Source organism: Pseudophaeobacter leonis, from assembly GCF_002087335.1.
In the GTDB taxonomy this organism is placed as follows: Bacteria; Pseudomonadota; Alphaproteobacteria; order Rhodobacterales; family Rhodobacteraceae; genus Pseudophaeobacter; species Pseudophaeobacter leonis.
The window spans coordinates 1-57,671 of record NZ_MWVJ01000020.1 but is presented as its reverse complement, the minus strand read 5'-3'; the positions used below and the strand labels follow the sequence as shown (position 1 = coordinate 57,671).

41 protein-coding genes, 1 tRNA gene and 10 pseudogenes (1 of these 52 running past the window's edge) are annotated in these 57,671 nt (G+C 57.2%); 27 read left to right on the top strand and 25 right to left on the bottom strand.

The window, feature by feature from the left end; all coding sequences use genetic code 11:
- The 5 genes and pseudogenes from argC to B4968_RS06590 all read left to right on the top strand — a co-directional run.
- Window positions 1–688: the 3' portion of an N-acetyl-gamma-glutamyl-phosphate reductase gene (gene argC / locus B4968_RS06610; RefSeq protein WP_083097631.1), read on the top strand. 341 nt of this gene lie to the left of the window's left edge; only the last 688 of its 1,029 coding nucleotides appear in the window; its start codon lies off the left edge, out of view; the stop codon is at window positions 686–688.
- 22 nt (window positions 689–710) lie between these two features.
- Window positions 711–1,154 carry a cytochrome c maturation protein CcmE gene (gene ccmE, locus B4968_RS06605; protein WP_083097630.1) on the top strand — a complete coding sequence of 148 codons (444 nt, stop codon included), beginning with the start codon at window positions 711–713 and terminating at the stop codon, window positions 1,152–1,154.
- A gap of 244 nt (window positions 1,155–1,398) precedes the next feature.
- A pseudogene (locus B4968_RS06600) lies at window positions 1,399–3,358 on the top strand (heme lyase CcmF/NrfE family subunit).
- The gene (locus B4968_RS06595) at window positions 3,355–3,843 is read left to right on the top strand and encodes a cytochrome c-type biogenesis protein (protein ID WP_083097628.1); all 489 of its coding nucleotides are present in this window, start codon (window positions 3,355–3,357) and stop codon (window positions 3,841–3,843) included. Before B4968_RS06600 ends, B4968_RS06595 begins: the two are co-directional and overlap by 4 nt.
- Before the next feature lie 142 nt (window positions 3,844–3,985).
- On the top strand, window positions 3,986–4,762 hold the full coding sequence (locus B4968_RS06590) for an enoyl-CoA hydratase-related protein (protein WP_083097626.1): 777 nt from the start codon (window positions 3,986–3,988) through the stop codon (window positions 4,760–4,762).
- Between the two features lie 254 nt (window positions 4,763–5,016).
- On the opposite strand, the gene B4968_RS06585 is transcribed toward B4968_RS06590, so the two are convergent.
- The 3 genes and pseudogenes from B4968_RS06585 to gltX all read right to left on the bottom strand — a co-directional run bounded on the left by B4968_RS06585 (window position 5,017) and on the right by gltX (window position 9,116).
- Window positions 5,017–5,937, bottom strand: a complete 921-nt coding sequence (locus B4968_RS06585) for a calcium-binding protein (RefSeq protein ID WP_083097624.1) — start codon at window positions 5,935–5,937, stop codon at window positions 5,017–5,019.
- Window positions 5,938–6,288: 351 nt separating this feature from the next.
- Window positions 6,289–7,585, bottom strand: a pseudogene (gene gltA, locus B4968_RS06580) (citrate synthase).
- 130 nt (window positions 7,586–7,715) lie between these two features.
- Window positions 7,716–9,116, bottom strand: a complete 1,401-nt coding sequence (gltX, locus tag B4968_RS06575; RefSeq protein WP_083097622.1) for a glutamate--tRNA ligase — start codon at window positions 9,114–9,116, stop codon at window positions 7,716–7,718.
- Between the two features lie 204 nt (window positions 9,117–9,320).
- Between gltX and B4968_RS25640 the strand changes: the two genes are divergently transcribed.
- On the top strand, window positions 9,321–10,580 hold the full coding sequence (locus B4968_RS25640; protein ID WP_338153225.1) for a ComEC/Rec2 family competence protein: 1,260 nt from the start codon (window positions 9,321–9,323) through the stop codon (window positions 10,578–10,580).
- A gap of 684 nt (window positions 10,581–11,264) precedes the next feature.
- Here B4968_RS25640 and lexA read toward each other — a convergent pair.
- The 7 genes from lexA to B4968_RS06535 form a co-directional block, all read right to left on the bottom strand.
- On the bottom strand, window positions 11,265–12,008 hold the full coding sequence (gene lexA / locus B4968_RS06565) for a transcriptional repressor LexA (RefSeq protein WP_083097620.1): 744 nt from the start codon (window positions 12,006–12,008) through the stop codon (window positions 11,265–11,267).
- A gap of 234 nt (window positions 12,009–12,242) precedes the next feature.
- Entirely contained in the window at window positions 12,243–13,415 is a 1,173-nt protein-coding gene (locus B4968_RS06560) for a molybdopterin molybdotransferase MoeA (RefSeq protein ID WP_083097618.1), read from the bottom strand.
- A complete protein-coding gene (moaC, locus tag B4968_RS06555) occupies window positions 13,416–13,886 on the bottom strand; it encodes a cyclic pyranopterin monophosphate synthase MoaC (protein WP_083097616.1) in 471 nt (156 codons plus the stop codon).
- A gap of 1 nt (window position 13,887) precedes the next feature.
- Window positions 13,888–14,700 carry an indole-3-glycerol phosphate synthase TrpC gene (gene trpC, locus B4968_RS06550; protein ID WP_083097614.1) on the bottom strand — a complete coding sequence of 271 codons (813 nt, stop codon included), beginning with the start codon at window positions 14,698–14,700 and terminating at the stop codon, window positions 13,888–13,890.
- A 25-nt stretch (window positions 14,701–14,725) separates the two neighbouring features.
- The gene (locus tag B4968_RS06545) at window positions 14,726–15,430 is read right to left on the bottom strand and encodes a uracil-DNA glycosylase (protein ID WP_241525605.1); all 705 of its coding nucleotides are present in this window, start codon (window positions 15,428–15,430) and stop codon (window positions 14,726–14,728) included.
- The gene (gene trpD / locus B4968_RS06540; protein ID WP_083097610.1) at window positions 15,430–16,452 is read right to left on the bottom strand and encodes an anthranilate phosphoribosyltransferase; all 1,023 of its coding nucleotides are present in this window, start codon (window positions 16,450–16,452) and stop codon (window positions 15,430–15,432) included. The genes B4968_RS06545 and trpD overlap by 1 nt, the downstream gene beginning before the upstream one ends.
- A gap of 8 nt (window positions 16,453–16,460) precedes the next feature.
- Window positions 16,461–17,033 (bottom strand): anthranilate synthase component II, encoded by a 573-nt coding sequence (locus B4968_RS06535; RefSeq protein WP_083097650.1) that lies wholly within the window; start codon window positions 17,031–17,033, stop codon window positions 16,461–16,463.
- A gap of 235 nt (window positions 17,034–17,268) precedes the next feature.
- Here B4968_RS06535 and B4968_RS06530 point away from each other — a divergent pair, with 235 nt between their 5' ends.
- Window positions 17,269–19,017, top strand: coding sequence for a divergent polysaccharide deacetylase family protein (locus tag B4968_RS06530; protein WP_083097608.1), 1,749 nt, complete (start codon window positions 17,269–17,271; stop codon window positions 19,015–19,017).
- Between the two features lie 118 nt (window positions 19,018–19,135).
- Here B4968_RS06530 and trpE read toward each other — a convergent pair.
- From trpE to fabI, 5 genes and pseudogenes are all read right to left on the bottom strand, one after another.
- Window positions 19,136–20,646, bottom strand: a pseudogene (trpE, locus tag B4968_RS06525) (anthranilate synthase component I).
- 14 nt (window positions 20,647–20,660) lie between these two features.
- Window positions 20,661–22,501: pseudogene (locus B4968_RS06520) on the bottom strand (peptidylprolyl isomerase).
- Window positions 22,502–22,742: 241 nt separating this feature from the next.
- Window positions 22,743–23,919 (bottom strand): annotated as a pseudogene (locus B4968_RS06515) (aminotransferase).
- Between the two features lie 181 nt (window positions 23,920–24,100).
- A pseudogene (gene gpt / locus B4968_RS06510) lies at window positions 24,101–24,606 on the bottom strand (xanthine phosphoribosyltransferase).
- 151 nt (window positions 24,607–24,757) lie between these two features.
- A complete protein-coding gene (fabI, locus tag B4968_RS06505; RefSeq protein ID WP_083097606.1) occupies window positions 24,758–25,561 on the bottom strand; it encodes an enoyl-ACP reductase FabI in 804 nt (267 codons plus the stop codon).
- Between the two features lie 172 nt (window positions 25,562–25,733).
- On the opposite strand from fabI, the gene pdxH reads away from it, so the two are divergent.
- The 10 genes and pseudogenes from pdxH to B4968_RS06455 all read left to right on the top strand — a co-directional run bounded on the left by pdxH (window position 25,734) and on the right by B4968_RS06455 (window position 36,619).
- A complete protein-coding gene (gene pdxH / locus B4968_RS06500; RefSeq protein ID WP_083097648.1) occupies window positions 25,734–26,339 on the top strand; it encodes a pyridoxamine 5'-phosphate oxidase in 606 nt (201 codons plus the stop codon).
- A 120-nt stretch (window positions 26,340–26,459) separates the two neighbouring features.
- Window positions 26,460–27,002, top strand: a complete 543-nt coding sequence (locus B4968_RS06495) for a cold-shock protein (protein WP_083097604.1) — start codon at window positions 26,460–26,462, stop codon at window positions 27,000–27,002.
- A 5-nt stretch (window positions 27,003–27,007) separates the two neighbouring features.
- Window positions 27,008–27,520: a DUF192 domain-containing protein gene (locus B4968_RS06490; RefSeq protein ID WP_083097602.1), complete on the top strand. Its 513-nt coding sequence runs from the start codon at window positions 27,008–27,010 to the stop codon at window positions 27,518–27,520.
- A 44-nt stretch (window positions 27,521–27,564) separates the two neighbouring features.
- Window positions 27,565–27,641, top strand: a tRNA-Pro gene (locus B4968_RS06485).
- A gap of 1,081 nt (window positions 27,642–28,722) precedes the next feature.
- Window positions 28,723–32,358, top strand: a pseudogene (locus tag B4968_RS06480) (vitamin B12-dependent ribonucleotide reductase).
- 274 nt (window positions 32,359–32,632) lie between these two features.
- Window positions 32,633–33,418 (top strand): calcium-binding protein, encoded by a 786-nt coding sequence (locus tag B4968_RS23440; protein WP_161492549.1) that lies wholly within the window; start codon window positions 32,633–32,635, stop codon window positions 33,416–33,418.
- Window positions 33,310–34,059, top strand: coding sequence for a calcium-binding protein (locus tag B4968_RS06470; RefSeq protein ID WP_083097598.1), 750 nt, complete (start codon window positions 33,310–33,312; stop codon window positions 34,057–34,059). Before B4968_RS23440 ends, B4968_RS06470 begins: the two co-directional genes overlap by 109 nt.
- A 420-nt stretch (window positions 34,060–34,479) precedes the next feature.
- The gene (locus B4968_RS06465) at window positions 34,480–34,962 is read left to right on the top strand and encodes a MarR family winged helix-turn-helix transcriptional regulator (protein ID WP_083097596.1); all 483 of its coding nucleotides are present in this window, start codon (window positions 34,480–34,482) and stop codon (window positions 34,960–34,962) included.
- A 78-nt stretch (window positions 34,963–35,040) separates the two neighbouring features.
- Window positions 35,041–35,814, top strand: coding sequence for an alpha/beta hydrolase family protein (locus B4968_RS06460; RefSeq protein WP_241525604.1), 774 nt, complete (start codon window positions 35,041–35,043; stop codon window positions 35,812–35,814).
- Window positions 35,815–35,860: 46 nt separating this feature from the next.
- On the top strand, window positions 35,861–36,619 hold the full coding sequence (locus B4968_RS06455; RefSeq protein WP_083097594.1) for an enoyl-CoA hydratase-related protein: 759 nt from the start codon (window positions 35,861–35,863) through the stop codon (window positions 36,617–36,619).
- Window positions 36,620–36,714: 95 nt separating this feature from the next.
- On the opposite strand, the pseudogene B4968_RS06450 reads toward B4968_RS06455, so the two are convergent.
- A pseudogene (locus B4968_RS06450) lies at window positions 36,715–37,377 on the bottom strand (class II aldolase/adducin family protein).
- Window positions 37,378–37,382: 5 nt separating this feature from the next.
- Window positions 37,383–38,499 (bottom strand): annotated as a pseudogene (mtnA, locus tag B4968_RS06445) (S-methyl-5-thioribose-1-phosphate isomerase).
- Window positions 38,500–39,417: 918 nt separating this feature from the next.
- Between mtnA and B4968_RS06430 the strand changes: the two are divergent.
- The 3 genes from B4968_RS06430 (at window position 39,418) to B4968_RS06420 (ending at window position 44,138) form a co-directional block, all read left to right on the top strand.
- Entirely contained in the window at window positions 39,418–40,383 is a 966-nt protein-coding gene (locus B4968_RS06430) for a TAXI family TRAP transporter solute-binding subunit (RefSeq protein ID WP_083097590.1), read from the top strand.
- A 165-nt stretch (window positions 40,384–40,548) separates the two neighbouring features.
- A complete protein-coding gene (locus tag B4968_RS06425) occupies window positions 40,549–43,710 on the top strand; it encodes a TRAP transporter permease (protein WP_241525603.1) in 3,162 nt (1,053 codons plus the stop codon).
- On the top strand, window positions 43,707–44,138 hold the full coding sequence (locus tag B4968_RS06420; RefSeq protein ID WP_083097588.1) for a universal stress protein: 432 nt from the start codon (window positions 43,707–43,709) through the stop codon (window positions 44,136–44,138). Before B4968_RS06425 ends, B4968_RS06420 begins: the two co-directional genes overlap by 4 nt.
- 66 nt (window positions 44,139–44,204) lie before the next feature.
- On the opposite strand, the gene B4968_RS06415 is transcribed toward B4968_RS06420, so the two are convergent.
- From B4968_RS06415 to cls, 5 genes are all read right to left on the bottom strand, one after another.
- The gene (locus B4968_RS06415; protein ID WP_420916477.1) at window positions 44,205–45,257 is read right to left on the bottom strand and encodes a lipocalin-like domain-containing protein; all 1,053 of its coding nucleotides are present in this window, start codon (window positions 45,255–45,257) and stop codon (window positions 44,205–44,207) included.
- On the bottom strand, window positions 45,247–47,250 hold the full coding sequence (locus B4968_RS06410; RefSeq protein WP_338153224.1) for an ABC transporter permease: 2,004 nt from the start codon (window positions 47,248–47,250) through the stop codon (window positions 45,247–45,249). Before B4968_RS06410 ends, B4968_RS06415 begins: the two co-directional genes overlap by 11 nt.
- Before the next feature lie 2 nt (window positions 47,251–47,252).
- Entirely contained in the window at window positions 47,253–47,669 is a 417-nt protein-coding gene (locus B4968_RS25635) for a hypothetical protein (protein WP_338153223.1), read from the bottom strand.
- Window positions 47,666–48,322 carry an ABC transporter ATP-binding protein gene (locus B4968_RS06405; protein WP_173907534.1) on the bottom strand — a complete coding sequence of 219 codons (657 nt, stop codon included), beginning with the start codon at window positions 48,320–48,322 and terminating at the stop codon, window positions 47,666–47,668. The genes B4968_RS25635 and B4968_RS06405 overlap by 4 nt, the downstream gene beginning before the upstream one ends.
- Before the next feature lie 187 nt (window positions 48,323–48,509).
- A complete protein-coding gene (gene cls, locus B4968_RS06400) occupies window positions 48,510–49,919 on the bottom strand; it encodes a cardiolipin synthase (protein ID WP_083097583.1) in 1,410 nt (469 codons plus the stop codon).
- A 192-nt stretch (window positions 49,920–50,111) separates the two neighbouring features.
- On the opposite strand from cls, the gene B4968_RS06395 reads away from it, so the two are divergent.
- On the top strand, window positions 50,112–50,969 hold the full coding sequence (locus tag B4968_RS06395) for a YihY/virulence factor BrkB family protein (protein ID WP_083097581.1): 858 nt from the start codon (window positions 50,112–50,114) through the stop codon (window positions 50,967–50,969).
- A gap of 239 nt (window positions 50,970–51,208) precedes the next feature.
- Complete coding sequence (locus B4968_RS06390; protein WP_083097579.1) at window positions 51,209–51,412, top strand: hypothetical protein; 204 nt, start codon at window positions 51,209–51,211, stop codon at window positions 51,410–51,412.
- Between the two features lie 88 nt (window positions 51,413–51,500).
- Here the strand turns inward: B4968_RS06390 and B4968_RS06385 are convergent, their stop codons facing one another.
- Both B4968_RS06385 and B4968_RS06380 read right to left on the bottom strand, forming a co-directional pair.
- Window positions 51,501–52,247, bottom strand: coding sequence for an RlmE family RNA methyltransferase (locus B4968_RS06385; protein ID WP_083097644.1), 747 nt, complete (start codon window positions 52,245–52,247; stop codon window positions 51,501–51,503).
- Window positions 52,248–52,312: 65 nt separating this feature from the next.
- Window positions 52,313–53,425: a Ppx/GppA phosphatase family protein gene (locus B4968_RS06380; RefSeq protein WP_083097577.1), complete on the bottom strand. Its 1,113-nt coding sequence runs from the start codon at window positions 53,423–53,425 to the stop codon at window positions 52,313–52,315.
- Window positions 53,426–53,746: 321 nt separating this feature from the next.
- On the opposite strand from B4968_RS06380, the gene B4968_RS06375 reads away from it, so the two are divergent.
- The 4 genes and pseudogenes from B4968_RS06375 to B4968_RS06360 form a co-directional block, all read left to right on the top strand.
- On the top strand, window positions 53,747–54,043 hold the full coding sequence (locus B4968_RS06375; RefSeq protein WP_083097575.1) for a virulence factor: 297 nt from the start codon (window positions 53,747–53,749) through the stop codon (window positions 54,041–54,043).
- A gap of 26 nt (window positions 54,044–54,069) precedes the next feature.
- Entirely contained in the window at window positions 54,070–55,002 is a 933-nt protein-coding gene (locus tag B4968_RS06370) for a methylenetetrahydrofolate reductase (protein WP_083097642.1), read from the top strand.
- A 3-nt stretch (window positions 55,003–55,005) separates the two neighbouring features.
- Window positions 55,006–56,067, top strand: a complete 1,062-nt coding sequence (locus B4968_RS06365) for a methyltetrahydrofolate cobalamin methyltransferase (protein WP_083097573.1) — start codon at window positions 55,006–55,008, stop codon at window positions 56,065–56,067.
- A 608-nt stretch (window positions 56,068–56,675) separates the two neighbouring features.
- A pseudogene (locus B4968_RS06360) lies at window positions 56,676–57,089 on the top strand (transposase); the annotation flags it as partial.
- On the opposite strand, the gene B4968_RS23665 reads toward B4968_RS06360, so the two are convergent.
- Window positions 57,033–57,281: a hypothetical protein gene (locus B4968_RS23665; RefSeq protein WP_162495046.1), complete on the bottom strand. Its 249-nt coding sequence runs from the start codon at window positions 57,279–57,281 to the stop codon at window positions 57,033–57,035. The pseudogene B4968_RS06360 and the gene B4968_RS23665 sit on opposite strands and share 57 nt — an antisense overlap.
- A gap of 35 nt (window positions 57,282–57,316) precedes the next feature.
- Here B4968_RS23665 and B4968_RS24125 point away from each other — a divergent pair, with 35 nt between their 5' ends.
- Entirely contained in the window at window positions 57,317–57,640 is a 324-nt protein-coding gene (locus B4968_RS24125; protein WP_241525607.1) for a hypothetical protein, read from the top strand.
- Window positions 57,641–57,671: the final 31 nt, after the last annotated feature.

Genomic DNA, 57,671 nt, shown 5'->3' with positions numbered 1-57,671 from the left:
CAATGCCCACACAGCGCTGGAGCAGCAGAAAGAGGCGGTCTATGGCCTCAGCGAGTTTTACCGCGAAGAGATCAAATCGGCGCGGCTGGTCGCGGGTACCGGCTGCAACGCAGCCACCGGCCAGTTCGCCCTTCGCCCCCTGATCACCAGCGGCTTGATTGATCTGGATGACATCAGTCTGGATCTGAAATGCGCGGTCTCTGGCGCCGGACGGGCGCTGAAAGAAAACCTGCTGCATGCAGAGTTGAGCGAGGGCTATCACGCCTATGCCATTGGCAGTACTCATCGGCATCTGGGGGAATTTGATCAGGAATTCTCGGCCCTTGCTGGGCGTCCCGTCAAGGTACAGTTCACGCCGCACCTGATGCCTGCCAACCGTGGAATTTTGGCCACCGTCTATGTCAAAGGCGACGCACAGGCCATCCATCAGGCGCTGCAGGACGCCTATGCTGCTGAACCCTTTATTGCGGTGCTGCCCTTTGGGGAGGCTCCCAGTACGCACCATGTGCGCGGCTCCAACTTTTGCCATATCGGTGTCGCTGCCGACCGGATCGAGGGCAGGGCCATTATTTTCGCCGCTCTGGATAACCTGACAAAAGGTAGCAGCGGCCAGGCCTTGCAGAATGCCAATCTGATGTTAGGTGAGGAGGAGACCGCAGGCCTGATGATGGCGCCTCTCTTCCCGTAACTGCAACCGGAAAGCCCCACAGATGAAGAACCTCAAGAAGCAACGTCGGATCCAGGTACTGGCCCTCGCAGCTATCGCTTTGGTGGTGGCAACCGGACTGATCGGTTACGCCATGCGCGATGGGATCAACTACTTTCGCTCGCCCAGTCAGGTGGTGGAGACACCACCGCCACCCAGCGAAGTCTTTCGTATCGGCGGACTGGTTGAGGATGGCAGTCTGGTCCGGGATCAGGGTGAGACTGTATCCTTCGCAGTCACCGATGGCGGCGCGACCGTGCCGGTGACATTTGCAGGTGTTCTGCCGGACCTGTTTGAAGAAAATCAGGGCATGGTGGGGACCGGCCGTTTCATCAATGGCGTCTTTGAAGCCTCTGAAATTCTTGCTAAACATGATGAAACCTATATGCCAAAAGAAGTTGTGGATGCGCTGAAGGCACAGGGCGTCTATCAAGAGCCTGAAAGCTAAGGCATCCTTAGTTTCCTCTCAAAGAAACACCCTTCAGAGCCCAGGCTTTGTGGGGTGTTTTTGGTTTTACAAGGCATTCTTTGCGGCGCTCTCAGCGCATCGCCTGCTGCGCGCGGCCTCTTTCAGTGGCGGTGATCTCAGCTGCCAGCCAGCGTGAGAGCCGGGGCAAAAGTGATCGCCCTGCGGCGGCGCGACGCGCGCTTTGCCCTTTGCCTCTTGTTTGCTTCAGACTATAGAGGAAAGCATGATTACAGAGCTCGGACATTTCGCCCTCATCCTCGCCTTCATGATCGCCATCTTCCAGACGGTGGTCCCGCTGATTGGTGCCCATAAACGCTGGCCCGGCTGGATGGCCGTGGCAGAGCCCGCAGCGCAGGCGCAGTTCTTTTTTACTGCCTTTGCTTTTGGCGCCCTGGTCTGGGCCTTTGTGACCTCGGACTTTTCGCTGCGCCTTGTGACATTGAACAGTCACTCCGCCAAACCGATGCTCTACAAAATCTCAGGCACCTGGGGCAATCACGAGGGGTCCATGCTCCTGTGGGTTCTGATCGTCAGCCTGTTTGGAGCCTTGGCCTCGGTGTTTGGCGCGGGTCTGCCACAAACCCTCAAGGCGCGGGTGCTGGCGGTGCAGGCCTCGATTGGTGTGGCCTTTTTTGCCTTTATCCTGTTCACCTCGAACCCGTTTTTGCGGCTGGCTGTACCGCCCTTTGACGGCCAGGATCTGAACCCGCTGCTGCAGGATCCCGGCCTCGCCTTTCATCCGCCGTTTCTGTACCTGGGCTATGTTGGCCTCTCGATGGCGTTTTCCTTTGCGGTTGCTGCCCTGATCGAGGGGCGCGTTGACGCGGCCTGGGCCCGCTGGGTGCGTCCCTGGCCGCTGGCGGCCTGGATATTTTTGACAATCGGCATCGCCCTTGGAAGTTGGTGGGCCTACTACGAGCTGGGCTGGGGCGGCTTTTGGTTCTGGGATCCGGTTGAAAACGCGTCCTTTATGCCTTGGCTTTTGGCAGCGGCGCTGCTGCATTCCGCCATTGTGGTCGAAAAACGTGAATCGCTCAAAAGCTGGACCATCCTGCTGGCGATCCTTGCCTTTGGGTTTTCGCTGATTGGCACTTTTATTGTGCGCTCCGGGCTTTTGACCTCGGTGCATGCCTTTGCCAATGACGCCGAGCGCGGCATCTTTATCCTGATGATCCTCGCCTTCTTTACCGGCGGCGCGCTGACGCTGTTTGCCGCGCGGGCGCAGTCGATGCAGGCCAGGGGGGTTTTTGGCCTCGTCAGGCGCGAAGGCGCTCTGGTTGCCAATAATATCCTGCTCGCCGTTGCCTGTTTTGTGGTGTTCTTTGGCACCCTTTGGCCGATCGTGGCTGAAATGGCCTTTGGTCGCAAACTCTCTGTGGGGCCGCCGTTCTTCAATTCGGCCTTCACCCCCTTTATGGTGCTGTTGGGCATGATAATGCCAATCGGTGCGATGCTGCCCTGGAAGCGTGGCAATCTAAAACAGGTTATCCATAAGCTGCGTTATGCCTTTGTGCTGGCGCTTGCGCTGGGTGCGCTGGCCTGGGCTGTGCAAACGGGACGCTCTGCTTTGGGGCCTGTTGGTTTGTTTTTGGGCTCCTGGATGGTCTTTGGCGCCCTGGTTGATCTTTGGGGCCGTACCGGTAGTCTGGCGCGCCTGATGCGTCTGCCTCGGGCAGACTGGGGCAAGGCGACGGCCCATGCGGGGCTTGGTGTGACTGTGTTTGCCATTGCGGGTTTGACCGCCTGGCAGCAAGAAGACATCCGCGTGGCCCAGATCGGCGCGCCTTTCACGGCTGGCGCCTATGAGATTCGGCTGGATGCTGTGGCACGGGCGCGTGGGCCAAACTATTTCACCACCATGGGTACCGTCACGGTGACGCGGGCGGGGAAATCGGTGGCGGTGATGCACCCGGAAAAGCGCAACTATCCGGTTGCCAAGATGCCAACCCACAGAGGCGGCGATTGATTACCGGTTTTTGCGCGACCTCTATGTCGTGATTGGTGATCAGCAGGAAAGCGGCGGCTGGACGGTTCGCACCTACATCAAACCTCTGGCCAACTGGATCTGGGGCGGCTGTCTGATGATGGCGTTCGGCGGCTTCCTGAGTCTGAGCGACCGTAGGTTCCGGGTTGCTGCTGGCGCTACCAAGCACCCAATGGATGCAAAGGTGGCTGCAGAATGAGTGCTTTTAGGTCGGGTTTATCAGCTCTTTCGGTTGTTGTGTTCGCTGCTTTGGCCTGCGTGCCAGTACCGGCGCAGGCGGTGCAGCCGGATGAGGTATTGTCTGACCCGGTGCTGGAGGGCCGTGCGCGTGTCTTGTCGAAAGATCTGCGTTGCCTGGTCTGTCGCAATGAAAACATTGACGAATCCAATGCCGATCTTGCCCGTGATCTGCGCATTTTGGTGCGCGAGCGACTGGTGGCTGGCGACAGCAACGACGAAGTGATCGATTTTGTTGTCGACCGCTATGGTGAATACGTTTTGCTGCGCCCCACCACAAACGGCGCCAACTGGCTGCTTTGGGCGGCTGGCCCCTTCATGCTGCTTTTGGCTTTGGGCGTGGCCGCAGGTTATATGCGGGGACGCGGGCGTGCTGGCAAGAGCAGTGACCAGGAGCTGAGCGACGAAGAGCAGGCGAAGCTGAGAAAAATTCTTGACCAGTCGTAGTTCTTGACCGGGCGCAATTCTTGAACAGGTGTAATTCTTGATCTTGTGACGCCGGGTCCGGCTTTTCGCCTCTGGGACTTTGCGCCACCATGGTTTTGACATTGGGTCCTGCTGGCCCGCCTGCAGAAAAAACGAGGCTTTGATGGACTATAAAGAAATCCTGTATTCGCTTGAGGATGGTCTGGCGATTATCACTCTGAACCGTCCGGCGAAAATGAATGCGCTGACTGGCCAGATGCGGGCAGAGATCACCCACGCCATGCGCCGCGCCGCGAGCGAGGCACGTGCGGTTGTGTTGACCGGAGCAGGCGCTGCCTTTTGTTCCGGCCAGGATCTGAGCGATGCCTCAGGCAACACTGATCTCGATCTGGAGCGCACGCTGCGCGACGAATATACCCCCATGCTGGAAGCGGTCTATGACTGCCCGGTGCCGACGATGTCAGTGATCAACGGACCGGTTGCCGGCGCTGGCGCCAATCTGGCGCTTGCTGCGGACGTGGTTATTGCAACCGAAAGCGCCTATTTCCTGCAGGCCTTTGCCCGCATTGGCCTGATGCCCGATGCCGGAGGCACCTGGTTCCTGCCGCGGCAGATGGGCTTGGCTAAGGCCATGGGCGCGGCTCTTTTTGCAGATAAAATTTCCGCGACCCAGGCCAGCGATTGGGGCATGATCTGGGAAGCGGTGCCGGACGCAGAATTTGACAGCCAATGGCGGGCGCGCGCGGCCTATCTGGCAAATGGCCCGACCAAGGCCTTTGGCGCCATCAAGACCGCAATTCGCGCCAGTTATGGCAACAGCCTGCCGGAACAACTCTCTACAGAGGCCCGTTTGCAGGGCGAATGCGGTAAAAGCCGCGATTTCAATGAGGGGGTGACCGCCTTTCTGGAAAAACGTCCAGCCAGGTTCGAGGGTCGCTAAGGCGACAGGCCTTGCAGCGCTGATATGGGTAAAAAGACCGGCAGGGCGAGGGCCTGGCCGGTCTTTTTAATGCGGCTTCCGTTTGACCCGCCATCGTCGCCCCAGAGCTGGTTGGAGCTTTGGATCAAGCATATACTTGGCGCGGAGAGCTGTCAGGAAAGGGCCTACGCCAGCGCCAGTAGTCATGCAAAAAGCCCGCATCGGACAAGCAGATCCAACGCGGGCTTTGCAGTTTAACACCTTCAAAACACGGCTCAGGCGGTGCGGACACCTTTGATCAGAAGCAGGTGTTCGGTCAGATCGAAGGTATCGTCCTGATCTTCGACGCGCATCACAGCCGCGCCATTGGCCGAAACCACCGCATCAGAGGTGCCGTCTCCGTTGTCGACCAGCTCCATCGTCAGCGTCGGCTCGCCATCCGCAGGGTCATAGGCATAGAGCAGACGGTCCTCTGCCGGGTCGAAATCGGTGACTGTCGCGGCGTCGTCGCCTTCGAGCCAGGAGGCGGTCAGCAGTGTGTCTGCTCCGTCGCCACCGCTGACAGTATCATCGGCGCCAAACACAACCGTATCATCGCCAGAGCCTGCAAAAATCGCATCGCCTCTGCCGTCGCTGTCCTCGGAGAAATCAATCTGCAACTGGTCCAGCAGGTTGGCTATCCCCGTGTCAGGTTCGGGATTTGCCAGGAAGGCGTCTGAGGCTGCGGCGTCCATGGTGCCGCTGGCGACGATCACATCATTACCGCCGTCGCCAAAAATGACATCCGCCCCAGTGGTATCCAGCACAACATCGTCATCCCGGCCGCCGCGGCTCAGATCGTCTCCATTCGCACCCAGCACCAGATCGTCGCCGTGGCCACCAAAGACACTGTCGTCGCCAAAGCCGCCATCGACGGTGTCGAGACCACCATCGCCAAAGACACGGTCGTCACCGGCGCGCCCGTTCAGCTCATCGTCGCCATTTTTGCCCAGGATCGTGTTGTCTTCGCTGTCGCCATTGATCTCGTCATCGCCGCTTGCGCCGATAAAGGGATCGATCTCTTCACCACCGCCAGTATCGGTGTCGGTATCTGTATCCGATCCGCCATCCGAACTGGAGGCGGTGTCATCGTCGTCATCTACAATAAAAGCAATGCCGGCAACCAAACCGAGCCCCAAGAGCGCCATCCACAACATGTTTCTATCCCCCAGAAATAGATAAACCTTTGATTACAAGTCAACGGAGAGTGAATGGCTGGAACAAGACAATTTGTTCTACATTGTTGCTATAAACCAGTGGGCCACTTCGACAATCTGTCATTCAGGGCAGGATTGTCTTCTGAGCGGAACCAATAGCGCAGTTTGGCCGAAGAATAGCGTTCAATTGAACGAAACTGTTTGGTTGCGGCCACAAGAGAGACCCGTCTGGGTTTTACGAGCCGTGGTGCGAAACGGAATGATCTGTGGGGGAGCCTACAGTACAAAAAAGCCCCGCCGGATGGCGAGGCTTTGATTTTTCTGTGTGGGATCCATCTGCGTGGGATCGATCTAGCGGTTTTCAATATCCACATAGTCGCGTGCGGTCTGGCCGAGGTACAGCTGACGCGGACGACCAATTTTGTTCTGTGGATCCGCGATCATTTCTTTCCACTGTGAAATCCAACCGACGGTGCGCGACAGTGCAAAGATCGGTGTGAACATCGAGGTCGGGAAACCCATCGCTTCAAGAATAATGCCGGAATAGAAATCGACATTGGGGAAGAGTTTCTTCTCTTTGAAGTAGGGATCATTCAGGGCGGTCTGTTCCAGCTCTTTGGCAACCTGCAGCAGTGGGTTGTCTTCGACACCCAGCAGCTCAAGCACCTCATCGGCTGACTGTTTCAGAACCGTGGCGCGTGGGTCGGTGTTTTTGTAAACACGGTGGCCAAAGCCCATCAGACGGAACGGATCGTTCTTGTCTTTTGCGCGGGCGATGAACTCTGGAATGCGGTCAACCGACCCGATTTCCTTAAGCATCTCGAGGCAGGCCTGATTTGCCGCCACCATGGGCCCGGCCCCAGAGACAGGCAATGCCAGCAGCGATACAGGCAAAGGGATTGGCGCCAGAGGAGGAGGCCAGACGCACGGTCGAGGTCGACGCGTTCTGTTCGTGATCCGCATGCAGCGTAAAGATACGGTCCATGGCACGGCTAAGGATCGGGTTCACGTTGTATTCTTCGGCCGGAACCGAGAAGCACATGTGCACAAAGGTTCCGGCATAGTCCAGATCGTTGCGCGGATACACAAAGGGCTGGCCGATCGAATATTTATAGGCCATCGCCGCAATGGTCGGCAGCTTTGCAATCAGACGAATAGAGGCAACTTCGCGCTGCCAGGGGTCGGCAATATCTGTCGAGTCATGATAAAAGGCAGACATCGCGCCAACAACACCCACCATGGTCGCCATGGGGTGCGCATCACGACGGAAGCCGCGGAAGAAGTTGTGCATCTGCTCGTGAACCATGGTGTGACGGGTCACACGGGCCTCAAAGTCTTCCAGCTGGGCCGCTGTTGGCAGCTCACCATAAAGCAGAAGGTAGCAAACCTCTAGGTAATGTGACTGTGAGGCCAGCTGGTCAATCGGGTAGCCACGATGCAGCAGCTCGCCCTTGGCGCCATCAATAAAGGTGATGGTGCTGTCGCAGCTGGCAGTCGATGTGAAGCCCGGATCATAGGTGAAAACGCCGGCCTGACCATAGAGTTTGCGGATGTCCAGAACATCAGGCCCAATGGTTGGCGAGAAAATAGGAAGCTCATAGTCTTGCCCATTCAAGCTGAGCTTTGCGGTTTTCTGTGTCTCGGTCATAGATGTCCCTTCCTGTATCAGGCACGAATACCCGGAATTTTATCCCGGGCATGGTGCAGGCAGAACCTGCGCGCGGATCGCGCAGGTGAGGTGGTATAGGAACAGGCTTACTGACCGGTTAAGGGCAGGGTTAGCCTGTGGCGTCGTTGAGCCGGGCCAAAGTTTCCTCGCGGCCCAGGATCAGCATCATGTCAAACACCGAAGGCGTTACGGCACGACCAGCCAACACGGCCCGCAAGGGGGCGGCCAGTTTACCGAACTTGGTGTCATGGGCTTCTGCAAATGTATTTAGAAGCGCCTCAAGATCGTCACGCGCCCAGCTAGCATTTTGCAACTGCGGCGTCAATTGAGCCAGTATACCATCGGATACAGAGGCCAGCGCCTTGGCTGCCTTGGCATCGGGCTCGATAGGGCGCGAAATCAATATAAAATGCGCCTTTTCAAGCAGGTCCGGGAAGGTGCGGGCCCGATCTTTGAGGCAATACATCGCACGTTCCAGATTTTCTGCCCCTACGTCATCCAGCGGAGGCTGTCCGGCTGCGACCAAATAGGCCTGGATTTCTTGCCGCAGTGCAGCGTCATCACTAACAGCGATATGTTGCCCCGAGAGATTTTCCAGTTTCTTCGTGTCAAAGCGGGCAGGGCTCTTACCGATTGCCTCAAGGCCGAACCATTCTTTGGCCTGTGCGTCACTAAAGAACTCATCATCGCCGTGGCTCCAGCACAGGCGGGCCAGGTATTTGCGCCTGCCAGCCGCACTATAGCCCATGGCCTGGTATTCCTGTGCGCCCAAAGCGCCATGCCGTTTGGAAAGCTTCTTGCCATCGGGGCCATGAATAAGAGGGATATGGGCCCAAACAGGGATATCCCATCCCATCGCCGTATAGATCACCATCTGGCGGGCGGCATTGTTGAGGTGGTCATCGCCTCGGATCACATGGGTGACGCCCATATCATGGTCATCGACAACAACGGCCAGCATATAGACAGGTGTTCCGTCAGACCGCAGCAGAATCATGTCATCAAGCTGATCGTTCTGGATCGTCACATCGCCCTGCACCTGATCCCGGATCACCGTAGCACCACTGGTGGGCGCCTTGATTCGGATCACAAAAGGTGCATCTGGATGGCTGGCCTCATCGGCATCGCGCCAGGGCGAGCGATAGAGAGTTGATTTACCCTCTGCCTTGGCCGCATCGCGGAACGCAGCGATTTCTTCCTGCGTGGCAAAGCACTTATACGCCTTACCCTCGGCCAAAAGCTGGTGCGCCACCTCGGCATGACGGGCGGCTCCGTCGAATTGGCTGACAATCTCACCGTCATGGTCAAGTCCCAGCCAGGCCATGCCCTGCAAGATGGCAGCAGTGGCCTCTGGCGTAGAACGGGCACGATCAGTGTCTTCGATGCGCAGCAGGAACTTGCCACCGCGACCGCGCGCAAAAAGCCAGTTAAACAGTGCGGTACGGGCACCGCCAATGTGCAGATACCCGGTTGGAGAGGGGGCGAAACGGGTGACGACCGGCTTGGACATGAGGTAATTTACCTTTTGGAAACCATAAATGGGCTAGAGTTTCCGCCTGTTTACCTAGTCGGGGGGCTTGGAGCAAGCATGCTGCCGCTGCTAATAATTGATCAGGCGTTGCAAAGGCAACGGGGGCATTTATTGCCTTGGATTCCCGTGTGTTTTGGACTTGGGATCGGGTGTTTCTTTGCGCTCACACAGGACCCGGGTTTTGTGACCTACGCCTTAATGGGGTTGGCCATGGTGCTGGTTCTGCCTCAGACCCAGCACAAAGACGCCCGGGGACTGGTTGCATGGGCGGTGCTTTTTCTTGGCCTGGGCTTTGCGACGGCCGCCCTGCGCACCCATTCGGTTGCGGCACCTGTGCTCAGCTTTCGCTACTATGGTCCTGTCGAGGGCCGTATCATCGGGATTGATCAATCCAGCAGCGGCAGGATCCGACTGACCCTCGACCGGGTGCGACTGGCGCGCACGTCTTTCCAGAAAACCCCAGAGCGGGTTCGGGTTTCTGTTTCATCCGATCAGGCGCTCCCTTCAATTGGAGCCACAGTAGCGACGACCGCGCATTTGATGCCGCCGCAGGGGCCAAGCGAGCCAGGCGGGTTTGATTTTCGCCGCCTTGCCTGGTTCTCTGAGCTGGGCGCCGTGGGCTATACCCGCAAACCGGTTCTGGTTCTGCAGCCAGCTCAATCCGCATTGGCCATCCAGCGCTTTCGCGCCAGACTTTCAGGGATGATACAACACCGGATAGCAGGAGAAACCGGCGGGGTCGCCGCAGCTATTATCGCCGGTGACAGAGTGGGGGTAAGTCAGGAAACACTCCGTGTTCTGAGGGGCAGTAACCTGGCGCATCTGCTTGCTATTTCCGGCCTTCATATGGGGCTGCTGTCAGGTTTTGTCTTTAGTTTCATACGGGTTGTCCTCTGCCTGTGGCCAGCGGTGGCCCTGCGTTGCAATGTCAAAAAAATTGCAGCCTGCGCCGCTTTGATGGCTGCCGTGGCCTACCTGGCCATATCGGGTGGCAATGTCGCGACCGAACGCGCCTTTATTATGGTCTCTGTTCTGCTGGTGGCTGTTTTGCTTGATCGCCGCGCCTTCTCGCTCCGTGCGGTCGCAGTTGCCGCGACCCTTGTCTTACTGCGTCGCCCTGAAACATTGCTAAGCCCCGGTTTTCAGATGAGCTTTGCTGCGACCACCGCCCTGGTTGCGGTTTTTGGCGCGATACGTGACCATCAGCTTGGTCTTGGACCTGCCTGGTTGCGACCGGTTCTGACTGTTGTGGTCTCTTCTGCTGTCGCGGGTCTCGCGACAGCACCCTATGGGGCGGCTCATTTCAATACCCTGGCGCATTTTGGACTGCTGGCAAATGTTCTGGCGGTTCCAATTATTGGGCTGGTGGTTGTGCCTTCTGCAGTTCTGGCATTGTGCCTGGCGCCTCTGGGGGTAGAGGAGGTCGGGTTTCTTTTTTCTTGAAATGGGCCTGCGGGGGATACTGGGTGTTGCTCACTGGGTCTCATCTTTTCCAAATGCCCAAAGCGGCGTGCCGTCTCCGGAGGTTTGGGTGCTGCCGGTTCTAACACTGGGCGGACTGACCATTGTGCTGTGGCGGGGACAGCTGCGATGGGGCGGTGGAGTACTGATCGTTTTGGCGCTTGTCGGTTGGTCGAATACCAGCAGACCGGGGGCATTGATTGCCGCTGATGGGGGCTTGGTGGGCGTCATAACCTCCGAAGGACGGGCCCTGTCCCGCGAGACGGGGCGAAACTATACCGCGCAGGCCTGGTTGACTGGGGACGGGGAGAGGGTTTCCCAAGTGCAGGCCGCGCAACGTTGGCCGGACACCACCGGTAGCCTCAAATTGCGACAGATGCGTATTTCCGGCCACAATCTTGTTCATGTCATTGGCAAACGGCAGGCAGGCCTCTTCACCAAATGCGGCGCGCAGGACCTGGTTGTGTCCAATGTGCCGCTAAACCTTGCAGGGTCCTGCAAGGTGCTGCAACCAAGCCGCCTGAGGCACACCGGCAGTATTTGGATTGCTCCAGACGGAAGACTGATTTCTGCCGCAGACCTTGCAGGAAACCGCCCCTGGTCGCGTCCGAACGCCCCGCGATCAAAACCTGCAAACCGCACAGCAGAGGTGAAGTCTGGCCTGAATTAATAGCTGCGGATCAATCCGACCAGACGGCCTTGTACCTTTACCTGATCTGCAGGGTAGACGCGCGTTGGATAGGCTGGATTTTCGGCCTCAAGCTCGATTGCACCATTGCGCCGGAACAGACGCTTCAGGGTGGCTTCCTCGTCTGCAACCAGAGCAACAACGATATCACCATCATCGGCAGTTTCGGTTTCGCGGATCACAACAATATCGCCGTCATTGATGCCTGCGTTGATCATCGAATCCCCACGGACCTCCAACGCGTAATGCTTGCCGTTTGAGGACAGCATGGCCTGTGGTATCGCGATTTGATGGGTGATCTGGTTGATCGCTTCGATAGGGACGCCGGCGGCGATCCGCCCCATGACAGGCACCTCAATCGCGGTGACAACTGAGGCCAGCGGGTGCTGGCGCGCATCAGGATCTGGCGCGTCAGAGCCTGGCGCGTCACCCTGAGAGGCAGCCGCCTGAGTGGCACCTGTGCGCGAACCTGTGCGCGGAGCTGTGGCAGGAACGGTGCTTGCCATGTTCTCGGGAAGCCGCAGGATTTCGATTGCTCTGGCCCGATGTGCCAGGCGACGAATAAAGCCGCGTTCCTCAAGCGCCGTGATCAAACGGTGGATCCCGGACTTTGAGCGCAGATCGAGCGCCACTTTCATTTCATCAAAACTGGGTGGAACACCGTCCTGTTGCAGGCGCCGATGAATGAAATTCAATAGATCCAACTGCTTCTTTGTCAGCATGAGTGTTCCTCCGCATCTGTATTTTTATTTTGTTCTAGTCATGTTCCCCTTTTGTGTCAACCTTGCAAGAGCCCTTTAGGGTGATTTACGAAAGTTTCACTTATGAAGTGATCAGCTTTGCAACACGCTGGCCCAATCCCAATCCCAAGCCCCAGCCTAGCATAAGCCGGGCCGAGCATAAGCCCAGCCAGAACTGGACGCGGCAGGTCAGGGGCTATCAAGGTCTACCAGCGGCTAAATGGGCAAGTAACCCAAGGGTTCGCCAGCTTGCCGTGCCGGGTCATTTGGCGGACGCACGAGCAAGGCGTTTGCCGAAGAGAGTACCGTCAGCAGAGAGCTGTCTTGGTTGTAAAAGACGGAAATTTCATCCTCAATGACCTCGGCGCGCATATAGTGTTCACGCGGGCCATTCGCTGCCAGCGCATGCGTAAGGTGCGCGGTTGCGATCTGTTTGGGCGCAATGCCTAAACCCAACATGTTGCGGATCATTGGCAACAGGAAGATGTGGCCACAAACCATTGCAGAGACAGGGTTTCCGGGCAGGCCAACCATAGGTATGCCATCCATGCGTCCGGCCATCAGGGGCTTACCCGGACGCATGGCTACCTTGTAAAAGGAGCGCTCCATGCCAAGATCCGCAGCCACCTGCGCCACAAGGTCATGATCGCCGACCGAGGCACCCCCTATCGTCACCACCAGATCTGCAGTGGTGGCCAGGGAAAAGGCCATGCGCAGGGACGAGATCTTGTCTTTTGCGATGGGCAGGATCCGCGTATCAGCGCCACTCTCATCCAGCATTGCCTTGAGGCCAAAGGTGTTGGAGGCAATAATCTGATCTGGTCCCGGTGTGTCCCCGGGCATGACCAACTCATCCCCCGTTGAGATCAGCGCGACGACAGGACGGCGGCGCACCGGCACCTCGGGGATATTCATCGAGGCGAGCAGGGCGACATCGGCGGGACGCAGAACCCGGGGGGCGGTCAGGGCCTGGCCTTGCCTGAAATCTCCGCCCAGCGGGCGAATTTTTGTAGAGGTGCCGGGTTGGTTCAGGATTGTGATCAGGTCCTTTTTACGCCCCACGTCTTCCTGGATGACGACAAAATCGGCGCCTTGCGGCACGGGCGCTCCGGTAAAGCTCCGAACGGCCGGACCCGCCTGCAGTTTCCCCACAAAGAGGTGCCCGGCTGCGGCCTCTCCAATCACCTGGAACATGGCGTGCAGCTCTACTTCTGCCGCGTTGACAGCGTAGCCGTCCATGGCGGAGGCTGAGAAAGGCGGCTGGTCACGGCGCGCACTAACCTCTTGTGCCAAAACGCGCCCGGCAGCCTGAGCCAGCGGCACGTGTTCAACCTCCATCTGTTGAGTGAGCTGTAAAAGGGCTGATCGAGCGTCGGATACTGAAATCATTTAGGCCTCGTAGCGTCCTGATTTTCCACCATCTTTCAAGACGACCCGGATGCCGCCAATCTGCATGGCCTTGTCCACGGCTTTTGCCATGTCATAGACTGTCAAAGCAGCCGTAGAGACCGCTGTCAGGGCTTCCATCTCGACGCCGGTTTGGCCCGTTGTCTTGACGGTCGCCTCGATCCTCACGCCGGGCAGGTCGGGGTCCAAAGACAGCTCTACCGCCACCTTGGTGATGGGAAGTGGATGACACAGGGGGATCAACTCTGGAGTCTTTTTTGCTCCCATGATCCCGGCCAGCCGGGCCACGCTCAGAACATCGCCCTTCTTTGCCCTGCCTTGTGAAATGATTTCAAAGGTTTCGGCTGCCATGGTGATGTGGCCCTCAGCCACAGCCACGCGGGCAGTGAAGTCTTTGTCGGAAACATCCACCATATGGGCATCGCCCTTGGTGTCAAAATGGGTCAAAGACATATCACAGCGCTCCTGGCAGCAGCGGTTTTGCCAGCAGGGTGCGCGTGGCCAGGGCCACGTCCTGCTGACGCATCAGTGACTCGCCAATCAGGAAGCTGCGCGCACCGTATTTCGACATATCGCTCAGGTCTTGTGGCGTGGAAAGGCCGCTTTCGCAAACGATGGTACGGTCGGCCGGCACCAGGCGAGACAGGTGCCGTGTCGTGTCCAGAGTTGTCTCGAAGGTCTTGAGGTTGCGGTTGTTTATCCCCATCAGTGGTGATTTCAACAGGCAGGCGCGTTCAAGCTCTGCCTCGTCATGGACCTCAAGCAGCACATCCATTCCCCAGCCCATGGCGCAGTCTTCAAGTTCGGCCGCCTGACTGTCCGTCACGGAGGCAAGAATGATCAGGATGCAATCCGCATTCAGCGCGCGGGCTTCGGCGACCTGATAGGTGTCATACATAAAGTCCTTGCGCAGGGCTGGCAGCGCGCAGGCCGCACGCGCGGCAACCAGAAACTGTTTGGCCCCCTGAAAGCTGGGCGTGTCAGTCAGAACCGAAAGGCAGGCCGCACCGCCCTGCTCATAGGCCTGTGCCAAGCTTGCCGGGTCAAAATCTTCGCGGATCAGGCCTTTGGAAGGGCTCGCCTTTTTAATTTCAGCAATCAGCCCATAGCCCTGACGTGCGGCACTGTTGAGCGCGGTTGCAAAGCCCCGGGTTGGGGAGGCCTCGCGGGCCTCGGCCTCTACCTCGGTAAGCGGCTTGGCAGCCTTGTCGGCGGCAACTTCTTCAAGTTTGTAAGCCTTGATTTTGTCCAGCACATTTTCAGCCATATCACTGCCTCCAGTCAGAGTGTCGTTATTTCTTGTCGTTCTTCAGGGACCAGTCGACGGGATTTGATCCGCGCGCGGCAAGCCAGGTGTTGATGGCCGAAAACGGCCGCGAGCCAAAGAACCCCCGATGCGCAGAGAGCGGTGAGGGGTGCGCGCTCTTCAGGATCAGGTGATCGCCCGGATGGATATGTTTTTCAAGCCTTTGCGCCTGCTTTCCCCATAAAACATAGGCGGTTGGCCTTTCTGAGGTCACTGACAGAACCTGTTGAAACAGGGCATCCCAGCCGAGATCCTTATGTCCGTTTGCCTCACCTGCGGGAACCGAAAGAGAGGTGTTGAGCAAAAGAACACCCTGTCGCGCCCAATCGCGCAGATCTCCGGTTGCAGCGCGCAGGTCAGTATCCGCCCGCAACTCTTTGAAAATATTCAAAAGAGAGCGCGGCAAAGGGGAGGCGTCAGCTGTGGTCGAGAAGGCAAGCCCATTGGCATGGCCCGGCGTTGGATAGGGATCCTGTCCCAAAATGACCACACGGGTCTGCTCCAGCGGGGTGAGATCAAGCGCGGCAAAGCGTTGCGCATCGGGCGGCAGGATCAGGCGCGGATCCGCTTTGATCTGTGCTTTGATGCCGGGCCAGTTCTCTGTAAAAAACGGCAGGTTCGCCCAGGTTCCAACAGAGCCCAGACCATCGGGCTCTGGCATAGCGGGCTCTGGCCTATCGGGCTCTGGCATCAGGCCGCTGCCGAGGTGATTTTGACCAGCGCGTCCAGCTTTGTTTTTGCCGCACCGGAATCAATGCTTTCGCGCGCCATCTCAACGCCTTGCTTCAAAGAGCTGGCGGCATCTGCCACCACAAGGGCCGCGGCGGAGTTCAGCAAAACCGCGTCACGGTAGGCGCTGTGATCTCCGTTCAAAAGGGCGCGAAAGGCCTGTGCATTGTCCTCGGGGCTGCCACCAATGATCGCTTCAAACGGATGCACCGGCAGGCCGGCATCTTCCGGGTGCAGCTCCACATCCCGGATCGTGCCGTCTTCCTCCAGGGCCGAAACCCAGCTGATGCCGGTGATGGTCAGCTCATCGGTGCCGTCAGAACCATGAACCAGCCAGGCCCGTTCAGAGCCGAGCTGACCCAGTGTTTCTGCCATGGGGCGGATGAGATCGCGGCTGAAGGCTCCGGTCAGCTGTCGCTTGACTCCTGCGGGATTGGTCAATGGTCCCAATATGTTAAAGATCGTTCTTGTGCCAAGTTCCTGGCGGGTTGGCATCACATGCGCCGTGGCGGGGATCTGCATTGGCGCCTTCATGATGGCGATGCCACAGGCCTGCAGCGCGCGCTCAACCACATCCGGCGTGACCATAACGTGGATGCCCATCTGGGTTTGCACATCGGCGGTGCCAGAGCGGGAGGACAGGTTTCGGTTGCCGTGTTTTGCCACCACCACACCGGCGCCTGCGGTCACAAAGGCCGTCGCGGTTGAGATATTCAGCGTGTGTTTGCCGTCTCCGCCAGTGCCGACGATATCCATCGCACCAGCCGGGGCTTTGACCGGATTGCATTTTGCCCGCATCACAGAGGCGGTGGCGGCATATTCATCAACGGTTTCGCCGCGGGTGCGCAGCGCCATGAGCAGCCCGCCAATCTGGCTTGGGGTGGCTTCACCTTCAAACAGCAGCGTAAAGGCTTGTTCTGCCTCCTGGCGGCTGAGGGGGCGGTCGGCAGCGGCACTGATCAGCGGCTTGATCAGATCACTCATGCGGCGACCTACTGCATGTCATCTAGAAAGTTTTTCAGCAGTGCATGCCCATGTTCCGAGGCAATGGATTCGGGGTGGAACTGCACGCCGTGGATGGGCAGCTCTTTGTGCTGCAGCCCCATGATGGTGCCATCTTCCAACTCTGCGGTGATCTCCAGACAGTCCGGCAGGGTTTCGCGCTCAACCACAAGAGAATGATAGCGCGTCGCCTCAAACGGGCTGGGGAGACCGGCGAACAGCCCTTTGTTGGTGTGGTGCATCAGCCCCATCTTGCCATGGACGATCTCATGGCAGCGCACAACTTTGCCGCCAAAGGACTGACCAATGGCCTGGTGCCCCAAACAAACACCCAGCAAGGGTATGCCTGTTTCAGCGGCGGCGGCAGTCAGGGCGAGGCAGATACCTGCGTGTTCCGGGGCTTTTGGCCCAGGCGAGAGCAGGATGCCTTTGGGCCTCAGAGCCATGGCGTCCTGTACGGTAAGCGCATCATTGCGATGCACTTCCATTTCGGCCCCCAATTCACCCAGATAGTGCACGAGATTGTAGGTAAAGGAGTCATAGTTGTCGATTAGCAGCAGCATCTTGGCGGGCTCTTTTATGGGTGGCGGGCCGAGGCCGCGCCGCAGTATAGTGATCAGTGTATACATGTTCAGGCTTGCAGCGCAGCGTCAAGGGCAGTGGGCTCAATTGGCGCTTTGCAGGTGTTCTGACAGGCAAGGTAGAGGCACGAAACCGGGCAGCGCGTCCGGGCGGGCCTCGCAGGACAACCGACTCGGGAGACAGAGTTGGAACAGGTGAGTGAGGGGCAGGACTGCGATGAAAGGGTTTCTCGGAGGTGTCAGTATTGGCGCGATAGTGGCCGTTGCGGGGGCGGCGATGTGGTCGCTGTCATCCCCTATGCCCGCGCGGGTGCAGGTCGATGCAACAACGCCTGATCCATCTGAACAACCCTCGGTGACGGACACAACCGCGCCCGTTGCCGAAGGACGCCGTGATGCTGATCTGGTCGAGGCGGCGCCGAATGCACCGCAAACCGGCAGCGACTCGGACCAGAGCCCGCTCAGCCCGCCTGACACCAGTCCCGGCACCCGGCCTGTGATTGCCACGGCGGATGGCGCCAGTGCCGGCGATACCTCCGCAGGGGCGCAGATCGGCAACCTGCCGCAGCAGCCCGAGGCCGTCGCCAGTGATCAGGGTGCGGCAGTGGTGCCGGACCTGCAAGGACAAGCAGGGCAAGAGAGCGGTGTTGTGGTTTCGACCGAGACTGCCGCCCTGCCTCCCCCCATCGTTGAGCCGGTTGAGACGGTTGAGCCTGCGAATACAGAGCTGACAGAGGGCGACAGCTCTATGGATGTTGCAGATGCGGCAACGCCTGATCAGGAACTGGGGACTGGCCTGAAAGCGTTGCCAAACGAAGATGTTGATGCAAGCCAGTCGGTACTTGCGGCTGAGACGCCAGAGGCCAGACCAGAGATCACGCCAGAGACCAGTCCAGAGATCGCAACCTCTGCACCCAGTGTCACTGTGCCGCAGATTGGCAGCGCTCCAGAACCGACGTCGCTGCCGGAAATAGCCGGAATATCCAAAACTCCGGACCTTGCATCATCGGCCGACTCGCAAGACGAAGAACTGCAGGCGCAGAATTTGGATGTCCCCGACTCCGCTGCCGCTGATAGTACTACGGGCTCTGATAGCAATACGGCCTCTGATAACAATGCTGTAGCGGACGATGCTGCCGCGTCCGATGCCGTGGAAATTGCGGTGGTTGAGAGACCAGAAGCCGGCTCTTTGATTGGCACACGGGTTGTGCCACTGACGGAGCGCGCCAAATCCGAAAATCTGATTGGTGGCGGACCCAAAGAAGGTCTTGAGGCCAGCGATCTTGCACCGTTTGAGGCCAATGCGCAGGCGTTTGTTGCGTTTGATGACCGGCCTTTGATGTCCATCGTGTTGATTGACGACGCGGCAGCCATTGGCGCAGAAGCCCTGGCCGAATTCCCCTATCCGCTGACCTTTGCCATTGATCCTGACGACCCAAAGGCGACAGAGAAAATGCAGGCGCGCCGTGACGCCGGGTTTGAGGTTTTGATTCTTGCGGATCTGCCACGCGAGGCAGCACCACAGGATGCAGAAACCTCTCTTGCGGTCTGGATGGAGCGCCTGCCGCAGGCTGTTGGCTTCCTCGAAGGTGTTGAGACTGGATTTCAGGGCAACAGGCCTTTGGCAGACCAGATGGTCACCGCGATGAAGGCCTCCGGCTATGGCATGGTGACGCAGAATAGCGGCTTGAACACGGTGCAAAAGCTGGCCCTGCGCGATGGTATGCCATCAGGCGTGGTGTTTCGCGATTTTGACGGAGCAGGGCAAAACCCCCGCGCTATCCGCCGTTTTCTGGATCAGGCAGCCTTTCGCGCCCGTCAGGAAGGCTCTGTTATTATGTTGGGACGTCTGCGCCCCGAGACGATTTCGGCATTGCTGCTCTGGGGACTGCAGGATCGCGCCAGCCAGGTTGGACTGGCACCGGTTTCCGCCGGACTAAAGGCCAACCTGACAGCCGCTGAATGATGGCTGCAAACTGATCATGGGCTGCCTGCAGCGCCCGCGCGCCTCAGGCAATAAAAAAGGACCTCGTAGCGGAGGTCCTTTTTGCGTTTGCTAAAGGCGGCCCTTGCGCGACTGTGGCCTAGGCGTTGCCCTTGCCAACAAAGCGGGCCGCGTCTGCGGCGGCACGTCGGATCGCGTTGGATTTATGGACGGTCTCCATATATTCGGCTTCGGGGTCGCTGTCATAGACCACGCCCCCGCCCGCCTGCACATAGAGTGTCTGGTCCTTAACGATGGCTGTGCGCAGTGCGATGCACATGTCCATGTCGCCGCCAGCTGAAAAATAGCCAACACCGCCGCCGTAGACACCGCGCTTTTCGGGTTCCAGCTCGTCAATGATCTCCATCGCGCGCACCTTGGGCGCACCAGATACCGTGCCTGCGGGCATACCGGCAAAAAAGGCGTCCAGCGCGTCTTTGTCCTCACGCAGCTCTCCGACCACATTTGAGACGATATGCATCACATGGCTGTAGCGCTCGATGATGAATGCTCGGTTGGGCGCACAGTGCCTATCTTGGCGACACGACCGGTGTCATTGCGGCCCAAATCCAGCAACATCAGGTGCTCGGCCAATTCCTTTTTGTCGGCCAGGAGGTCGATTTCATTGGCTTTATCTTCTTCCGGGGTTTCGCCACGCGGACGGGTGCCGGCAATGGGGCGAATGGTGACCTCATTGCCAAAGACCCGCACCAGGATCTCGGGGCTGGCGCCAATGACCTGAAAGCCGCCAAAATTAAAGTAGAACATAAAGGGCGACGGGTTGGTGCGTCGCAGCGAACGATAGAGCGCAAAGGGCGGCAGCGGGAATTCCTGGCTCCAGCGCTGCGCAGGCACGACCTGAAAGATGTCGCCCGCCCGGATGTAGTCCTTGGCCTTTTCCACCGCAGCCATATAGCCGTCTTTGGTAAAGTTCGACACCGGCGGCGCCACATCGCGGGCCTCGCCGAGATCGCGGGTCTCTGAAGGCATTGCGCGTTCAAGATCGCGCACCGCGTCCATCACGCGCTCGGCGGCCTGTGCATAGGCGGCGCGGGCGGTTTGCCCATCGCTGACCCAGGCAGGTGAGACCACGGTGACCTCGCCTTTGACACCGTCAAGAACCGCAATCACCGATGGGCGCAGCATCAGCGCGTCGGGCAGGCCAAGCGGGTCGGGGTTTACATTCGGCAGGTGCTCCACATGGCGCACCATGTCATAGCCAAGATAGCCAAACAGACCAGAGGCCGCCTGGGGCATATCCTCGGGCAGCTCGATTTTGCTCTCAGCCAGCAGCGCGCGCAGATTGTCCAGCGGGTTGCCGCTCTGCTCCTCAAAAGCCTCACTGTCAAAGCGGGCCGAGCGGTTCAGCGCCGATGTTGCCCCCTGGCTGCGCCAGACCAGATCCGGTTTCATTCCGATGATGGAATAGCGGCCACGCACCTCACCGCCTGTGACTGATTCCAGCATAAAGGCGTCCTTTTGGGCGCCCGTAAGCTTGAGCATCAGGGAGACGGGCGTGTCTAGGTCAGCGGCCAGCCGGGTGTAAACCACCTGGTTGGCGCCGCCTTCATAGGCCTTTGCGAAACTGTTGAAATCTGGGGTCAAAGCCATGGGGCTGGTCTCGCTTACTGGTAGTTTGCCTGAACGGCATTAAGAGCCTGCTGATCAATACGCGGCGCGGCGCGCAACTGGGCATCGCTGACAAAGGCCGCAAACAGCGCCTCTGAGAGAGCCTGATCCAGCTGTGTATCCAAAGCCTCGGAGAGCATTGTCATCTCTTCGTTTTCCTGTGCTTCCAGAACCGCGTCCAGACGCACAATTACAGTGCTGCCTTCGCCTGAAATGACCTTAAAGGTGCCAGGCTCCATGGTGAAAACCTGGTTCATCATATCGGCAGGCGTGGCATCGAGATAGGCAGTGCGAGTGAGGCCAACTTCGGTGTTTACAGTCTCAGCCTCGGCAAAACTGCCGGTGCCCTCGGCGGCAGCAAGTATTGCGTCGGCGCGTTCGCGCAAAGCTGTTGCCAAGCGATCAGCGTTCCAGGCATCCAGTACTTTTTGTTTGGCAGCCTCAAAGGCCTCTGGGCGCTCGGGAAGGATTTCGTCCAGACGAATGGCAAAGAGACTGCCGTCTCCCAGGAACTCGGCCGTTGGGAAATCCTCAAGCGTGACAACACTGGCTGCGGTACGGAAGCCTTCATAGGCGCTGATACCTTCGTCGGCGGCACCGGTCCAGTCGATGCTTGAAACTTCCATTTCAGTTTCATTTACAAGCTCTTCGAGGGTGGCGCCGCCGGCCAGCAGGTCGTTGATGTCTTCGGCCTGTTGCTCAATCTGGCGACGGGCGCGGTCAGCGGCGAGCTCATCGCGCAGCTCAGAGGTGGCCTGATCAAACGTGGTGACGCGGGCCTCAAGGCGACCGTTGACGCGAAACAGTGCAGCGCCGAGATCAGAGGGCAGGGGGCCGACGATAGATCCGACCTCAGCTGCAAAAATATCCTGCGCTGCCGCACCCAGATCTGCCTCGGTGACATCCCCCAGATCCACATCCTGCAGGGCCAGACCACGGCCCTCAACCAGAGCTTCAAATGTGGTGCCGCCCACCTCGAGCTGCGCTTTGGCCTCAGCTGCGGCCGCGTCATCAGCAAAGACCAGACGCTCTACCAGACGGCGTTCCGCGAGCTGGTACTGATCCGCACGCGCCTCATAAAGCTCACGCAAAGACGCCTCATCAACCTCGACCGTATCGAGGATCATTTCGGGGCTGAGATGCGCATAGGTGATGCGTTTGGTTTCCGGCAGGGTGAAATCGGCAGCGTTGGCGTCATAAAAGGCCTTCAGGGTATCATCTTCGGGCACCACCTGCGTCAGCACAATCTGGTCTGCGCTGAGGTGGACATAGGAAAAGCTGCGGCGCGCCCCGATATAGCTGGTCAGCGTTTTCGAGAGGTAGCCGGCATCTTGGCACCGGCCACGATGGCCCCCTGCACCAGTGTGCGAGCGGATTCGCGGCGCAGGTCGGCCTCGAAATCGGTCTCGTTGAGATTGGCGTTTTGCAGAGCAAAGCTATAGGCCTGACGGTCAAAGTTCCCACGGGTGTCCTGAAAGGCAGGAATTTCGCTCAGCTCCTGACGCAGATTGTCATCGCCAATAGAGATGCCCAGCGCGTTCACCTCGTTGTCGATGGCCGCCAATGAGATGAGACGCCCAAGCACCGCGCGGTCCATGCCAAAGGCTGCCATTTGCGCGATCGAAAGGGATTGGCCGCTCTGCGCCTGCAGTGCACGTTGTTCACGTTGCAGCTCACGCAGGTAGTCATCAACGGTGACTTCTTCGTCGCCCACCAGCGCCACGGCCGACATCGAGCCGCTAAAGTTCACCGCGCCAAAGCCGGCAAGGCCAACAATCAGCATACCCATAAGGATCCAGACAAAGGTCTTGGATAGTTTATTCGCGCCTGTGGCCATGCTGCCCTCTTTCTGCCGGTTCAGGAGGTGAAGGCGAAAAGATCCCGCCGCGCCGTCCTGCCTAAATGATGTTCGCGTTATGCATACGCTGCCCCCCCAAGAGGAGCAAGATCCTCCGACGGCCCAAAGGTTTCAATAGGGCGCTTTGGGGGATTCACAGCCCATGCAGGTTCGAATTTCGCTGTCATGCAGCCCAAGAGCCGCTGCGGTGCCGCTTTGGTGCCACTGTGGTGCCTCTGTGTCAGGGGGAAAATTTGCTCAACCGGGAAAACAGCTCTGCAATGCCGGCGGCATCAACATTGGCAAAGGCGATCCGGAACTGGCGTTCGGCTGATGTATTGCCAGCGGGCATGAACATGGTGCCGGGCAGCATCAAAACCAGAGGCCTGAGTGACCAGACGTTTGGCGATCTCTTCGGCAGAGTGTTCAAAGGGATGTTCAACATAGGCAAAATAGGCCCCACAGCCCAAAAGCCGCCATCCCTGGGCTTTCAGAAGAGGGAAACCCTCTATGATCGCCTGTTTACGGGCCAGAATTTCGTCTCGTTCACCACCCAGCCAGTTTTGAAGATTGTGAATGCCCCAATGGGCTCCAATCTGTCCCAGCTGCGAAGGACAAATTGTCACTGTGTCCAAAAACTTTTCCATTTCGAACAAGTGTTCCGGCGAGGCCGCGATGGCGCCGACCCGATGTCCGGTCAAGCGGTAGGCCTTGGAAAAGGAATAAAGATGTATCAGGGTCTGATCCCAGTCAGGTTCCTGGAACAGCTCATGCGGCGGGCCTGAGCGGCTGTCAAAGTCCCGGTAGGTTTCGTCCACGATCAGTGTCAGACCACGGGATTTGGCAAGCTCATAGTAGGCGCGCAGCAGGCCAGCCGGGTATTCAACGCCGGTGGGATTATTGGGCGTGACCAAAACAATGGCTTTTGTGCGGGACGTAATCAGGGCCTCTGCGGCTTTTGGATCAGGCATCATGTCAGCGCCAACCTCAAGAGGGCAGGCGGTAACACCACTGAGATCGAGCCACATTTTGTGGTTGAAATACCAGGGAACCGGGATGATCACCTCGTCGCCCTCACCGCAGAGCGAAGCGATTGTTGCCGCAAAGGCCTGATTACACCCCGAGGTGATGGCGATCTGATCCGCGGAAATCTGCGCGGCGTAATGGGTCGACATTTGTGCGGCCAGCGCCTGACGCAGCTCCTCGCGGCCCAAAACCGCACCATAAAGATGTGCATCGTCCTGATTTAGCGCGGCCTCCGCCAGGGCCTGGCGCAATCCAAGCGGCGGAGGGTCAGCAGGGGCTGCCTGGCTCACATTGAGCAGCGGGCGGGAAGGCGGAAAGGTAACGCCCTCAAGCCAGCGACGGGATTCGACGATGGGAGAGAGGAAGGTTGCCTCTGTGCGCGTCTTGTTCATGCCCACTCCTGTTTGCCTTTAGCGGTGTCGTTTCAGCAAAGTGGTAGGGCCTTGCAGAGGTTATGGCAATCACTCTGTCGCATAAGAGTGTGGCTTTGCGTTTTCACAACGAAAAACGCGCACCAAAGGGCGCGCGTCAACTGATTTTCCCAAAGGTTGCAGGTCTGCCCTAGTCGGGGCCTTAGTCTGTGCCGCGGTAGGGCTCGACATATTGCAGCGCCATGTCCCAGGGAAAGAAAATCCAGGTGTCCTGGCTTACTTCGGTGATGAAGGTATCGACCATAGGCCGCCCCTTGGGCTTGGCATAGACGGTGGCAAAATGCGCTTTCGGGTACATCTCACGCACCAGTTCCAGGGTTTTGCCACTGTCGACAAGATCATCGATGATCAGCACGCCCTCGCCATCGCCCATCAGATCAGCACTTGGGGCCTGGATGACCTCTGCTGAGCCCTGATCCTGGTGGTGGTAGGATTTGACCGAAATGGTGTCGACGGCGCGAATGTCCAGCTCCCGGCTGATGATCATCGCAGGCGCCATACCGCCACGGGTAATCGCGACCAGGGCACGCCAGGCGCCATCATTGGGCCCCCTTGTCCATCCAGACGCCAGGCCAGCGCGCGGCTGTCCCGGTGAATCTGGTCCCAGCTGATATGAAAGCCTTTTTCGTGCGGCAGGCGGTCTGTCATCTCTATGGCTCCGGCGATGGTCGCGTCAGGTTGCTTTGATTGGCCCAGGTGCAAACCCTGGGTCTGCAGGGTCCTGGCTGCTCATTATATGCAGGGTAGTGTCCCTGCGGCCCCCGCCCGGTATAGTGCAGACCGGGCGCATTAAGAGGGGCTATTTGGTTATATCAGGCGCGTCGACGGCCTTCATGCCTACAACATGGTAGCCTGCATCTACGTGCAGGTTCTCGCCGGTCACGCCAGAGGCGAGATCAGACAGCAAATAAAGCGCCGATTTGCCAACATCATCCGTGGTCACATTGCGACGCAGCGGCGAGTTATACTCGTTCCACTTCATAATGTAGCGGAAATCACCGATTCCCGAGGCGGCCAGGGTCTTGATCGGCCCGGCAGATATCGCGTTGACGCGGATGCCGTCCTTGCCAAGATCTTCGGCGAGATACTTCACAGAAGCTTCCAGAGCCGCCTTGGCAACGCCCATAACATTATAGTGCGGCATGACCTGCTCGGCGCCATAATAGGTCAGGGTCAGCATAGAGCCGCCTTCGGACATCATCTTTTCCGCACGTTTCGCAACGGCCGTGAAAGAATACACCGAGATATCCATGGTCATCTGGAAATTATCGCGGCTGGTGTCGACATAGCGTCCCCGCAGCTCGTTCTTGTCGGAGAAACCAATGGCATGGACAATAAAGTCCAGCTTGCCCCATTTCTCGCTCAGCGCAGCAAACAGCGCGTCGATCGAGGTCTCGTCGCCAACATCGCAGGGCAGCACAATGTCGCTGCCCAATTGAGCAGCCAGAGGCAGGACGCGTTTTTTCAAGGCATCGCCCTGAAAAGAAAAGGCCAGTTCGGCACCTGCGTCGGCACAGGCCTTGGCGATCCCCCAAGCAATCGATTTATCATTGGCCAGGCCCATGATCAGACCGCGCTTGCCGGCCATCAGTTGATTAGACATTCAGGTTCTCCGCCTGTGATCCGTGAAGTTAAAGACGTTTAATATGATGCAGCCTCTGCTTCAAGGGGCGACCTTGCCTGTTCGTCGCCTGTTCGTCGCTTGTGTTTTTCCGGCTCTTGCTGTTGGGAAATGCTCTGCCTACTGTGGCGCAGAAATCATAGATGAGGGTCCCATGAGTGAACGTTCAGGACTATTTGCCGGAGATGATCCCTTTGCTCTTGCCCGTGACTGGCTGGCAGAAGCCGAGAAATCAGAGCTCAATGACCCCAATGCAATCGCCCTGGCGACTGTCGATGCCAATGGACTGCCCAATGTCCGGATGGTTTTGCTCAAGGAAATCGAAGAAAATGCCTTTGTTTTCTACACCAACTACCAAAGCGCCAAGGCGCAGGAGCTGGATCAGGCTGGAAAGGCCTCCTTTGTCATTCACTGGAAATCTCTGCGGCGCCAGATTCGGGTGCGCGGAGAGATCAGTCGCGAAGAGGGGCCAAAAGCAGACGAGTATTATGCCTCGCGCTCCCTCAAGAGCCGTCTCGGCGCCTGGGCCTCGCAGCAGTCGCGTCCTTTAGATAGTCGTGCCAGCCTGATGGCAGAGGTGGCAAAGATAACGGCCACCAAAGGTCCGAATCCCCCAAGGCCGCCATTTTGGGGCGGTTACCGCATTTCCCCGGTCGAAATTGGATTTTGGGCGGGTGGGGCCTTTCGGTTGCACGACCGGTTTTTCTGGCGACGCGAGCGCGAACAGGACGATTGGTCGGTTTTGCGGCTAAATCCTTAAGCTGTTATGGAAGAAAATAGCACTGTCCTAACAAATGGGAGGATTTTTACTTGAACTGCATGCATGAAATCGCGCATCACTTCGTTACTAAAAATGAAAAAGACGCAGTGGATGAGATAATTGGCAGAAGATCTGAGCAGCCTTCAGCAAATCCAAGGCCTTGTTAAATGGTTTGATCCCACCAAAGGATTTGGTTTTGTTGTGTCCGATCTGGGCGGCCCTGACATTTTGTTGCATGTAAACGTACTACGGAATTTTGGACAGAGTTCGGTCGCGGATGGTACCCGCATCGAGATCGTCACCCATCGCACCGACAGAGGTGTGCAGGCGGTAGAGGTCTTGTCGATTTCACCTCCGGAACGGGACGACACGCCTGTTCTGAGTGATTTTGCCGATTTGGATCTGTCTGATGTAAAAGCCAGGCCACTGCAGGCCGCGCGCGTAAAGTGGTTCAACAAAGGCAAGGGCTTTGGATTTGCCAATGTCTTTGGCAGTGACAAAGACATCTTTTTGCATGTTGAGGTTCTGCGCCAGTCTGGTCTGGCCGATTTGCAACCCGGCGAAGCCCTGGCGATGCGGGTCATTGATGGCAAGCGGGGTCAGATGGCCGCTGAGGTTCATGCCTGGGAAGCTGCCCTGGCCGACTGCGACCAGGACGATTGATCCCGATGGTGCGGCTGAGATCTTTTCTCGCCGCTCCGGCTCTGGCTTTGGGCCTGCTTTATTGCCTGACCAATCCTTACCCTTCCCCCGCGCAGGCATCTGACCAAACTGGTGACTGTCGCCTTGATCGCGTTGAGCTGCGCGGCGACTGGGGGCAAGCCTCTTTTACTGTAGAAATAGCTGACGACGAGGCAGAACGGGCGCAGGGACTGATGTTCCGCGAGAGCTTGGCGCGCGGAGCAGGCATGCTCTTTGTCTATCCAGAACCGCAGACCGCTGCTTTCTGGATGAAAAACACCCTTATCCCTCTCGACATAATTTTCTTCAACGAATCCGGTCAGGTTATCCGCATCCAGGCGAATGCCGTTCCGGGCGATCTGACACCGCTTCCGGGCGGGGATAATGTCTTTGCCGTGCTTGAAATCAATGCCGGTTTGGCCGCGCGTTATGGGATTTCGACAGGCTCTGAGATGCGCCATGAAGTTTTTTCAAAAACTGCACCAATTTGGCCTTGTTAGGGGTTTTCAAATCCATTCACTGGCGTTAGGAACAGCGCACGGTTCGGGGCGTGGCGCAGTCTGGTAGCGCACCTGTTTTGGGTACAGGGGGTCGTGAGTTCGAATCTCGCCGCCCCGACCACTTTCAAAGAAAACCCAATGATTTCTTTGATACTCTCGCGAGAGGGCAGGCTTCCTGCCCCTCGCCAGAGAGCTTAGAAATACCCTCAGAAATAACATTTCAGCCAGTGTTGGCACTGCTTTTGTTTATGTGGTTTTTCTGGTCTTAAACCTGCTGACATCAAGGTCGCCACACACCTCACTCGTTGTTGCCCGGCTATGGTTTACTGCCTCCCACCTGTCATTCCGCACCTGTCATCCCGCAACTGTCACCTCTGACCAGACAGAGATTCCCTGCGCGGTGTTGCCCGGGGCATGGTGACGCCCTGGATGCGTGAGGCTTTGGGCAAACAACTTTGGTGTGTGGTTTCGCCAGATGGCTGCTTTGTTGCGCGACCTGTTTGGTGTCTGTGAGGCTTGCTTTGACTAGAATCAGTTCAGCTAGTGGCCTGGCTAGGCAAGGACCACAAAATCTTGCGTTAACGCTTCCTTAAGGAAGTGACGCGGAACTGCTTCAACTTGCGCCTAAATATGTAACTTGGATCTGTATTTCCTGTGGGGAAGGCCGGGAGTTCAGTGCAACCATGTCACAACCTGCAGCGACCCTTCCGGATCAATCTGCGGCACAGAGCCCCGCTCAATTTTGTGGCGACTCCCTGAAGACCGTTTTGATTTTTTTTGAGCTTCTTGTGACAAGCCTTTGCCCTTAGCCAAATTTTTTTGGCTGACCATTTGCAGCTTTTGCTGAGAACAAAATGAAGTTGTGTGGATGAATCACTCTTGCAGTGAACCACTGCAACGCGCCGCGTCGCGTCAACAGCAAAGATGGGCTGAAATTGGTAAAATTTCCGTTGACCATATTGGTGTGAATACGTCAAATTGTGCTCACCTGTAGCGACGCCACAAGATCTGGTAGGTCTTTGCGGTGTAGCAACAAGACGAAAACACACGTCACATCCGACTGAACGGCCGGCGAATGGCCTAAGAGAAGCAAGCCCATCAAGAGGCGTGCCGGTTGTTTCGTGGTTTCAGTACGGCAAGGGCTGCGCGCAGTGCGGCACGGATGATCACGGCGAGACAGTGAAAAACACAAGGGGCAGAGCATGAAGATCGAGCGGAAGTTTACCAAGGCGGGTCAGGGCGCATATTCGAATCTGGATTTCATTTCGGCGACATCCGAGATTCGTAACCCCGATGGCACCATTGTCTTTCGTTTGGAGAACATCGAAGTCCCGTCAAACTGGAGCCAGGTCGCCAGTGATGTTATTGCCCAAAAATACTTCCGCAAGGCAGGCGTTCCCCAGCGTCTGAAGAAAGTTAAGGAAAAAGATGTGCCAGAATTTCTCTGGGCTCTGTCCCCGATGGCAAGGACGTGCCCACAGGCGGCGAGATCTCGTCCAAGCAGGTGTTTGACCGCCTGGCAGGCGCCTGGACCTATTGGGGCTGGAAGGGCGGCTATTTCACCTCTGAGGAAGACGCGCGCGCCTATTTTGACGAAATGCGCCACATGCTGGCAACGCAGCGCGCCGCCCCCAATAGCCCGCAATGGTTCAACACCGGGCTGCACTGGGCCTATGGCATTGATGGCCCTGCCCAGGGGCATCACTATGTTGACTACAAGACCGGCAAGCTGACCAAATCAACCAGCTCGTATGAGCACCCACAGCCGCATGCCTGCTTTATTCAGTCTGTCTCGGATGATCTGGTCAATGACGGCGGCATTATGGATCTTTGGGTGCGTGAGGCGCGCCTGTTCAAATACGGCTCTGGCACCGGCACCAACGTGAGTCATCTGCGCGGCGAGGGCGAGGCCCTGTCCGGCGGCGGAAAATCTTCCGGCCTGATGGGCTTTCTCAAAATCGGCGACCGGGCAGCGGGCGCGATCAAATCAGGGGGCACCACACGGCGTGCCGCCAAGATGGTGATCGTTGACGCCGACCATCCTGATATCGAAGACTTCATCCAGTGGAAGGTCATTGAGGAGCAAAAGGTTGCCTCCATCGTGGCCGGCTCAAAAATGCATGAAAAGATGCTCAATGGCATCTTTGCCGCGATCCGGTCCTGGGATGGTGCTGCAGACAGCGCCTATGAGCCCTCCGGCAACCCGGCGCTGAAACAGGCCGTCCGCGAGGCGATATAGGTCGCGATCCCTGAGACCTATATCAAGCGCGTGCTGGACTATGCCAAGCAGGGCTATGACAGTATCGAGTTCCCTACCTACGATACCGATTGGGATTCCGAGGCCTATAGCTCTGTGTCCGGACAAAATTCCAACAACTCGATCCGGGTCACCAATGCCTTTCTGCATGCGGTGGAAAAGGATGCCGACTGGCAGCTGATCAACCGCACCGATGGTAAGGTCGCCAAGACCGTCAAGGCGCGCGATCTCTGGGCCAAAGTCGGCCATGCCGCCTGGGCCTGCGCCGATCCCGGCATCCAGTTCCACGACACGGTGAATGAGTGGCACACTTGCCCGAATGACGGTGAGATCCGTGGTTCAAACCCCTGTTCTGAATATATGTTCCTCGATGATACCGCCTGCAATCTGGCCTCTTTGAACCTGCTGACCTTCTACAAGGATGGGAAGTTCATGGCAGAGGATTACATGCACGCCTGCCGCCTGTGGACCCTGACGCTGGAGGTCTCGGTCACCATGGCGCAGTTCCCCTCCAAAGAGATCGCGCAGCGGTCCTATGACTTCCGCACCCTGGGGCTTGGCTATGCCAATATCGGCGGCTTGCTGATGAACATGGGCCATGGCTATGACAGCGAAGAAGGGCGCGCGCTTTGCGGATCCCTTAGCGCGCTGATGACCGGCGTTGCCTATGCCACATCGGCCGAGATGGCAGCGGAACTAGGCGCCTTTGCCGGCTATGCAAAGAACGCTGACGCGATGCTGAAAGTCATTCGCAACCACCGCAATGATGCCATGGGCAAGGCAACCGGCTATGAAGGTCTGTCGGTGCCGCCGGTGCCGCTGGATATTCGCGGCTGCCCCGATGCGCGCCTGGCAGATCTTGCCATGGGTGCCTGGGACGAGGCACTGGATCTGGGCGAAAAGCACGGCAAACGCAATGCGCAAACCACCGTGATCGCGCCAACGGCACCATTGGTCTGGTGATGGACTGCGACACCACCGGGATCGAGCCAGATTTTGCCCTGGTGAAGTTCAAGAAACTGGCCGGCGGCGGCTATTTCAAGATCATCAACCGCTCGGTGCCTTCGGCGCTTGAAGGGCTGGGCTATAGCTCGTCGCAGATTGAGGAAATCGTCTCTTATGCGGTGGGCCACGGCACCATTGGCAACGCGCCGGGGATCAATCACACCTCTCTGACCGGTCACGGCTTTGGTGCCAATGAATTGTCCAAGATTGACAGTGCCTTGGAGGCCGCTTTTGATATTCGTTTTGTGTTCAATCAGTGGACCCTTGGCGAAGATTTCTGCACCGGTGTGTTGGGCATCCCGGCCAAAAAGCTGAATGATCCGACCTTTGATCTGTTGCGGCATCTGGGCTTTAGCAAGGCCGATATCGACGCGGCCAATGACCATGTCTGTGGCACCATGACCCTGGAAGGCGCGCCACATCTGAAAGAAGAGCACTATCATATCTTTGATTGCGCCAATGCTTGCGGCAAGAAAGGTAAGCGTTATCTGAGTGTTGAAAGCCATATTAGAATGATGGCATCGGCTCAGAGCTTTATCTCAGGCGCCATTTCCAAAACAATCAACATGCCAAATGATGCGGCCATTGAGGAATGCCAGAAGGCCTATGAGCTGAGCTGGTCTCTGGGTGTAAAAGCCAATGCGCTGTACCGGGATGGCTCAAAGCGAGCCAGCCCCTGGCCGCAGCCCTGGTTGAGGATGACGATGAGGCTGCTGAAATCCTGGAAACAGGCAGCCAGCATGAAAAAACCGTCGTTCTGGCAGAGAAGATTGTCGAAAAGATCGTGGTTCAGGAAGTGGCGAAATCGCACCGGACCAAGATGCCGCATCGCCGCAAAGGCTATACGCAAAAGGCGGTTGTTGGTGGTCACAAGGTCTATCTGCGCACCGGAGAATACGAGAGCGGCACGCTTGGTGAGATCTTTATTGATATGCACAAAGAGGGTGCCGGGTTCCGGGCCATGATGAACAACTTTGCCATCGCGGTCTCTGTCGGCCTGCAATATGGCGTACCGCTTGAGGAGTTTGTCGACGCCTTTACCTTCACCAAGTTCGAGCCCGCAGGCATGGTTCAGGGCAACGACTCGATCAAGAATGCCACCTCGGTGCTGGACTATATTTTCCGCGAATTGGCCGTGAGCTACCTCGACCGGACAGATCTGGCGCATGTCAAACCCGAAGGCCCGGCCTTTGATGACATTGGGCGCGGCGAACAAGAGGGGGTGTCCAACCTCTCCGAGCTGAGCGAAAGCGCCGCGATCCGCTCGCTGGAAGTGCTCAAGCAGATTTCATCCACGGGCTATCTGCGTAAGCGTCTGCCGCAGGATCTGGTGGTGCTTCAGGGCGGGCAATCCCTGGCGACGAGTTTTATGACCAGCGGCGACCCGGTTGCTGACCTGCAAGCGCTGGTTCCAGAAGCCTCCGCCGCGCCGGTCACCGGCATGGACGCGCGGGTAAAGGCCAAAATGCAGGGCTACGAAGGAGAGGCCTGCGGTGAATGTGGCAACTACACATTGGTGCGCAACGGCACCTGCATGAAGTGCAACACCTGCGGATCCACATCTGGCTGCAGCTGATGTAAAACAGGCATTCGAGCAGAATGTTCCGGGGCAGAGACGCAATCAGGAATGGTTCGCGCTTCTGCCCCGGATGTGTCTTGCAACTCTTCCCTGATCTGGCGACACGCCCCGGCAAAGCCTGCATCTATGAGTGCCGGGCGCGCAGTTCCGTGGTAATTTCATTCGATCAGATTTGCGATGTTGATCCGCTATGGCATTGGAAGAAATGCCAAAATCGCGCGTGACGGCAATGGTCCGCACGCGGGGGATATGTTGATTTTTCAAATGATCATTGAAGAATCACGTTTTGTTCTGCTCTCATGATCCGTATTACATTTCATTTTTAGGAATATTGATCATGCGCTTTTCGCTGAACGGGTCAGATAGCAGCCCATTTGAAACTGCTTTTTCCAATGCAACCGCTGCTGTCGGGCGGACTACCCGAAACTGGTTTGAGCTACAGACCGTTGATGATCTGGGCAATGATCTCGCAGTGACCCGCTTTTTTGTCTCAGAAGTGATCTACGATGACGAGACAGGTGATCCGGTCGGCGGCATTGTCGACAAGATCGTGGTGAAAGTCGACGGCGCCACGGTGGCAACCTTTTCCGGGTTTGAAGCCACAACAGCCGAGCTGGACGCGTTCATGGACCCTTTGCTGCTAAATGGAGATGCCAGTGCTTTTCAGAGCTGGTTTCAGGCTGAGCTTCAACTCTTTGTCGCAAGCAAAGGTGGCCCCGGAGTCACAAGTGAGATTGGCGACTTCGCTAATGCAGTAAAGTTCCTCGGAACAAACTCTGATGACATCTTCGTGGCGGGCGACTTTGACGATAATCTCATTGCCCGCGGCGGCAATGATAGCATCATGGCTCAGGACGGTGATGATCGCGTGGTTGGCGGCGCTGGACGGGACACGATTGACGGGGGAAGCGGCGACGACCGACTGATTGGCGGAAAGACGCCGATGACATTACTGGCGGTGCCGGTCAGGACACGATCAAAGGTGGCTCGGGCGCCGACACGCTGGAAGGTGGTAGCGGCAATGACACTATCATCGGCGGTGGCGGCAACGACGTGATTACCAGTTCTGAAGGGAACAACACCCTGTCTGGTGGCGGTGGAGATGATACGATTACAGGCGGTTTGGGAGATGATGCGATCTCAGGCGGCGCAGGCAACGATGTCCTTGCTCAAGGGGCAGGCGGCTCAGGTTCTCTTGATGGCGGTGCCGGTCATGACGTTCTGACAGGGGGGGATGCTGCGCCTCAGAACCTTTCCGGCGGTTCTGGAAATGATACCATTGGCGGCGGTCTGTTGGATGACTTCATCCAAGGTGGGGCTGGGTCAGATGTGATCAATGGCAACGGTGGCGCTGATACCATTATAGGCGGCAGCGGTCGTGATATTCTTTCGGGTGGCTCAGGCGCAGACCAATTTATGTTTGCCCCTTCAGACAGCGGCAAAGGCGATTTCGCGGATGCTATCACCGATTTCAACTCGTTTGGGGACGCAGACCTAATCGCGCTGGAGATGGGCACGGCGCTTGATTTCATTGGCGCGGAGACCTTTAGTGGTGTTGGGACTGGTGAAGTTCGCGTGACTGAAGATGGTGTCGATTCCACGGTTCTGATTGATCTCGACGGCGACGGCACCGGCGATATGGCGATTATCGTCGAGGGCTACCTTGGCCTGGTCGAAAGCGACTTTCTGCTGACGTAAATACCTGTCTGGGAGGCGCGCTACAGTATCGTGCACCTCCCAAGCATGGAGCACACGTAAGGCCAATCCGGAGGGGCATGATGTTCACAGTGTCGGCTCGCAAAGGGCCCGAACACTAAGTGCCCGATGGCTAAGCGCCCCCTCGCCAATATGGTCTTGGTTTGACCAAGCTGCAGACAGCGCATCACTCTTTATCGAGGCCTGATGGTCGCGGCTTTTCACCTGCGTGGCCATTTTTCCCCAAATTTTGGAAACGATGCCTTGGGTGAAACATAGCTCTTAAGCTTATGATTTTGTTGATTTACGGTCCTTTTGGTATAGTATCCTCACGGCTTTCCCTTGCGGCATGACCTTGGGTTGGGCATTGCCTTTCAAATATAGTCCACATACGAACTAGGTGGAACCATATGCGATAGGGTCATGTCAGAAAAACTGCGCGTCTTTCACCAACTGCAAGTGGCCCACAGCGCATTGTTTCGGGCTGCGGATCGCCGTACCCGCAGCGCGCTTGGCCTGACGACCAGCCAGTTTGCCGTGCTCCTGGTGCTCTCACAACAGGATGGGCAGCCAATCTCAGAGATCGCAAAGCGGCTTTCCATGGGGAAATCCAGCCTCACGGGTCTTGTCGATCGTATGGTCGATCGGGGTCTGGTACGCCGAATGCCGTCCCTGCGCGATGGGCGGGTGATCAATATCCACCTGCAGGACAGCGGCGCAAATCTGCTGGCAAGGGCCAAACAGGAGACCAGTCATTTCAACGCGGCCTTGCTTGAACCTTTCAGCGGGCCAGAACAACAGGTTATCCAACGTTTCTTACGTCATCTGGTTGACCATGCAGATGAGATCATCAATCCGGCAGAGCCAAATCAGGGAGGTGATCATGACGCCAGCGACCAAACGTGAGCCGATAAGTTTTAAGGCCAGTGACGGTGTAACGCTACAGGTGATCTGACCTTTGGCAAAGACCCAAAACTGGCCGTTTTGATCTCTTCCGGCACCGGGTTTCCACGGCATTTCTATCATCCGGTGGCCACGTATCTCGCTGAACGTGGCGCGCTTGTTCTGACCTATGATTATCGTGGCATTGCCCAATCCCGAAGTGAAGATCTGGCGCAGTCAAAAATCGAGTATCCCGATTGGGGCCGCTATGACATGGTCGCAGCAGTTGAGTCCCTTGCCAAGGCCGCACCAGGTCTGCGCAAAACGCATCTTGCCCATAGTGTTGGCGGCCATTTTCTTGGGGTGATGTCCAACCACCAAGAGATTGATCGCCATGCCTTTATCTCAGTTGGCACCGGCTATTTTGGCGGTCATCACCTTCGAAACCGCGCGCTGGAGTTCTACTTTTGGTGGGGGCTTGGGACTTACGCGCTGTTGCGGTGGGGCTATATAAAGCCCGTTGGTGGCTGGCAGGGAGAAGCCTTGCCGCCGCGCCTGTTTCGCACCTGGCGAAAGTGGAGCCATCGCAAGTCGTATTTCCAGCCGGATTACCACACCCTGTTGAAGCCGCAGCACTATAGTGAGGTGACAGCGCCAATCCGCTCGTGGATTTTCTCAGATGATCCGATTGCCACACCCATTGCGGCGCACGATCTTTTGGACTGCTATCCCAACGCGCCACAGTCGGTGCAGCTCAGAACGCCCCAAGACATAGGCGTGCGGCGCATCGGGCACGAGGGGGCCTTTCGCCCAGGGCGAAAGGCGCTTTGGGCAGAATGCTGGGATTGGCTTTCACAAGATGATACAACACCTTGAACAGATGATAGAAACACCACAACCCAGACCAGTCAGGATTGCCAAAATGAGCGATACAATCTCAATTCAGACCCAGGATCGGGTCACCACCTTAACGATCAACCGCCCAAGCAAACGCAATGCTATCACCCAGGATATGTATGGCGAAATGGCCGCGGCGCTGCAGGACTATGCCAGCTCTGACGCGCAGCGCGCCTTTGTCATTACCGGGGCAGAAGACTATTTTACCGCCGGCAATGATCTGCAGGATTTCTCTACGGCGTCCCATAGCGGTGATCTGCCGCCAGTCGCTCTGTTTCTAAACGCGATTTCCGAATGTCCCAAGCCGGTGATTGCGGCTGTGAACGGCCCGGCAATTGGCATCGGTCTCACCATGCTGCTGCATTGTGATCTGGTTTACGCGGCCGAAAGCGCCACCTTTACCGCGCCTTTTGTCAAACTGGGTCTGGTGCCCGAAGCGGCCTCTTCACTGCTGCTCTCGGCCTCGGTAGGGATGGCGGTTGCCAATGATGTCTTACTGGCCGGCCGGAGCCTGAGCGCCGAGGAAGCGCATAACTATGGCCTGATTGCGCGGGTTTTCCCTGATGCGGATCTGGCGGCTGAGGTTGCGATTATTGCCGCACATGTCGCAAATTCGGCCCCACAGGCAATGAAGCTCTCTAAATCTCTTATCCGGGCCAACAGGGAACAGGTGGCACAGCAGATGGCAAAAGAGGCCGAACATTTTGTGGCGCAACTAAAATCGCCAGAGTTTGCCGAAGTGGTCGCTGCGATGATGCAAAAGCGGCAGCCGTCCTTCACCTGACCCTTATGCCTGGATGAGTTTCAGGGTGTAGTGATCTGAATTATTTGCATGAATGTCCCTTGCCGTTTTGGCAAGGGCACACACCCCACGCGCTTTTAGCTGGTTTTCAGACCGTAGTCGGCAAAGGCCTTTTTCACATCAAACATGTCTTTGCTGCTGAGGATCTTGGGCTGACCGATGCTCAGCGCGGTGACATATCCCTTGGCTAGGGTCTCTAGCTCTGTCATTCGCCATTGCGCCCGCTCAAGCGTGTCGCCCGTCACAACTGCGCCGTGGTTTGCCATCAGACAGGCAGATCTGTCCTGTAGCGCTGTAAGCACGTGGCGCGACAGCTCTGCCGTGCCAAACAGGGCATACTCCGCCACCCGTACGTCGTCGCCACCAAATGCCGCCACCATATAGTGACAGGCCGGGATCAGTTGATGGTTCATGGCCAAGGCCGTGCAGAAAACCGGATGAGCGTGCACGACGGCCATTTCTTGCGGCTTGGCCAGTAGAATATCCCGGTGGAACTGCCATTCCGAAGAGGGCTTCATCTGGCCGCGCGCGATTGCGCTGCCATCAAGAGGCACCAAAACCAGCATGTCGGGACGCATTTTTTCCTAGGCGACACCTGAGGGCGTGATCAGCATGCCCTCTTGCGTCCTGAGGGAAATATTGCCGGATACAACCTGATTAACACCCGAGGCATTCATGTCCAGGCAGGCATCAATGATGGATTGCCGGACCGTGGTGCTATCTGAATAGGGTGTCGTCACGCGTCTCACCCCGCGCTCTGACGGGCGGATCCTGCCAGATCCGGAAACAGACCTGCCAGACCGGATGCACTGGCATCACAAATGCCGCGCTCGGTGATCAGCCCTGTGACCAGTCGGGCAGGGGTTACGTCAAATGCAGGGTTGGCCAACCTGGGTTGCGGCTGGGGTCACGCGGACCGTGGCGATAGCGCCTCTCTCACCCGTGCCCTGAACATGTGAGACCTCACCTGCCTCACGGTCTTCGATCGGGATCTCAGCCAGGCCCGCAGTAGCGGTCCAGTCGATGGTCGGGGACGGCAGTGCTACATAGAAAGGGGATATCGTTATCTTTGGCAGCTAATGCCTTGAGATAGGTGCCAATTTTGTTGCAGACATCGCCCTGACGCGTGGTGCGGTCGGTGCCGGTAATCACGATGTCGACCTCGCCGTGTTGCATCAAATGGCCGCCTGCATTGTCGGTAATATAGCTGTGGCTGATGCCATGACTGCCGAGCTCCCATGCGGTGAGCGCGCCCTGATTGCGGGGGCGGGTTTCATCCACCCAAACATGCAATGGAATACCAGCCTCATGCGCCTGATACATCGGACTGGTGGCGGTGCCCCAGTCAACAGTGGCGATCCAGCCGGCGTTGCAATGGGTCAGGATCCGCACCGGGCTGCCCTGTGATTTTTGCGCGGCGATCTCTTTGATAAGCTGCAATCCGTGCAGGCCGATGCGGCGGTTGATTTCGACATCTTCCGCCGCAATTTCATGCGCCAAAACCAGTGCCGCTGCTCCGCGCTGGTCTGCAGGCAGCACCGTCAGCACCTGGCGGCACCGGTCCAATGCCCATTTGAGGTTGATCGCTGTGGGGCGGGTTGCATTCAAAACCTCCCAGGCAGAGTTCAGAGCAGCATCGCTGGGGTCAAGACGCATCGCAAGAGCCATGCCATAGGCGGCAGTTGCCCCGATCAAAGGGGCGCCGCGGACGTGCATATCTTTGATGGCGCAGCAAAAATCTTCGATACTGTCCAGCTGCTCTATGCGGAAATCATGCGGCAGCCATCTTGGGCAAGGATCTTCAGGGCTTGTGTGTTGGTGTCCCACCACAGGGAACGATAGGGGGTGCCGTCGACTTTCACAGAAGACCTCCGAAAATGCTGATCGCGTTGTCGTTTCACGCGAATAGGATTTAGTCTGCCAATGCCAGGCCTGCGCAGGATGACAGCAACCTGGGCAAGGCGTTCAGATCAGGTCTCGCGGAAAAGCAGCAGTCGCGCAAGGCCCAGGTTGAGATCCGCAAAGGTTGAGATCAGCAAAGGTTGAGACCGGCCCAGGTTAAGACCGGCACAGGGCTAGCCCCTGGCGCGCAGCCCCCGTTCATAGGCTGCGGTCAAAATCATCTGCCACTTTTTGGGCGTGCAGCGGTATTCTGGTTCCACATCAAACCGCAGCGGTTGTACATCAGAATTGGGAATCACGCCGCGCAGCCGCCGAGACATGGCGTTCCAGCGACCAAAAGTCTGCGATCTTCGCGCTGTCAGCCACCAGGTCACTTAGTAAAATCAATACTCAGAACTCCTGCTACCTTCACCCCAACAGGCTCAGGACTGTATCACTTTTTATCACACTTTTATTATCAGAGTACCGAGATCGTGTCATGATCGTAAATTGACTGCGGTTTTCGGTTGTTCAAATTTCCTGGCTCATACAACGGTTTTGTTAACGAGAAACAAAGCCCTCTTGCATCACTGCGCGACATTCTGTCACAGTGAGGCGAATCCAGAGGGCGATCCACCGGGGAATTTTGGTGGCCTTTTGTCATATGCGAAGAAAGCGCCACTTCATCCCCATCATCTGATTTTGAAGAGCTTGACAGGTCCAGTGTTGGACAGGCCTATTTATGACAGGCCTATTTATAAGGGCGAGATCAGACGACCCCTCAATCCCTGGGTGCGCTTCATAGCTATCTGGTGGAATGGGTTTGCAGAAACTGACGCTGTTCCAACGGATGAACAGTGTTGCGTCATGACCAAAAAAATCTTGGGAGAGATCAAAATATGAAACATTCCAAACTAAGCATTGGTGCTTTTGTAACCGCAGCCTTTTTGGCGCCGGCCGCGCAGGCGCAGGAATACATCACGATCGGGACCGGTGGCGTTACTGGCGTCTACTATCCAGCCGGTGGTGCGATCTGCCGTCTGGTGAACAAGAGCCGCAAAGAGCATGGTTTCAAATGCGCGGTCGAATCCACGGGTGGCTCTGTCTACAACATCAACACCATCCGCGAAGGTGAATTGCAGTTCGGCGTCGCGCAGTCTGACTGGCAGCACCACGCCTATCATGGCACCTCTAAATTCTCTGAAAAGGGCCCATACGAAGGGCTGCGCGCCGTATTTTCGGTTCACCCTGAACCCTTTACCGTTGTGGCGCGCGCAGATGCAGGCATCGCAAACTTTGATGACCTGAAGGGTAAGCGCGTCAATATCGGCAATCCAGGGTCCGGTCAGCGCGGCACCATGGAAGTGCTGATGGGCGCCAAAGGCTGGGGCATGGAAGATTTTGCTCTGGCAACCGAGCTGAAAGCCGCCGAACAGTCTGCTGCTTTGTGTGACAACCAGATCGATGCGATGATCTACACTGTTGGCCACCCATCGGGATCTATTCAAGAAGCCACCACGGCCTGTGACTCGGTTCTGGTGACTGTTGATGGCGACGCCGTGACCAAACTTGTTGACGACAATGCCTTTTATCGGACGGCAACCATTCCCGGCGGTATGTATCGCGGCTCTGATGCGGATACCCAAACCTTTGGTGTTTGCGCCACGTTTGTATCCTCAACGGATGTTCCCGAAGAGGCGGTCTATGCGGTTGTCAAATCGGTGTTTGAAAACTTTGACGCCTTCCGCAAGCTGCACCCTGCCTTTGCACATCTGAAGCCTGAAGAGATGATTGCCGACGGCCTCTCTGCACCGCTGCATGATGGCGCGGCCAAGTACTACCGCGAAAAAGGTTGGATTGAGTAAAACCTAAAACAACAAAGGGTGGGGCGCGATTTCGTGCCCCACTGCGTTTGCCGCCCCACTCCAGTTGCCAAAGGGTTGGCCCCAAAAACAAAAATAGACAGAGACGGTCCGCAACAGAGGCTATCCTCTTTTAACGACGGAGCCGATCTGTAAGGGAGATTATCCATGACATCCGATGTTCAGGGAAATCGACCGCTAAGCGAAGATGAACTGCAGGAACTGGTTGCTTCCTCCGACGCGGGTGCGCGTAACCCGGTTGGAGCTGTTGGGCTTTCCCTCGCTATCATCGCTGTAAGCTGGTCGGTTTTCCAAGTCATTCTCGCCTCACCCCTTGCAAACTATCTTTTGCCCGGTGCGGTCAATAACAACTCACGTTTGATCCATCTCGCCTTTGCGCTGATGCTGGGCTTTATGGCCTATCCGGCGATGAGCCGCGAAAGCCGCAATCTGGTGTCTTTTGCGCTGGGGCATTTCGGCACAGTCCTTGGCCTGGGCGCCTTTACGGTGGCGCTGATGGTGACGCTGTCGCCTGAGATCTCCATGAATGTGGCTGTCGTGGTTGGCGCGCTCATAGCGCTGGCGCTGGTGGCGCCTACTTTTTTGAATGGGACAGGCGTTGCTACGCCGTTTGAGCGGATCGTGAGCGCGGTTGGCGTCTTCATTGCCATCCTTTTGCTGTCTTACAGTGGTTTTGCACTGCTGGGGCAGTATCTATTTGGCAGCTGGAGCACCGGCTTACAGATGGTGGTGCTGGCGCTTGGTCTGGTGACGGCTTTGCTGTTCGTTCTCGGCTATGTACGCCAGTTGTCTACGCCCGAGCGTCATTTTGTGCCGGTGCAGGACTGGGCTTTGGCGGCCGCAGGGGTATTTGTCTCGGTCTATGGTTTCCTGAACTACCAAAAGATCGTCGACAGCGGTGGTCTTGCCGATGACATCGACAAATTCTACGCGCTGGCCGGCCTGCTGATCCTGTTCGAGGCAGCCCGTCGCGCGCTTGGGCCTGCCATGGCGATTATCGCCACGATCTTTCTCGCCTATGTGTTTTTTGGCGCCTCTGATGTGGTGCCTGAAGTCATCCGCTGGAAAGGCGCCAGCCTGAAAAAAGCCATGAGCCATATGTGGATCACCTCTGAGGGGGTCTTTGGTATCGCTCTTGGGGTTTCGACCAAATTTGTGTTTCTTTTCGTACTCTTCGGCGCCCTTCTTGATAAGGCCGGATCTGGCAACTACTTTATCAAAATGGCCTTTGGTGCCCTTGGTCACCTGCGTGGTGGCCCGGCCAAAGCGGCAGTTGTTGGCTCTGCTGCGACGGGTCTGATTTCTGGATCCTCCATTGCCAATGTGGTCACCACCGGCACCTTTACCATTCCGCTGATGAAGCGGGTTGGCTTTTCATCGGAACAGGCCGGCGCCGTTGAGGTTGCCAGCTCGGTCAACGGGCAGATCATGCCACCGGTGATGGGGGCTGCGGCCTTTTTGATGGTGGCATACGTTGGTATTTCCTACGTCGAGGTGATCACCCACGCGCTGCTTCCGGCGGCCATCTCTTATGTTGCCTTGGTCTACATTGTGCACCTCGAGGCGGTGAAGCGGAACATGCCGACCCTTGGCAATCGTGAAGTCCACATGGCGCGCACCATTGTTGGTATGGCCAGTTTCTTTGCGGTTTTTGCAGGCCTTTGCTATGGCACGCAGTTTCCGGTGGACGCCGCCTCTCGCTGGGCTCCCAGCGTCGCCGGGCTTTTGCTGTTTGGCGCCATTTTTGTCATCTATGTCGCCTTGATTTCCCTTGCGGCCAAAACTCCGGATCTTGAACCGGATGACCCCAATGCCGAAGAGATCGAGCTTCCGGATGTCGCCAAGATCTACAAGGCCGGTCTGCACTATATGCTGCCGATTGTGGTCCTGGTCTACTTCCTGATGATCGAGAAAAAGTCACCGGGTCTCTCGGCCTTTTGGGCAGCAGCGCTGCTCTTCATCATCCTGCTGACGCAGAAGCCGCTAAAGGCGATTTTTCGCGGCCAGAGCAATCTGTTGGAGACCTTTGCTGAAGGTGCCAGCGATCTGTGGCATGGCATGATTGACGGCTCGCGCAACATGATTGGTATCGCGCTTGCAACCGCCACCGCCGGCGTGATTGTCGGCACGGTCACCCTGACAGGTGTCGGGCAGGTGATGGCGGATCTGGTAGAGACCATGGCCTATGGGTTGACCTATCTTAGCGCGCTTGCGGTGCATGTCATCAGCCCGCTGACCGATCTGCTTGGTATTACCAGCTTTGAAGGCACTGTGGCCGAGCGTGCCGCGGACATGACAGGCACCATTCTGGTCTTTGTGCTGATCTGCGTTGGTCTGTTGTCGCTGGTTCTTGGCATGGGCCTGCCCACCACAGCCAACTACATTGTTGTCAGCTCGCTGATGGCCGGGGTGGTTGTCGAACTGGGCGCCCAATCGGGTCTGATTGTGCCTTTGATCGCGGTGCATCTGTTTGTGTTTTACTTTGGCATCATGGCCGATGTGACACCGCCTGTTGGACTTGCCAGCTTTGCAGCGGCCGCTGTCTCGGGAGGCGATGCCATTCGCACCGGCTTTGTCGCGTTCTTTTACTCACTCAGAACAGTGGCTTTGCCCTTTGTCTTTATCTTCAACACAGATCTGTTGTTGATAGACCTTGGGTGGGGTGTCGAAAAACAGGGCATTTGGCTTTACATAAACCCTGCGATTTTGCATGGGCTTGTCGTATTTGTTTCTGCGACCATAGCGATCCTTGTCTTTACGGCTGGCACCATGGGCTATTTCGTCACCCGCAGTCGTATGTACGAAAGTGTCTTGTTGATCGTGGTGGCCTTTATGCTGTTCCGGCCTGATTTTGTCATGAACCGGATCATGCCACCCTACAATCCCGTAGCGCCAATCGAATTGGTGCAGGCACTGGATGCGGCAGGTACGGGGCAGCAGTTACGCCTCACCATTGAGGGGCCGGATTTCGACACCTCTCAAATCATCTCGACAACCTTTGTTGTTGAGGCCGCTGAGGGCCTGGATGGGGCGGCGCGTGCAGAGCAGGCCGGCCTGGTCCTGCTGCCTGAGGGCGCACAGATGAATCTGGACGCCCCCGGGTTTGGTACAGCTGCCGAACAGGATTTGGGTAACTTTGACTTCTACGGGGATAGTCCTGTTTTTGTTAAAACAATTCTTGCGCCTGCGGATCAGATGCCAAAAGAGCTGGTCTTTATTCCGGCCCTTATATTGCTGGCCTTGATCGCTCTGATGCAACGAAGCCGTGCCCGCAAAGAAGCCCGCAAAGAAGAAGGAGTACCGGCATGATAAAATCTGTTCTCTGTGCGCTTGATCTCAGTGATCTGGCAACCGACAAAAAAGTGCTGCAACAGGCGGCACGGCTTGCCAGTCTCGATGGGGCCCAGCTTGATGTGCTCAATGTCCTGCCGGATTTTGGCGAGAGCTGGGTTTCGGGCTTCTTTGAGCGCCATCATCATGAGAAGGCGATAGAAGAGACCTCTGAGAGGCTCAATAAGTTTTGTGTTGAGGTTCTGGGCCCTGAGCGAAACGCAGACATTCGTCATGTCGTGGCCACGGGCACGGCCTATCAGGAGATCCTGGCCGTGGCCAAAACTGCGGGCAGTGATCTCATTGTGATTGGTGCGCATACGCCCGATTTAAAGGACTATCTGCTGGGCCCTAACGCGGCGCGCGTAATTCGGCATTCGGATTGTTCGGTGTTTGTTGTGCGGTGATTTGCACCCAGATAACGACTTGGAAAGGGGCGCCATTTGGCGTCCCTTTTTATTGATAGCCGGTCCTTATTCATAACCTGTCATCTCAAGGTAGCCCGTGCCGGTATGGCTGCCGCTTACCGTGACGGGACCTTCCCAATAGGAGAACGAAACATCCATCCAGCTTTGCGGGTTAAGTGCCTCGACAATAACTGAAACTTCTTTTTCTGGCAGCTGAACCTCCCATTTGACCGGGATCTTACGTTCTGCGACATCCACCTGCGCCAGTGGCAGGGCCTGAAAGGCACCGGGCGGCAGCGCCGTTACCTCCCCGGAGGCGGAAATCCAGGTGCCAGAGCGGAAATCCGCAACGCCGTTTTCGCCCCGCAAGACAAAGCCCATCAGTTTATCGCCACTGTCAAACCGCAACGAAAACCAATCCCATCCGGTTTGATCCTGCGACAGCGGCTGGCTCGACCATTCGCGACCCAGCCAGCCATTGCCACTGACAGCTACCGGCCCAGAGGGCAGGGTGATTGTGCCCCGGATACGGTAGTTGGGCTGCGAGTAGTAATAGCTGGCCTGACCCGCCGCAGATTTCACCGAATACCACGCATCGCCTTGCAAAACCAATGGCTGGGTCGTGTCGGCCGACAGCTGGTAGGAAAAATCACGCCCACGGGCCGAAACATCCAGGTGCGACAGATCAGAGGCGCCGGTCATCTCCCAGTCATCAATCCAGGCCTGAAACGGTTCTGTTGCGCCCCCGGCGTGGCCGATACCACCGCGTGCGAGACGTTCCGCCGAAAAATGCTGCGCAGCACTGGTCAACCCTGCGTGCCCCATCCAGATCTGCGGGCTTTGCCACCCTTCGGCCTCACCGGGGGCAAGGGCGGTTCTGAACAGCGTCCATTGCACCCCATAGGGCGTGCCGTGCGCGTCTTTAAGGTTGGCGGTTAAGTACCACCACTCAATGCGAAAATCAGGGTGGGATCCGTGGTCTTGCGGGAATTGCAATGACACTCCCGCGCGCGGCTCTGCAAAGCCTTCGGCCTGAGTTCCCAACCCAGCAAAACCCTGGGCAAAGACAGGATGCGGTAGCACCACAAACAGACCCACAAGCATATGGCTAACGTTCACTGGAAAACACCTTCAACAACTCATTTGGCTGCAGGCGAAACAGTCGCCAGGCCGGAATGAGGGCGGCAAACAGGGCTGCCAAAAGGGCGAGCCCGATGAGACGCAGCCAGTCGAGCGGAAACAGATAGACCGGAAGGCGCCAGCCAAAGGCCTCAGTATTGATCACCACCAACAGAGCCCAGGACAGCACGAGGCCAAGTGGCAACGCGATCAGGGCCGTGAGACCGGCCATCAGCAGGCTGCGCAGGATGTCGATTTGCGCCAGTGTTTTGCGGCTCACGCCCATAGCCCAGATGGGGCCCAGCTGCGGCAATCGTTGGTTCCAAAGGGTAATCAGGCTGGTGAAGATTGCAAACCCTGCCACCCCGAGGGTCAGAAGTTTCAGCGTATCAGTGACCAGGAATGTCTGGTCAAAAATGGCCATTGACCTTTGCTTTACGACAGCTTGCTCCACAAGGTTTTCTCGTTTTAAGTCAAAGCGTTTGTGCAGTGTTTTGATAAGGTCTGGCACCGCCTCACTGGGGAGGTGCAGGCCAAAACGCAGGTTTGCAACATTGGGGGCCCGCTGCAGCAACACCGCAAGTGACACGATGGCCTGCCCATGCGGATTGCCATAGTCGGAATAGACCCCAACAATCTCGGTGGGCCAGCCTTGTGGCAGTGTGACATGGTTGCCCATATCCAATCCCTCACGCCGCGCGAACTGCTCACTGATGAGGATGCCACTGCCATTTGCAACCAGATCCCAGGCCTTGGCCCGTGCCGTGAGCATTGGCCAGTTTTGCCGATAGGTTAGATCATCCCGCACCCCGTAGATTTTGAGCTGGCCGGTCTCTCGCTGCAGATCATAGGACCGGATCGGCAGGACGCGCACTTCCTGCGTCTCTAGCCAGCTTTGCAGGGCCGCGCCTTGGGCGTCATCGCGCGCCGTGACGTAGAGCTCGGCAGAAAGACGTTGATCCATCCATTCGGTAAAGGTGAGCCTGAAGCTGGAAACCATTGTCCCGACGCCAATATTTGCCGCAAGCGCCAGCATGAGCGCCATCAAGGCCAGCGACATGCCCGGAAGCTGCGCCCGCGCATCCGCCCAGAGCCAATGGATCAGCGGGTGGCGGGACATGCCTTGCCCCAGGCGCAGAAAATGCGACAGACAATAGGGCAAGGTCAGCGCCACGCCCAGCATTATGCCGCCTAAAAAGAGGAACCCTCCCATGAGGCCGCCCTGCAGCAAAAGCGCCAGGACCCCGCCCGCAATCAGCCCGGCTCCCGCAAAAGCCCAGCTCGCAAAACTCTGGACGACCTGCTGACCTCTGGCCCGGGTAGACGGCGCTTGCAGAATTGGCAGTCTCCATAAGCTATGGAAGGACTGCGCGCTTGCAACGCCAGCGCCCAATAGGGTCATCGCCAGCCCCGAGAGGGCCCATTGCGGCTGCAGCGACAGGCTTTGGGAGACTTGTGCTCCGTAAAGGCCGGACAGGGTGGCGGCGACATCCGGTAACAGGGCTGCGGCCAGAAAATAGCCAACAGTCAATCCGATGCAGGCTGACAGGACTGCTATGATTGTCACCTCCGCCATCAGGAGGCCAGCCAAGGTGGCCAAGGGCACGCCAAGGCAGCGCAGGGTGCGAAACAGGCTACGGCGCTGTTCCATTGCGAGGCCAATCGTGCCCTGAACGATGAAAAGCCCAACCGCAAAAGACAAAAACCCAAACGCCGTCAGGTTAAGGTGAAAGCTCTCGGTCAGGTTGCCGGGGTCTGCCGGGGTGGTCGTGTTGCGATCCAGCTGTATATGCCCGGGCAGGGTTTCCAGCGCAGCGGTGCTGGGGGCTACGCCTGACAGCAGGACAAGTCGCGTGAGCGTATCGGGCCTCTCAAGCAGGCGGCTGATGACCGAGATGTCGCCAACAGCAACGCCAATAGGCAGCGTTTTTGAGCGGCGAAGCACCAATGTGGGGGCCGCATCAACGAGGCTGGCGGCCGTTTCCGGATGCATGATCAGCCCGCCGGAGATCCCAGCATGTCACTAAGCAAGGAGGCATCCGGACTGGAGGGATTTGCCTGCGCGAGACCTGGAATATGGGGTGCCGTCAGAAAATCAATCCCAATAAGATCAATGTTATGCGACCCAAAACTGAGTTCCCCCTCCAGCACCGGTGACAGCTGCCATCCGGCGCGTTTGAGGGCAACATAGTCTGCAACGCGCAGGTCAGTTGCCGTTGAAATCAGGCTGGGCTGATCCGCCTGCTGTAAAAACACCTCTGCCTTGGCATAGCTGGTGCGGGCCTGGGCATTGATGGCCTGCACTGCGGACCACAGAGCGGTTGCCAGGGCCAGCCCGGTGATGAGGGCGGCCAATTGAAACAGATGATGCCGCCAATAGGACAATAGCGCAAAAAGAGCAGCCCGTTTCACGACAGGTTTCCGCCGCTCAGATGAAGCCTGCGGTCGAGACAGGACGCCAGAGGTTCCGAATGGGTGACGAGAAACAATGCACACTGTGTTTCCCTGACCAGGTCGAGCATGAGCGACAAAACGGCCTCGCCAGTTTCTTCATCCAGACTGCCTGTGGGCTCATCAGCCAGCAGCAGTTTTGGTCGCACGGCGAGTGCACGTGCAATGGCGACCCTCTGCTGCGGGCCACCCGAAAGCTGTTCGGGGAAGCGATTGAGCAGGTCGTTCAGGCCAAGACGAGAAGCGAGATAGGCCTCCCATTCGGCATCGTGACGCTCTGCCAGTTTGGCTTGCAGCGAAATATTGGACGTGACATTCAGTGAGGGAACGATGTTAAACTGCTGAAATACAATAGAAACCTTTGATCGACGCAGGGCCGCACACCTGGCTTCATTCAGACCGCTAAGTGCCGCGCCATCCAGGTGGATTTCACCGCTGTCAAACTCATCCAAAGCGCCAACAAGATGCAACAGGGTGCTCTTGCCGGAGCCGCTCTCTCCTGTGAGAGCAAGCGTTTTTCCGGCACTGAGACTGAGGGAAACCCGGTCGAGAATAGGTTTCTCAAGATCACTGCCCGGGATCGTCTTGGTGACCTCTGTGACTTCTAGAACCATTTTGGCCCTCAATTTTAACGGTGTGCCGCGCGAAACGCACCGCACTCAGCCCGGTGTCAGTCAATACCGCTGAGAGCAGAGTGTCCAGACCACGGCGCGGTTTGAAGCCTGTTTGGTGCCGGTTTGCTGCCTGTTTAGCGCCTGTTGGGTGCCAGTTTGGTGCCGGGGGGATTAGCCGTAAAAGCAGCTATAGAATGGGGGCAAAAAGACGGGCAATCGGCGACAGAAGGCGGATTTTCCAGTTTTGCGCGTCCAGAAGCTTCGTCTCTTCTACAGAATTTGCAAAATCCTGCTCCAGAACGCTTTTTAGCTGCTGCGCCATCACGGGGTCGAACATCACCGCCATGGTTTCAAAATTTAGCCGAAAGGAGCGATTGTCCAGGTTTGTTGTCCCTACGCCTGCAACCGCATCGTCTATCAGAAACACCTTTTGGTGCATAAAGCCCTCAGAGTAGCGATAGATGCGGACGCCGGCTTTGCGCAGGTCATCAAAATAGGAAAACGCGGCGAGCCACGGCAGGTAGTGATCTATACTATTGGACAAAAGTATCCGCACATCAACGCCCCGCAGGGCTGCATGTTTGAGGGCCGCAACAACATCCAGATCCGGAACAAAATAGGGGGAGGCAACCCACAACCTTTCCTTACTCGCTGTAATTGCTGAAAAATATAACATTGAACCATTTGCGGTTTGATCGCCAGGCCCGGTTGCCGCGATCAACACAGATTGGTTCGCCACGGCTGGAGAGGGCGTCCAGTTCAACAGCTCCCAGATCGGCTCTTCCGTTTGCCATTGCCAGTCTTCAGCAAAGGAAAGTTGCAATTGTTGCACAGACGGCCCCTGCAGCCGCAGGTGGGTGTCGCGCCAAGGGCCGAATTTGGGGTCCAGCCCAAGGTATTCATCGCCAATATTCAGACCACCGGTAAATCCGACATGCCCGTCGACAACCAGTGTCTTGCGATGATTGCGAAAATTGATGTGAAACCTGTACTTTGGACCACGGCTGGTTTTCGGGTCCACCAGATTTATCCCGGCGGCCTCAAGGGCGGCAAGGTAGGTCTTGGGCAATCCGTGACTGCCGATCGCATCGTTCATGAACCATATGGTCACACCACGCCGCGCAGCCTGGATAAGGTGCTCTTGCAGCCGCGTACCCAAATGATCGCTACGGACAATATAGAACTGAAAAAGTATATATTCAGACGCATTATCAATGGCTTCAAGGACGGCATCAAAGGTGTCTGGTCCATCAATCAACAGGGTGCAATGGTTGCCGCGACACAAAGACAGTCCCGAGATAGCCTCAAAAGGGGCGGGATTAATCCGCTGCTGCGCGCGATCACGGCTCTCTTGCATATCGGTTTGCGCGCCAATGAGCGAGAAAAGATCAACCCGGGCGCGGTGGTAGCCTTTAAAGCGGAACTGGCCGAAAATCAGATAGGCGGGCAGGGCGATCAAAGGCACGGAGAGCAAAAACACGACCCAGCCAATGGCCCCTTGCGGCGTGCGCGCAGTGCGGGCGGCATTCAGCGCTGAGACGGCCGCAGCCGTCCACATTGAGACAACAGCAATAGAACTGATCACGACCCAAAACATTCGCTCTCCCGCACGAGTTGTTGCCTCAGCTCCAGTCTGAGCAGCAGCGCCGGTCGCTGTAAAGAATATAGGTGTCCCTGACGCGAGAAAACGGTCAATACTGGCGCGTAAGACCCCGAACCCCTTATTGCCCTTGGTCTTTCAGTGGATTGGGAGAGTGGCAATCCGTTCAAGCTGTGGAAATGTAACCAAATGAATTACCGAAAATTTCCGCAGGTCCTGGTGAAGTCCCTCTGGCTTGCTCTCAAGCGGTTTAACGACAAAAACGGCTGGGTCATGAGCAGCCATATCGCGATGTCGATGATGTTGGCGCTGTTCCCGTTTGTGCTTTTTACGGTCGCGCTGTCAGGCGCCGTTGCCAATGTTTTTTCCAGCGATGTTGCTTTGGAGGATCTGGTCGATCTGGTGTTTGGCTCCTGGCCCGAGGCGGTGTCGACCCCCATAGTTACCGAGCTTTACGCAGTGTTGGAGACCTCCAGCACCGGACTTGCCACGTTTGGCGGGCTGCTTGCGCTCTATTTTGCCTCCAATGGGGTAAATGCGGTGCGCGTGGCGATGGTTCAGGCCTATCATGATACGGATACGCGGCCCTTTTGGCTGTCCCGGGTGATTTGTTTTGGCCTGGTGATCCTCGGCGGGATTGGCATTCTTCTGGTAGCGACTTTTGAGGTTATCTTGCCGCTCTATCTGCGCTATCTGGCTGGTTTTTTTCCGGAAATGCCTGTCTTGCTCAGCTTGCCTTTGGGCATCAATACGCTCCTGGCGGCGCTTTTGCCTTTGGTGGCGGTGCTGATCTGCCATTTGCTGCTGCCAGGACGCATTCACCGGGTGCGCACGATCTTGCCGGGAACGCTGCTGACTGTAGCACTTTGGTGGGCCGCTGGGAATGGGTTTGCCTATTATGTGGGCTCGATCGCGCAGTATTCTGCGACCTATGCCGGGCTTGCCGGCGCAATGGCTGCGATGATTTTCCTCTATGTCAATGCCGCGATTCTCATCTTGGGCGCCGAGTTCAATGGTGTGCTGATCGATCTTAAGAGGCCAGTTTGATCTTATGAGGCCAGTTTGATAAAAAAAAGCCTGTTCGCGACAGGGGGGCTTGATGCTGGCGGGGTGTTTTCACCTGTCCTCTGTCAAATAACATGCCGCCCGTTTCCAATTTGGAAACAATAGGGCAGTTTTTGCCATATTTCAGCCATAACCGGGACCAATTCAAAGCCTAGCAATTGCGCAAAGGCAGAGCTGAAAGGCAGACCTGCCTGACAGGCAAACGCGATGGATAGACTGCAATGGTACCCAAAAGCAAAACACCACTGAAACCAAATGTACTGGACCTGATCTGGCAAAAAACAGGGTTTGGGGCCCGGATCTCGCGTCGCTCGCGTGTAACCCTGCAAAGCGAAGGCGAGGGCGAAGAGACCCTCAGGCTGCGCGATATGGCGACACAGTCCCTATGCGCCAGGCAAACAGCCTATGGTATCGCTTTGCAGTAGTCACTCCGCTATCGGCGAGCAGGACAAAGGGTCCAAATACCTGCGGCAAGACCTAAGACATTGCCGCAGAAGCTTTATTCAGGTTGTTTTATTCGGGCTGAGGATTGCCCTTAAAGCCCATCGCCACAACAAATTTTTCAGAGCTGTCAGAGCGCGAAGACGGTGGTTTTACATTGGCGACCTTGGTGAATTTGTTCTTCAACAGCTTTTGCAGCTCACCCTCGGCGCCACCGGCCAGAACCTTGGCGACAAAGGTGCCACCGTCTTCCAGCACGTCAAAGGCGAAATAGGCAGCTGCCTCGCAGAGGGCCATAATCTTCAGGTGGTCGGTCTGCTTATGGCCAGAGCTGGATGCGGCCATGTCTGACATGACAACATCCGCCTTGCCGCCCAACCATTCCTTTACCTTGTCGTCAGCCCCCTCATCCATAAAGTCGAGCTGGTGAAACTCGGCCCCCGCAATAGGTTCCATTTCCTGCAGGTCAACGCCGATAATCCGGCCCTGCGCCTTGCCCTGCTTTTCGCCCATGGCGTTGATCCGCTTGACCGCAACCTGGGCCCAGCCACCTGGGGCACAGCCCAGATCGACAATGCGCGCGCCTGGCACCAGAAAGCGGTATTTGTCATCCACTTCCATAATCTTATAGGCGGCGCGTCCACGATAGCCCTCTGCCTTTGCCCGTTTGACATAGGGGTCGTTCAACTGTCGCTGCAGCCACCGTGTGGAACTCAGGCGTCTTCCGCGCGCGGATTTCACCTTTACCTTCAGCTCGCGTTGGCCGCGGCCCGAGGTGTTCTTGCCGGTTGGGGTTTTACCAGTAGGCGTTTTTGCCATCATCATCACCGTTGTCGCCTGAACCTCCAGTCAGAGGGGCAGGGTGTAAATTTCATTTTGGCGCCTCAGAAGGGCCCGTCTTCCAGCACGCCATCAGCGCTCATCTGCGCATAAAGCAGCCCTTCACGCAGGCCACGGTCTGCAACAGACAGCCTATCAGTTGGCCAACACCGCAGCAGGGCCTGCAAAATTGCAGAGCCCGACATGATCAAAGCCTGCCGATCCTCACCAATGCGCGGGTCGCGCCGCCGACCCTGAGGGCCCAGCTCCAGATAGCCACGGATCACCTTGTCGATCTGGTCACTGGTCATGCGCAGCCCGTCCACCTTGGTGCGATCGTAGCGCTTTAACCCAAGATGCGAGGCGGCAACAGTGGTCACAGTACCTGAGGTGCCAACAATCTGAAAGCCGGCCCGGGTCTGCTCATCCTTATAGGGGGCAAAATCCGCAAGATGCTCTTCAAAGAACCAGCTCATCAGGGCAAAGCGGGCAGAATCGTCTTCCACGTCATTGAACTGATCACGCAGAGTCGCCACGCCCAAAGGCACGGATATCCAGTCCACCACCTTGGCCGAGGGAAAAGGGCTGCTTGCGGGGTGAAATCCGGCATGCAGCCGCATGATGGCGGCTGGGCGGTCACGTCCGGGTACCGACGACAGGTCGATCCAGACCAGTTCCGTTGAGCCGCCGCCAATGTCCACCACAAGCAATTGCTCGGTTTTGGTCGAGACCAGCGGGGCGCGGGAGATCACCGCGAGACGGGCTTCTTCCTCTGGCTGGATGATCTCGAGGGGCAGACCGGTTTCCCGTTTGACCTGGCGAATGAACTCGCGGGAATTCTTTGCCCGCCGACAGGCCTCTGTGGTCACCAGGCGCATCCGCTTCACCCGGTTGCGCTTTAGCTTTTGCTGACAGATCCGCAGCGCCTGAATGGTACGCGCCATCGACGAGCGGGACAGACGTCCGGTTCGTTCAAGCCCGGTCCCCAGTTGGACCGACTTGGAAAAGCTGTCGACCACATGAAAGCCGCTGCCCTTTGGCTGGGCAATCAGCATGCGGCAACTATTTGTGCCAAGATCCAGCGCGGCATAAAGCGCATCTGAATCCGGACGGGCTGGTACAGGGGTTTCAACCACCTTGGGAAACGCGCCCGCACCCTTGGAACGCCTGGGCGTCATGATTCACGCCCTCCGATTATCGTGTTGCCTATAGACTATGGAGGCCGGCCATGCGGCGCAAGGGCAACTGGTGCCCAGTAGACCCTAGATTTTGCTTGCAATCGCGGTTTCGGGGCAGGCGCACAGGCAGGGGTTGCGGCAAACTCATAAGCTTGATGAATATTTTGGGCGGCGTGGGCTGTGGTCAGGGCCGCCGCAGCTTTGTATTCACAGACGGGTCAAAACGTCGCTCAAAACCCAAGTGATGTCGAAAATCGGCGTACTCCGCAAAACGGGACGCACTAGAAACGAGAAGTATCAGACGTCTGAGGAGGACTGGCTATGGCGGATGTGACCATCGTGTATTGGCGCGATATTCCGGCGCAGGTTATTGTGGGAAAGGGTCGTCGTGGCTCGAAACGGCAGCTGGAAGAGCGCTTTGAGCAGGCCATCGACCGCGCGGCGATGAAGGTCAATGCCAAGGACAGCGATGCCTATCTGGCAGAGTGGCGCAAGGCAGCTCCCTACGCGCTGGACGGCGACGCGGGTGACATTGCCGAGGCCGAGGCCCAACGTCTGGAAGCGGAATACGATCAGGATCGCCTCAAGGCGCTGATTGCAAATGACGGATGGGCGTGAGCCTGACACCAGTATGGGAGGCCGTGATGGCTTTGTTGAACTTTAAAAAGCGTGAGGCGAAAACGCCGCAAACCGTCAATTCCCAGGTCGAGGCCTTGTTGCAGGGCTATTCGATCGAGGTAATGCCGCGCACGGCCGCCAAGGTGGAAAACTTTCGTGACCTTCTGCCCGCAGGCACCCGCGTCTATATCGCCCATATCGATGGCACCCCGATCGAGGAAATGGTCGCAACCGCGAAACGGCTGAACGCCGAGGGCTACCCGGTGATGCCGCATTTCCCGGCGCGTATCATTCAGGACGAGGCGATGCTTGCGGACTGGATCGCGCGCTATCAGGGCGAAGCGGATGTGACGCAGGCCCTGCTGTTGGCGGGGGGCGTCAACACACCTCACGGCGCGTTCCATTCCTCCATGCAGCTGTTGGAAACCGGCCTGTTTGACAAGGCGGGTTTTACCAATCTGCATGTGGCAGGCCACCCTGAGGGCAACAAAGATATCGACACGGACGGATCAAGCAAGAACGTCGACGAAGCCCTTCAGTGGAAACAAAAATTCTCTGAACGCACGGATGCAAAGATGGCGCTGGCGACCCAGTTTGCCTTTGAAGCCAAGCCGATTATTGCCTGGGCTGACAGCCTGAAAGAGGCAGGTGTCGATATTCCGATCCACATCGGTATTGCGGGGCCTGCCAAACTGCAAACCCTGATCAAATTCGCCATTGCCTGTGGCGTCGGCCCCTCGCTTAAAGTGCTGCAAAAACGCGCAATGGATGTCTCCAAGCTGCTGCTGCCTTACGAGCCGACAGATGTCTTGGCAGAGCTCGCCGCCCACAAGGCCGCAAACCCTGACTTTAACATTTCACATGTTCATTTCTTCCCGCTTGGCGGCATAAAAACCAATGCCAACTGGGCCATCAACAACGGCGGCGCATCCGCGCAGCCCGTCAACACCCAGGGATAAACAATGACCCGTACAGTACTAGAATCAAAAACAAAAACCGCTGTGATGGGCTTTGACGAGCCGTTTTGCGTTATCGGCGAACGTATCAACCCGACAGGGCGCAAAAAGTTGGCGGCCGAGCTGGAAGCCGGTGATTTTTCAACCGTAGAACGCGACGCGGTTGCGCAGGTTCTGGCTGGCGCCACGGTGCTCGATATCAACGCAGGCGTGGTCTACAACTCCAACCCCAACCCCAACGAGACCGAGCCGCCCCTGATGCGCAAGATCATTCAGATGGTGCAGGGGCTGGTGGATGTGCCGCTCTGTATCGACTCGTCTGTGCCAGGCGCGCTGGAAGCCGGGCTGGAGGTCTGTGAAGGCCGCCCCTTGCTGAATTCCGTCACCGGCGAAGAAGAGCGTCTGGAGCAGATCCTGCCGCTGGTCAAAAAGTACAACGTGCCTGTTGTGGCGATTTCCAATGACGACACAGGTATCTCCGAAGACCCGGATGGGCGCTTTGAGGTTGCCAAGAAAATCGTTCAGCGCGCTGCCGATTTTGGCATTCCGGCGCATGATATTGTGGTGGATCCGCTGGTGATGCCGGTTGGCGCCATGGGGACCGCAGGTCTGCAGGTTTTTGCCCTGGTGCGGCGTCTGCGTGAAGAACTGGGTGTAAACACCACCTGTGGCGCCTCCAACATCTCCTTTGGCCTGCCAAACCGGCATGGTATCAACAACGCCTTTTTGCCAATGGCAATGGGTGCCGGCATGACCTCGGCGATCATGAATCCGGTCGGCCTGCCGGTGACGCAAAAAGCCCTCGCCGCCAAGAAAGAAGAAGTTGCCGCCGCTGGCATTATCCTGCCCGAAGGCATGGATGACGAAACTTTTGTCACCCTGTTTGGTCTGGGCTCAATGCAGCCCCGCGCAGGTAAGGAAATGGAGGCCATTCGTGCCGCGAACTTCCTCACCAACAATGACCCGCACGGCGGCGAATGGATCAGGTTCAACAAACCCCCGCTCAAGGAGGGGCAAGAGGCACGTGGTCGTGGGGGCCGGAGCGGTGGCCGCCGCCGTCGCTCGTAAGACGCGCTGCAAAACTACCTGTAAAAGGTCGGGGAAACCCGGCCTTTTTTGGTGCTGTTGGCTCTTATTTAGTGCTGTTGGCCCCATTTTATTGATGTTGGCACTGGGGGTAAGAAGATGCAGAACCTGCGTATTTGCTGCTGTCCCTGCCAATCCTGTAAGGCAAAAGGCGACAATCACCCCTGATTTTTGTGACCAAAAAGAGCTAAGGAAGATTCTGGCGAAGAGACAGGGAATAGGCGATGCTTCCATAAATTGATTACTTTCAATACCTTGAGAATATCTCTTCCTCCGACATATCCGCAATTTGTCCTCCCAGTCGAGGGATTTGCCAAGCCGATGCAACCACAATGGGAGCGCGCAGAGGGCTGCCTGTCAGTATCCTTGCGGACATCTTGGAACACGCGAAGAAAACCATGAGCGACGACCTGTACTCAGGCGGTAGCTCGATGGAACAGAAGCGCAAGGCGGTCATGAAGTTGGACTGAAAAGCCTGCTACTGACGCTTGCGCCGGTGTTTGGATTGGGGCGAATACTGCTGAAAAAATCTTTCTTGATCGGTTGCCTATTCACTGATTCAATTCCCTCATTGATTGAGGGATTTCGCGATGATGGGGCCAAGGCAGGAAGCACAGACAGTGCTGTTTTATGAGTTCTCGCTGGAGGATCATATCCCGCAAGATCATCTGCGACGGTCAATAGATCGGTTCGTAGATCTGGATGATATCCGCCGGTAACTATCTGACTTCTATAGCCACACAGGTCGCCCGTCGATTGATCCTGAACTTTTGATCCACATGCTTGTTGTGGGTTACTGCTTCTGGACCTGGTCTGCGCGCCGCCTTTGTGAAGAGGTTCATCTGAATCTTGCCTAGCGTGGGTTCTGCCGCCTTGCTCTGTCCGACCCTGTGTCCAATCACTCGACATTTCCCAAGAACCGCCACGGTGGCTTTCGGGAGAGCAAACTACTGAGGCATCTGTTTGAGAAGACTGTCGCACGATGCATCACGGATGCCAAAATCGCCCTGGCCCATATCGACCAGATTGACGAAAGTGATATGAACCTGCTTTCCAGCATCGCCCACGACCATGACGCCATCGCGAAGCCGGGCTACGGTCGGATCATCATGGCCAAGCGGGGCGAGAGCTTGACAGCCTCCGGGCAGCCTATGCCCAGGGTTCCCCTTTACAAGGGGCAGGTTGCCGTTGGTCATATCGCAACAGCCTGCGCCAAAATGCAGGGTCCGCAGTGGCCACCTATCAGGATCTGGGCAAAGGCAAGCCACAGGAGTGCACCGCAGGCGCGGGGGCTCCGGTTCAGAGGCTCAAGAACCGGTTTTCCAAAAAGGAGACCGCACAGAAAGTCGAGGGCTCTGAATTGCTGCGCCTCAAGAGTGCTGGGCAGTCATTCTCTGTCAGCATGAAAGGCGCCCCCGATGCCAAGGCAGAGGCCGTGCTTCAGGCTATTGGTTTCCGATCCTACATTGACGGGGATTGGCTGATCACACGCGCCCTGCATACCCTGGATAGCGGCGGCTATCAGACCAAGATCAAGGCAGAGCCGTTGAAATGATGTAAGCGTCCGGCCTGCCTGCACTGACGCT

Bases quoted from the DNA above. Each gene is read 5' to 3' on its own strand.
- ccmE (WP_083097630.1), top strand. From the start codon at position 711: ATGAAGAACCTCAAGAAGCAACGTCGGATCCAGGTACTGGCCCTCGCA.
- B4968_RS06595 (WP_083097628.1), top strand. From the start codon at position 3,355: ATGAGTGCTTTTAGGTCGGGTTTATCAGCTCTTTCGGTTGTTGTGTTC.
- B4968_RS06590 (WP_083097626.1), top strand. From the start codon at position 3,986: ATGGACTATAAAGAAATCCTGTATTCGCTTGAGGATGGTCTGGCGATT.
- B4968_RS06585 (WP_083097624.1), bottom strand. From the start codon at position 5,937: ATGTTGTGGATGGCGCTCTTGGGGCTCGGTTTGGTTGCCGGCATTGCT.
- gltX (WP_083097622.1), bottom strand. From the start codon at position 9,116: ATGTCCAAGCCGGTCGTCACCCGTTTCGCCCCCTCTCCAACCGGGTAT.
- lexA (WP_083097620.1), bottom strand. From the start codon at position 12,008: ATGCTGACAAAGAAGCAGTTGGATCTATTGAATTTCATTCATCGGCGC.
- B4968_RS06560 (WP_083097618.1), bottom strand. From the start codon at position 13,415: ATGATTTCAGTATCCGACGCTCGATCAGCCCTTTTACAGCTCACTCAA.
- moaC (WP_083097616.1), bottom strand. From the start codon at position 13,886: ATGTCTTTGACCCATTTTGACACCAAGGGCGATGCCCATATGGTGGAT.
- trpC (WP_083097614.1), bottom strand. From the start codon at position 14,700: ATGGCTGAAAATGTGCTGGACAAAATCAAGGCTTACAAACTTGAAGAA.
- B4968_RS06545 (WP_241525605.1), bottom strand. From the start codon at position 15,430: ATGCCAGAGCCCGATAGGCCAGAGCCCGCTATGCCAGAGCCCGATGGT.
- trpD (WP_083097610.1), bottom strand. From the start codon at position 16,452: ATGAGTGATCTGATCAAGCCGCTGATCAGTGCCGCTGCCGACCGCCCC.
- B4968_RS06535 (WP_083097650.1), bottom strand. From the start codon at position 17,033: ATGCTGCTGCTAATCGACAACTATGACTCCTTTACCTACAATCTCGTG.
- B4968_RS06530 (WP_083097608.1), top strand. From the start codon at position 17,269: ATGAAAGGGTTTCTCGGAGGTGTCAGTATTGGCGCGATAGTGGCCGTT.
- fabI (WP_083097606.1), bottom strand. From the start codon at position 25,561: ATGTCTAATCAACTGATGGCCGGCAAGCGCGGTCTGATCATGGGCCTG.
- pdxH (WP_083097648.1), top strand. From the start codon at position 25,734: ATGAGTGAACGTTCAGGACTATTTGCCGGAGATGATCCCTTTGCTCTT.
- B4968_RS06490 (WP_083097602.1), top strand. From the start codon at position 27,008: ATGGTGCGGCTGAGATCTTTTCTCGCCGCTCCGGCTCTGGCTTTGGGC.
- B4968_RS06465 (WP_083097596.1), top strand. From the start codon at position 34,480: ATGTCAGAAAAACTGCGCGTCTTTCACCAACTGCAAGTGGCCCACAGC.
- B4968_RS06455 (WP_083097594.1), top strand. From the start codon at position 35,861: ATGAGCGATACAATCTCAATTCAGACCCAGGATCGGGTCACCACCTTA.
- B4968_RS06430 (WP_083097590.1), top strand. From the start codon at position 39,418: ATGAAACATTCCAAACTAAGCATTGGTGCTTTTGTAACCGCAGCCTTT.
- B4968_RS06425 (WP_241525603.1), top strand. From the start codon at position 40,549: ATGACATCCGATGTTCAGGGAAATCGACCGCTAAGCGAAGATGAACTG.
- B4968_RS06420 (WP_083097588.1), top strand. From the start codon at position 43,707: ATGATAAAATCTGTTCTCTGTGCGCTTGATCTCAGTGATCTGGCAACC.
- B4968_RS06410 (WP_338153224.1), bottom strand. From the start codon at position 47,250: ATGCATCCGGAAACGGCCGCCAGCCTCGTTGATGCGGCCCCCACATTG.
- B4968_RS06405 (WP_173907534.1), bottom strand. From the start codon at position 48,322: ATGGTTCTAGAAGTCACAGAGGTCACCAAGACGATCCCGGGCAGTGAT.
- cls (WP_083097583.1), bottom strand. From the start codon at position 49,919: ATGTTTTGGGTCGTGATCAGTTCTATTGCTGTTGTCTCAATGTGGACG.
- B4968_RS06395 (WP_083097581.1), top strand. From the start codon at position 50,112: ATGAATTACCGAAAATTTCCGCAGGTCCTGGTGAAGTCCCTCTGGCTT.
- B4968_RS06390 (WP_083097579.1), top strand. From the start codon at position 51,209: ATGGTACCCAAAAGCAAAACACCACTGAAACCAAATGTACTGGACCTG.
- B4968_RS06385 (WP_083097644.1), bottom strand. From the start codon at position 52,247: ATGGCAAAAACGCCTACTGGTAAAACCCCAACCGGCAAGAACACCTCG.
- B4968_RS06380 (WP_083097577.1), bottom strand. From the start codon at position 53,425: ATGACGCCCAGGCGTTCCAAGGGTGCGGGCGCGTTTCCCAAGGTGGTT.
- B4968_RS06375 (WP_083097575.1), top strand. From the start codon at position 53,747: ATGGCGGATGTGACCATCGTGTATTGGCGCGATATTCCGGCGCAGGTT.
- B4968_RS06370 (WP_083097642.1), top strand. From the start codon at position 54,070: ATGGCTTTGTTGAACTTTAAAAAGCGTGAGGCGAAAACGCCGCAAACC.
- B4968_RS06365 (WP_083097573.1), top strand. From the start codon at position 55,006: ATGACCCGTACAGTACTAGAATCAAAAACAAAAACCGCTGTGATGGGC.
- B4968_RS23665 (WP_162495046.1), bottom strand. From the start codon at position 57,281: ATGACCAACGGCAACCTGCCCCTTGTAAAGGGGAACCCTGGGCATAGG.